Annotated in this window: 59 protein-coding genes (1 of these 59 cut by a window edge); 32 read left to right on the top strand and 27 right to left on the bottom strand. The window is 46.9% G+C overall.

Features of this window, described 5'->3' with window-relative positions:
- On the bottom strand, nt 1-1,347 hold the 5' portion of the coding sequence (locus NG795_RS21975; RefSeq protein WP_367290773.1) for a serine/threonine protein kinase. It extends 465 nt beyond the left edge of the window; only the first 1,347 of its 1,812 coding nucleotides appear in the window; it begins with the start codon at nt 1,345-1,347; its stop codon lies off the left edge, out of view.
- Here NG795_RS21975 and NG795_RS21970 point away from each other — a divergent pair.
- From NG795_RS21970 to NG795_RS21955, 4 genes are all read left to right on the top strand, one after another.
- On the top strand, nt 1,327-1,683 hold the full coding sequence (locus tag NG795_RS21970) for a hypothetical protein (protein ID WP_367290772.1): 357 nt from the start codon (nt 1,327-1,329) through the stop codon (nt 1,681-1,683). The two genes, NG795_RS21975 and NG795_RS21970, sit on opposite strands and share 21 nt — an antisense overlap.
- Before the next feature lie 174 nt (nt 1,684-1,857).
- Nucleotides 1,858-3,288 (top strand): form I ribulose bisphosphate carboxylase large subunit, encoded by a 1,431-nt coding sequence (locus NG795_RS21965; RefSeq protein ID WP_367290771.1) that lies wholly within the window; start codon nt 1,858-1,860, stop codon nt 3,286-3,288.
- A gap of 255 nt (nt 3,289-3,543) precedes the next feature.
- Nucleotides 3,544-3,924 (top strand): RuBisCO chaperone RbcX, encoded by a 381-nt coding sequence (gene rcbX, locus NG795_RS21960; RefSeq protein ID WP_367290770.1) that lies wholly within the window; start codon nt 3,544-3,546, stop codon nt 3,922-3,924.
- Between the two features lie 74 nt (nt 3,925-3,998).
- Entirely contained in the window at nt 3,999-4,334 is a 336-nt protein-coding gene (locus tag NG795_RS21955) for a ribulose bisphosphate carboxylase small subunit (protein ID WP_367290769.1), read from the top strand.
- A gap of 123 nt (nt 4,335-4,457) precedes the next feature.
- Here the strand turns inward: NG795_RS21955 and NG795_RS21950 are convergent, their stop codons facing one another.
- From NG795_RS21950 to NG795_RS21925, 6 genes are all read right to left on the bottom strand, one after another.
- Nucleotides 4,458-5,576 carry a fatty acid desaturase family protein gene (locus NG795_RS21950; protein WP_367290768.1) on the bottom strand — a complete coding sequence of 373 codons (1,119 nt, stop codon included), beginning with the start codon at nt 5,574-5,576 and terminating at the stop codon, nt 4,458-4,460.
- 218 nt (nt 5,577-5,794) lie between these two features.
- The gene (locus NG795_RS21945) at nt 5,795-5,923 is read right to left on the bottom strand and encodes a DUF3368 domain-containing protein (protein WP_367290807.1); all 129 of its coding nucleotides are present in this window, start codon (nt 5,921-5,923) and stop codon (nt 5,795-5,797) included.
- A 36-nt stretch (nt 5,924-5,959) separates the two neighbouring features.
- A complete protein-coding gene (locus NG795_RS21940) occupies nt 5,960-6,643 on the bottom strand; it encodes a hypothetical protein (RefSeq protein ID WP_367290767.1) in 684 nt (227 codons plus the stop codon).
- 74 nt (nt 6,644-6,717) lie between these two features.
- On the bottom strand, nt 6,718-8,772 hold the full coding sequence (locus NG795_RS21935; protein WP_367290766.1) for a twin-arginine translocation signal domain-containing protein: 2,055 nt from the start codon (nt 8,770-8,772) through the stop codon (nt 6,718-6,720).
- 432 nt (nt 8,773-9,204) lie between these two features.
- The gene (locus tag NG795_RS21930) at nt 9,205-10,482 is read right to left on the bottom strand and encodes a valine--pyruvate transaminase (protein WP_261201868.1); all 1,278 of its coding nucleotides are present in this window, start codon (nt 10,480-10,482) and stop codon (nt 9,205-9,207) included.
- A gap of 527 nt (nt 10,483-11,009) precedes the next feature.
- Nucleotides 11,010-11,132, bottom strand: a complete 123-nt coding sequence (locus NG795_RS21925) for a hypothetical protein (RefSeq protein ID WP_367290765.1) — start codon at nt 11,130-11,132, stop codon at nt 11,010-11,012.
- An 11-nt stretch (nt 11,133-11,143) separates the two neighbouring features.
- On the opposite strand from NG795_RS21925, the gene glgP reads away from it, so the two are divergent.
- Nucleotides 11,144-13,357 (top strand): alpha-glucan family phosphorylase, encoded by a 2,214-nt coding sequence (glgP, locus tag NG795_RS21920; protein ID WP_367290764.1) that lies wholly within the window; start codon nt 11,144-11,146, stop codon nt 13,355-13,357.
- 413 nt (nt 13,358-13,770) lie between these two features.
- Nucleotides 13,771-14,604 (top strand): Tab2/Atab2 family RNA-binding protein, encoded by an 834-nt coding sequence (locus NG795_RS21915; protein ID WP_367290763.1) that lies wholly within the window; start codon nt 13,771-13,773, stop codon nt 14,602-14,604.
- Nucleotides 14,605-14,884: 280 nt separating this feature from the next.
- On the opposite strand, the gene NG795_RS21910 is transcribed toward NG795_RS21915, so the two are convergent.
- Nucleotides 14,885-15,088 carry a hypothetical protein gene (locus tag NG795_RS21910; protein ID WP_367290762.1) on the bottom strand — a complete coding sequence of 68 codons (204 nt, stop codon included), beginning with the start codon at nt 15,086-15,088 and terminating at the stop codon, nt 14,885-14,887.
- A 401-nt stretch (nt 15,089-15,489) separates the two neighbouring features.
- On the opposite strand from NG795_RS21910, the gene NG795_RS21905 reads away from it, so the two are divergent.
- Together NG795_RS21905 and NG795_RS21900 are read left to right on the top strand one after the other, a co-directional pair.
- Nucleotides 15,490-16,068 carry a Uma2 family endonuclease gene (locus NG795_RS21905; RefSeq protein WP_367290761.1) on the top strand — a complete coding sequence of 193 codons (579 nt, stop codon included), beginning with the start codon at nt 15,490-15,492 and terminating at the stop codon, nt 16,066-16,068.
- 148 nt (nt 16,069-16,216) lie between these two features.
- Nucleotides 16,217-16,990, top strand: a complete 774-nt coding sequence (locus NG795_RS21900) for an Rpn family recombination-promoting nuclease/putative transposase (RefSeq protein ID WP_367290760.1) — start codon at nt 16,217-16,219, stop codon at nt 16,988-16,990.
- Nucleotides 16,991-17,142: 152 nt separating this feature from the next.
- Here the strand turns inward: NG795_RS21900 and NG795_RS21895 are convergent, their stop codons facing one another.
- Nucleotides 17,143-17,676 (bottom strand): helix-turn-helix domain-containing protein, encoded by a 534-nt coding sequence (locus tag NG795_RS21895; RefSeq protein WP_367290759.1) that lies wholly within the window; start codon nt 17,674-17,676, stop codon nt 17,143-17,145.
- Nucleotides 17,677-18,065: 389 nt separating this feature from the next.
- Here NG795_RS21895 and NG795_RS21890 point away from each other — a divergent pair, with 389 nt between their 5' ends.
- The 6 genes from NG795_RS21890 (at nt 18,066) to NG795_RS21865 (ending at nt 20,038) form a co-directional block, all read left to right on the top strand.
- The gene (locus NG795_RS21890; RefSeq protein ID WP_367290758.1) at nt 18,066-18,395 is read left to right on the top strand and encodes a hypothetical protein; all 330 of its coding nucleotides are present in this window, start codon (nt 18,066-18,068) and stop codon (nt 18,393-18,395) included.
- Entirely contained in the window at nt 18,395-18,601 is a 207-nt protein-coding gene (locus NG795_RS21885) for a hypothetical protein (RefSeq protein WP_367290757.1), read from the top strand. The genes NG795_RS21890 and NG795_RS21885 overlap by 1 nt, the downstream gene beginning before the upstream one ends.
- A 5-nt stretch (nt 18,602-18,606) precedes the next feature.
- The gene (locus tag NG795_RS21880; protein ID WP_367290756.1) at nt 18,607-19,137 is read left to right on the top strand and encodes a hypothetical protein; all 531 of its coding nucleotides are present in this window, start codon (nt 18,607-18,609) and stop codon (nt 19,135-19,137) included.
- A gap of 58 nt (nt 19,138-19,195) precedes the next feature.
- A complete protein-coding gene (locus NG795_RS21875; protein ID WP_367290806.1) occupies nt 19,196-19,552 on the top strand; it encodes an Rpn family recombination-promoting nuclease/putative transposase in 357 nt (118 codons plus the stop codon).
- A gap of 80 nt (nt 19,553-19,632) precedes the next feature.
- Nucleotides 19,633-19,785 (top strand): hypothetical protein, encoded by a 153-nt coding sequence (locus tag NG795_RS21870; RefSeq protein WP_367290755.1) that lies wholly within the window; start codon nt 19,633-19,635, stop codon nt 19,783-19,785.
- Between the two features lie 61 nt (nt 19,786-19,846).
- Nucleotides 19,847-20,038, top strand: a complete 192-nt coding sequence (locus tag NG795_RS21865) for a hypothetical protein (protein ID WP_367290754.1) — start codon at nt 19,847-19,849, stop codon at nt 20,036-20,038.
- Nucleotide 20,039: 1 nt separating this feature from the next.
- On the opposite strand, the gene NG795_RS21860 is transcribed toward NG795_RS21865, so the two are convergent.
- Both NG795_RS21860 and gyrB read right to left on the bottom strand, forming a co-directional pair.
- Nucleotides 20,040-20,972, bottom strand: a complete 933-nt coding sequence (locus tag NG795_RS21860) for a cobalt-precorrin 5A hydrolase (protein ID WP_367290753.1) — start codon at nt 20,970-20,972, stop codon at nt 20,040-20,042.
- Between the two features lie 163 nt (nt 20,973-21,135).
- Nucleotides 21,136-23,076: a DNA topoisomerase (ATP-hydrolyzing) subunit B gene (gene gyrB / locus NG795_RS21855; protein WP_367290752.1), complete on the bottom strand. Its 1,941-nt coding sequence runs from the start codon at nt 23,074-23,076 to the stop codon at nt 21,136-21,138.
- 222 nt (nt 23,077-23,298) lie between these two features.
- Between gyrB and miaA the strand changes: the two genes are divergently transcribed.
- The 4 genes from miaA to glcD all read left to right on the top strand — a co-directional run bounded on the left by miaA (nt 23,299) and on the right by glcD (nt 27,489).
- Entirely contained in the window at nt 23,299-24,234 is a 936-nt protein-coding gene (gene miaA, locus NG795_RS21850) for a tRNA (adenosine(37)-N6)-dimethylallyltransferase MiaA (RefSeq protein ID WP_367290751.1), read from the top strand.
- Between the two features lie 51 nt (nt 24,235-24,285).
- Nucleotides 24,286-25,047: a GDSL-type esterase/lipase family protein gene (locus NG795_RS21845; protein ID WP_367290750.1), complete on the top strand. Its 762-nt coding sequence runs from the start codon at nt 24,286-24,288 to the stop codon at nt 25,045-25,047.
- Nucleotides 25,048-25,199: 152 nt separating this feature from the next.
- Complete coding sequence (locus NG795_RS21840) at nt 25,200-25,922, top strand: class I SAM-dependent methyltransferase (protein ID WP_367290749.1); 723 nt, start codon at nt 25,200-25,202, stop codon at nt 25,920-25,922.
- Nucleotides 25,923-26,013: 91 nt separating this feature from the next.
- A complete protein-coding gene (gene glcD / locus NG795_RS21835; RefSeq protein ID WP_367290748.1) occupies nt 26,014-27,489 on the top strand; it encodes a glycolate oxidase subunit GlcD in 1,476 nt (491 codons plus the stop codon).
- A 122-nt stretch (nt 27,490-27,611) separates the two neighbouring features.
- On the opposite strand, the gene NG795_RS21830 is transcribed toward glcD, so the two are convergent.
- The gene (locus NG795_RS21830; RefSeq protein ID WP_367290747.1) at nt 27,612-28,271 is read right to left on the bottom strand and encodes a hypothetical protein; all 660 of its coding nucleotides are present in this window, start codon (nt 28,269-28,271) and stop codon (nt 27,612-27,614) included.
- A 293-nt stretch (nt 28,272-28,564) separates the two neighbouring features.
- Here NG795_RS21830 and NG795_RS21825 point away from each other — a divergent pair, with 293 nt between their 5' ends.
- Complete coding sequence (locus NG795_RS21825) at nt 28,565-29,248, top strand: HD domain-containing protein (RefSeq protein WP_367290746.1); 684 nt, start codon at nt 28,565-28,567, stop codon at nt 29,246-29,248.
- A gap of 32 nt (nt 29,249-29,280) precedes the next feature.
- On the opposite strand, the gene NG795_RS21820 is transcribed toward NG795_RS21825, so the two are convergent.
- A complete protein-coding gene (locus NG795_RS21820) occupies nt 29,281-30,153 on the bottom strand; it encodes an S-methyl-5'-thioadenosine phosphorylase (RefSeq protein ID WP_367290745.1) in 873 nt (290 codons plus the stop codon).
- An 86-nt stretch (nt 30,154-30,239) separates the two neighbouring features.
- Nucleotides 30,240-30,593 carry a phage holin family protein gene (locus tag NG795_RS21815; RefSeq protein ID WP_015147308.1) on the bottom strand — a complete coding sequence of 118 codons (354 nt, stop codon included), beginning with the start codon at nt 30,591-30,593 and terminating at the stop codon, nt 30,240-30,242.
- 129 nt (nt 30,594-30,722) lie between these two features.
- Here NG795_RS21815 and NG795_RS21810 point away from each other — a divergent pair, with 129 nt between their 5' ends.
- Nucleotides 30,723-31,223 carry a pentapeptide repeat-containing protein gene (locus NG795_RS21810; RefSeq protein ID WP_367290744.1) on the top strand — a complete coding sequence of 167 codons (501 nt, stop codon included), beginning with the start codon at nt 30,723-30,725 and terminating at the stop codon, nt 31,221-31,223.
- Between the two features lie 272 nt (nt 31,224-31,495).
- Here the strand turns inward: NG795_RS21810 and NG795_RS21805 are convergent, their stop codons facing one another.
- The 3 genes from NG795_RS21805 to trpC form a co-directional block, all read right to left on the bottom strand.
- Nucleotides 31,496-32,641 (bottom strand): pyridoxal-phosphate-dependent aminotransferase family protein, encoded by a 1,146-nt coding sequence (locus NG795_RS21805; protein ID WP_367290743.1) that lies wholly within the window; start codon nt 32,639-32,641, stop codon nt 31,496-31,498.
- 154 nt (nt 32,642-32,795) lie between these two features.
- Entirely contained in the window at nt 32,796-33,059 is a 264-nt protein-coding gene (locus NG795_RS21800) for a DUF5340 domain-containing protein (protein WP_367290742.1), read from the bottom strand.
- A 343-nt stretch (nt 33,060-33,402) separates the two neighbouring features.
- On the bottom strand, nt 33,403-34,284 hold the full coding sequence (gene trpC, locus NG795_RS21795; protein ID WP_367290741.1) for an indole-3-glycerol phosphate synthase TrpC: 882 nt from the start codon (nt 34,282-34,284) through the stop codon (nt 33,403-33,405).
- A gap of 259 nt (nt 34,285-34,543) precedes the next feature.
- Here trpC and NG795_RS21790 point away from each other — a divergent pair, with 259 nt between their 5' ends.
- Together NG795_RS21790 and NG795_RS21785 are read left to right on the top strand one after the other, a co-directional pair.
- Nucleotides 34,544-34,729 carry a hypothetical protein gene (locus NG795_RS21790; protein WP_367290740.1) on the top strand — a complete coding sequence of 62 codons (186 nt, stop codon included), beginning with the start codon at nt 34,544-34,546 and terminating at the stop codon, nt 34,727-34,729.
- The gene (locus NG795_RS21785) at nt 34,710-35,057 is read left to right on the top strand and encodes a type II toxin-antitoxin system PemK/MazF family toxin (protein WP_367290739.1); all 348 of its coding nucleotides are present in this window, start codon (nt 34,710-34,712) and stop codon (nt 35,055-35,057) included. The genes NG795_RS21790 and NG795_RS21785 overlap by 20 nt, the downstream gene beginning before the upstream one ends.
- A gap of 96 nt (nt 35,058-35,153) precedes the next feature.
- Here NG795_RS21785 and NG795_RS21780 read toward each other — a convergent pair whose 3' ends face one another.
- The 3 genes from NG795_RS21780 to NG795_RS21770 are packed head-to-tail and all read right to left on the bottom strand — an operon-like array spanning nt 35,154 to nt 36,250.
- Nucleotides 35,154-35,282: a hypothetical protein gene (locus tag NG795_RS21780; RefSeq protein WP_367290738.1), complete on the bottom strand. Its 129-nt coding sequence runs from the start codon at nt 35,280-35,282 to the stop codon at nt 35,154-35,156.
- Nucleotides 35,279-35,788 (bottom strand): type I restriction endonuclease subunit R, encoded by a 510-nt coding sequence (locus NG795_RS21775; protein ID WP_367290737.1) that lies wholly within the window; start codon nt 35,786-35,788, stop codon nt 35,279-35,281. The genes NG795_RS21780 and NG795_RS21775 overlap by 4 nt, the downstream gene beginning before the upstream one ends.
- Before the next feature lie 33 nt (nt 35,789-35,821).
- Entirely contained in the window at nt 35,822-36,250 is a 429-nt protein-coding gene (locus NG795_RS21770) for a hypothetical protein (protein WP_367290736.1), read from the bottom strand.
- Nucleotides 36,251-36,619: 369 nt separating this feature from the next.
- Here NG795_RS21770 and NG795_RS21765 point away from each other — a divergent pair, with 369 nt between their 5' ends.
- Both NG795_RS21765 and NG795_RS21760 read left to right on the top strand, forming a co-directional pair.
- Nucleotides 36,620-36,835 (top strand): hypothetical protein, encoded by a 216-nt coding sequence (locus NG795_RS21765; RefSeq protein ID WP_367290735.1) that lies wholly within the window; start codon nt 36,620-36,622, stop codon nt 36,833-36,835.
- Between the two features lie 159 nt (nt 36,836-36,994).
- Nucleotides 36,995-37,708 carry a biliverdin-producing heme oxygenase gene (locus NG795_RS21760; RefSeq protein ID WP_367290734.1) on the top strand — a complete coding sequence of 238 codons (714 nt, stop codon included), beginning with the start codon at nt 36,995-36,997 and terminating at the stop codon, nt 37,706-37,708.
- Between the two features lie 88 nt (nt 37,709-37,796).
- On the opposite strand, the gene NG795_RS21755 is transcribed toward NG795_RS21760, so the two are convergent.
- Both NG795_RS21755 and NG795_RS21750 read right to left on the bottom strand, forming a co-directional pair.
- Entirely contained in the window at nt 37,797-38,069 is a 273-nt protein-coding gene (locus NG795_RS21755; RefSeq protein ID WP_367290733.1) for a Mo-dependent nitrogenase C-terminal domain-containing protein, read from the bottom strand.
- Nucleotides 38,070-38,219: 150 nt separating this feature from the next.
- On the bottom strand, nt 38,220-39,725 hold the full coding sequence (locus NG795_RS21750; protein WP_367290732.1) for a glycosyltransferase: 1,506 nt from the start codon (nt 39,723-39,725) through the stop codon (nt 38,220-38,222).
- A 228-nt stretch (nt 39,726-39,953) separates the two neighbouring features.
- On the opposite strand from NG795_RS21750, the gene rpiA reads away from it, so the two are divergent.
- From rpiA to NG795_RS21720, 6 genes are all read left to right on the top strand, one after another.
- A complete protein-coding gene (gene rpiA / locus NG795_RS21745) occupies nt 39,954-40,652 on the top strand; it encodes a ribose-5-phosphate isomerase RpiA (RefSeq protein ID WP_367290731.1) in 699 nt (232 codons plus the stop codon).
- A 195-nt stretch (nt 40,653-40,847) separates the two neighbouring features.
- On the top strand, nt 40,848-42,029 hold the full coding sequence (locus NG795_RS21740; RefSeq protein WP_367290805.1) for an aldo/keto reductase: 1,182 nt from the start codon (nt 40,848-40,850) through the stop codon (nt 42,027-42,029).
- Between the two features lie 12 nt (nt 42,030-42,041).
- Nucleotides 42,042-42,650: a GDSL-type esterase/lipase family protein gene (locus NG795_RS21735; RefSeq protein WP_367290730.1), complete on the top strand. Its 609-nt coding sequence runs from the start codon at nt 42,042-42,044 to the stop codon at nt 42,648-42,650.
- The gene (locus NG795_RS21730) at nt 42,647-43,549 is read left to right on the top strand and encodes a hypothetical protein (RefSeq protein WP_367290729.1); all 903 of its coding nucleotides are present in this window, start codon (nt 42,647-42,649) and stop codon (nt 43,547-43,549) included. The genes NG795_RS21735 and NG795_RS21730 overlap by 4 nt, the downstream gene beginning before the upstream one ends.
- A gap of 197 nt (nt 43,550-43,746) precedes the next feature.
- Nucleotides 43,747-44,889 (top strand): ferrochelatase, encoded by a 1,143-nt coding sequence (locus NG795_RS21725; protein ID WP_367290728.1) that lies wholly within the window; start codon nt 43,747-43,749, stop codon nt 44,887-44,889.
- 277 nt (nt 44,890-45,166) lie between these two features.
- Entirely contained in the window at nt 45,167-45,298 is a 132-nt protein-coding gene (locus tag NG795_RS21720; RefSeq protein WP_367290727.1) for a hypothetical protein, read from the top strand.
- A 183-nt stretch (nt 45,299-45,481) separates the two neighbouring features.
- Here NG795_RS21720 and NG795_RS21715 read toward each other — a convergent pair whose 3' ends face one another.
- A complete protein-coding gene (locus NG795_RS21715) occupies nt 45,482-45,649 on the bottom strand; it encodes a hypothetical protein (protein WP_367290726.1) in 168 nt (55 codons plus the stop codon).
- Nucleotides 45,650-46,209: 560 nt separating this feature from the next.
- Here NG795_RS21715 and ftsH point away from each other — a divergent pair.
- Complete coding sequence (gene ftsH, locus NG795_RS21710) at nt 46,210-48,210, top strand: ATP-dependent zinc metalloprotease FtsH (RefSeq protein WP_436836077.1); 2,001 nt, start codon at nt 46,210-46,212, stop codon at nt 48,208-48,210.
- 74 nt (nt 48,211-48,284) lie between these two features.
- Here the strand turns inward: ftsH and NG795_RS21705 are convergent, their stop codons facing one another.
- A complete protein-coding gene (locus NG795_RS21705; protein ID WP_367290725.1) occupies nt 48,285-48,935 on the bottom strand; it encodes a M23 family metallopeptidase in 651 nt (216 codons plus the stop codon).
- A 421-nt stretch (nt 48,936-49,356) separates the two neighbouring features.
- Between NG795_RS21705 and NG795_RS21700 the strand changes: the two genes are divergently transcribed.
- Nucleotides 49,357-49,737, top strand: coding sequence for a hypothetical protein (locus NG795_RS21700; RefSeq protein ID WP_367290724.1), 381 nt, complete (start codon nt 49,357-49,359; stop codon nt 49,735-49,737).
- A 111-nt stretch (nt 49,738-49,848) separates the two neighbouring features.
- On the opposite strand, the gene NG795_RS21695 is transcribed toward NG795_RS21700, so the two are convergent.
- The 3 genes from NG795_RS21695 to NG795_RS21685 form a co-directional block, all read right to left on the bottom strand.
- Nucleotides 49,849-51,312, bottom strand: a complete 1,464-nt coding sequence (locus tag NG795_RS21695) for a hypothetical protein (RefSeq protein WP_367290723.1) — start codon at nt 51,310-51,312, stop codon at nt 49,849-49,851.
- A 23-nt stretch (nt 51,313-51,335) separates the two neighbouring features.
- On the bottom strand, nt 51,336-51,602 hold the full coding sequence (locus NG795_RS21690; RefSeq protein ID WP_367290722.1) for a hypothetical protein: 267 nt from the start codon (nt 51,600-51,602) through the stop codon (nt 51,336-51,338).
- Between the two features lie 191 nt (nt 51,603-51,793).
- Entirely contained in the window at nt 51,794-56,965 is a 5,172-nt protein-coding gene (locus NG795_RS21685; protein WP_367290721.1) for a tetratricopeptide repeat protein, read from the bottom strand.
- Between the last annotated feature and the right edge of the window lie 66 nt (nt 56,966-57,031).

Below are 57,031 nucleotides of genomic sequence, written 5' to 3'. Positions count from 1 at the left end.
TAAAATCGCTACCGGATCAACGGTCAGTTCCAGGTTGGGAAACCATTGTGCGATTAACTCACTTAGGCGACTGCTCACTCTTGTACCCACGGGTAACCAATAAGCTACCGTAAATCCGACTCCGGCACCGACACTGGCCCCCAATCCGCCTAAGATGGTGCCTAATAAGGTATCGAAGCAGGCGGTAAAGACCCAGCTAATCACATCCAATGTGGTGATCAGGATGCCCTCCAGGGTTTTGTAGCTGACAATCCCTAGGGTGGCGATCGCCTTAATCACCACGGTTCCTACTCCCCAGGCAAATTTGATACTGTTCCCAGATGCCACCGCCGCAAACTCCGCCAAGCGTCCACTCAGTCCCAGATTACGTTGGCGGACTAAGGTTTTTAAATACGAACCTTGTCCCAGTCGTCCTTGTAGTTCGGTGGCGCTGGATAATCGTTTGTCAACCTGAAATTCCAGCATTTCATCGATGACATTAGCCAGATTCAGGCTGACCCTGGCATGAGGATGCCAGCGACATTCTCCCGACATCCCATCATCGAAGTCCGTGGGCGATCGCCCGGTTAGCAGAAAAATAGCCGTTCGTCCTAATGCATAAAAATCCGCTGCTGGTCCCACGGAACCCCCCATCATCTGTTCCGGAGGACTATAACCAGGAGAAAACAACCGCGTGGAACTCGCTTGTTTGCCGCTGAGTTGTTTTACCCCCCCAAAATCGATCGCCACCAGTTGGCCCCCTGCACTTCCCCCCATCTTTCTATTAAATAAGGAGAACGGACTACCCGTATTTGCCGGAGTCGCCGCTATCCGGACCATTAAATTGGTGGGTTTGAGGTCCCTGTGAATAATCGAATGCCGATGCAACTCTTCTAATATATCTGCTGCCTGCATCAACCAATCCACCACCATTTCCTCGGGAAACCCTTGGGGATAATCCCGATGCAGCATCTCATCCAAGGTGAACCCCTCGATTTTTTCCATGACGAGACAAGGAAGGGTGTGGGGTTGGGGATGTTTGAGGGAAATGTGAAAATAACCGTCGCGATCGACCTTGGGAATTCCCGGATGAGTCAGACTCGCCAAAACCGATGCCTCTTGTTCAAACAGTTCCAAGGCTTTGGGCGATCGCTCCACCAACACCTTTAAGACTCGTTCCCGGTCCGTCTGCCGGTCATAAACGGTGAAAGTCACGGCAAAACCGCCGGTCCCTATTTTTTGTAACGGCAGGTAACGCCCATTTAAAATCAGAGGGGTTCCACAACTGTCGCAAAAGTGATGACTCCGATTTTGGTTGCTGGGACTTGGACAATCCGGGTTGATGCAGTGGAGGAAAGCTGGCTGCATAAGTTTTTTAAAATCACCCCCAGGGGCGATCGCTCAAGAAAGGGGATCAAGGTTAAAGGGTCGCAAGGCAAAGGAGGCGATCGCATTCTTGAACGTTCCTCCCTGCTCTATCCGGGTCAGGACGCAGACTCCATCGCCTTCTCAACTGCGATCAATTGTATCGTTCCTGCTGCTCCCCAGACCGAAATTCGGCCCGTTCTCTCAAAATTGAGCGTTTCATTATACTGGAAAATTGCCATTTTTTATTATAACAAAAAATTAATATTTATAACGAAAAATAAAGAAATATTATCTAAGAATAAAAGAACAATGATGTTTAACTTATTGTTTTCCTGATACTATTGTTATGCAGCAAAACGAAGCAGCCGACTGATTTCGCTTCACTGATCCCCGACGCGGGGCCGGTAAGCAATAGTGCCTATGATAAGTGCATAACTTGTCAGGAAAACTAAAAACCAGGACAACTGCAACGATTTTCGATGATTCCGATGATTCCTAGGAAGGGGGATTATGTCTTACAGTTCAACCCAGACTCAAGCAAAAACCGGCTACCAAGCTGGCGTTAAAGATTATAGACTGACTTACTACACGCCGGATTACACTCCCAAAGATACCGATGTCTTGGCAGCATTCCGGATGACCCCTCAGCCCGGAGTTCCCCCCGAAGAAGCAGGAGCCGCCGTAGCTGCTGAATCTTCTACCGGAACCTGGACCACCGTCTGGACCGACCTTTTGACCGATTTGGATCGGTACAAAGGCCGTTGCTATGACATCGAAGCGGTACCCAACGAAGAGAACCAATATATCGCTTACGTTGCCTACCCCCTCGACTTGTTTGAGGAAGGTTCTGTTACCAATATGCTGACCTCCATCGTGGGGAACGTGTTTGGTTTCAAAGCCTTGCGTGCACTCCGCTTGGAAGATATGCGGATTCCCGTTGCCTACCTGAAGACCTTCCAAGGTCCTCCGCACGGCATCCAAGTTGAGCGCGACAAACTCAACAAATATGGTCGTCCCATGCTGGGTTGCACGATCAAACCGAAACTCGGTTTATCTGCGAAGAACTACGGTCGTGCAGTATATGAATGCTTGCGCGGTGGTTTGGACTTCACCAAAGACGACGAAAACATCAACTCCCAGCCGTTCCAACGCTGGCGCGATCGCTTCTTGTTCGTTGCTGACGCCATCCATAAAGCTCAGGCAGAAACTGGCGAAATCAAGGGCCACTACCTCAACGTAACCGCCCCCACCTGCGAAGAAATGCTGAAACGGGCTGAGTTCGCCAAAGAACTCGAAATGCCCATCATCATGCATGACTTCTTAACCGCAGGGTTCACCGCCAACACCACCTTGGCTCACTGGTGCCGCGATAACGGAGTCCTGCTCCACATCCACCGTGCTATGCACGCAGTTATCGACCGTCAGAAAAATCATGGTATCCACTTCCGTCTGCTTGCCAAGTGCTTGCGGATGTCCGGTGGTGACCACATCCACACCGGAACCGTTGTGGGTAAACTCGAAGGCGAACGTGGCATCACGATGGGCTTCGTGGATCTGCTCCGCGAAAACTATATCGAACAAGATAAATCTCGTGGGATTTACTTCACCCAAGACTGGGCATCCATGCCTGGGGTGATGGCTGTTGCTTCCGGTGGTATTCACGTATGGCATATGCCTGCTCTCGTGGAAATCTTCGGTGATGACTCCGTACTGCAATTTGGTGGTGGGACCTTGGGTCACCCCTGGGGTAATGCTCCCGGTGCAACCGCCAACCGTGTTGCCTTGGAAGCCTGTATCCAAGCTCGTAACGAAGGCCGCAACTTGGCTCGTGAAGGGAATGACGTCCTCCGTGAAGCCGGACGTTGGTCTCCTGAGTTGGCTGTCGCCCTTGACCTCTGGAAAGAAATCAAGTTTGAGTTCGAGGCGATGGATACCGTCTGATGACGGATCCTTAGTAGAAAAGTTAACCGTTTACCTCAGAGGGAAAACGGTTAACCTTTCTCTAGTCAGGCAAGCGCTCTAGCTTCAGTGCAGTATCACGGCAAAATCCGGCAACCTTGGGAGGAAAGTATTCCCCTACGCTGTTTGATAAACGAGATCCGGGTTATGGTTTGTACCCAACGAAAGGTGCAACCAACCGCTGCGATCGCGGATGGTAGTCATAAATAACCGCCGATATCAAACCTTGCCAACAATATGGATTTAAAACAAATTGCCAAAGATACTGCCAAAGTCATGAGCAGCTATTTGACCTACCAAGCCATGCGAATCGTAGTCAGTCAACTGAACGAAACTAATCCTCCCTTGGCCTATTGGTTGCAAAACTTTTCTGCCACGGCCAATATCCAAAATGGAGAAACGTACATCGAGACGTTGCTTCACGAAAAGCCAGACTTGGCGATTCGGATCATGACCGTGCGCGAACATATCGCCGAGGAAATTACAGAGTTCTTGCCTGAAATGGTTCTGACTGGCATCATGCAAGCCAACATCGACCACCGGAAGCAGTATCTGGAAAGAACAGTCACGGGATTACCCCTACCTGAGTCAGCCCCAGAGACGGAAACGGAACCCTGATCCGGTTGGTGGTGATTTATTGCTGGCCTAAACCGCCAATCCTTGTAGATCCCGCAGCAAAGAGACAAAGAATTATGAAAACTCTGCCAAAAGAGCGTCGTTACGAAACCCTTTCCTATCTGCCCCCTCTGTCTGATGCACAGATTGGTAAGCAGATTCAGTACATCATTGACCAAGGCTACATTCCTGCCATTGAGTTCAATGAAAACTCTGACCCCACGGTTTACTACTGGACCCTGTGGAAGTTGCCTTTGTTCAACGCACGTTCTGTCCAAGAAGTGATGGCTGAAGTCCAAGCCTGCCGTAGCGAATACCCCAGCTGCTTCATCCGCGTTGTGGGTTTTGATAACATCAAGCAGTGCCAAGTGATGAGCTTTATCATCCACAAACCCAACACCAGCCGCTTCTAAGTTTGTGAAATAATTCTCACATAGTTTGCGGGGTAGGGGAAACAAGTTCGTTTCCCCTACTTTATAGGTAGACTCAAGAAACAACCGACACCCTAAAGAGTGTCGGTTGTTTTTGCTTGATTGTCAGTTTTTCGCTGAAGTCGGGATTACGGGACAAGGGACCGATTTTTCTCCGGACCAATCGGTAAACGTATTTTCATCTTTATAATGGCGAGGAGTTTGGAGCAATAAACGCCAAGCTTCTGTAGCATCGATTAACTTCAACCGACCTGGATAGTGCAGTTCCAGCAATTCTCGGACTAGGGGGTAATAGTCTGAGTTGATATAGGGGAAAATATGATGTTCGGTGTGGTAAGAAAAGTTCAAGTGCAACCAATCGAAGAGTTTAGGAACTCGGATGGATAAGCTGTTGAACGTGGGATCGTTAATGGTGCTCATCGGCGAGACCATGTGATTGGTATAAATATAAAACATGACCCCGGCATAGCCAATGGCGATGGGGAGAAAGTAACTCAGTAGGAGTTTGATGGGGTCAAATTGTAGGGAAAACAAAATGGTGAGATGAATCGCTGCGATCGCTACTAATTCCCATGCGATCGCCCGTCGTTCTTTCGGCGTGATGGTAAACGCTGCCGGAACATAGTCTACGGATTGGTCATTGAAAAACAGCACCGAGGTGATGTTTCTGAAGTTATGCACCCCCCAGGCACTGGTCATTCCGACTGCTAACCACAAGGGATGGACTTCCGCAGAAGGCACAAATAGGTTTTGAATCCATTTTCCCCAATTTTTGGGCTGACCCTCCAAATAGTTGCGATCGGGGTCATTCATGGAATTGGTTTTATTGTGATGCTCACGATTGTGTACCGCTTTCCACATCGTCTGTGGCATCCACAACAGGGTTAATCCCAGAAACCCCATGATGTCCATCACTCGCTTATTTTTGATAACACTGCCATGCATCAGGTTATGAGAACTAAACAGGAGGACAACAATGCTATTACCCATCACCAGGGCGATCGGGAGGTAAAGCCATAATAAGAATACGGGCCAACGATCTAATGTGGAGGCGATCGCCCAACCCAGGACCATAATCACCAAATTAATCGATAAAATCCCTAACTTACCCGGATCGGGTTCAAATGCCTCCTTGGGCAACAGGGGACGCAATTTCTTCGCATACTCCGCATGAGGAATCATTAAGTCTTCCTCAGTGCGGTTCATCAATTGTTGTGAATTCATTATCAGAATAAGTCGTCCCTAAACACTGAACTTGTAAACGGAATAGGCTAAGTATAGCGCAAAAAATAAAATGACTCAGACCTCTAAATATTTTTTCTACACTGAGAAATATATTTATTTTTTAAATTTTTATGATATAATGCTTAATCTGAAAAAGCCCTAGGGGCGGCAGGAAGTCAGAATGATATAGACAATACCTGCAAGGGTGGGCTCAGGGATTATTCATCAGCCGCTTGTAAAATTCGGGTGTATAAGGCTGCACTAATCCAAAAACCAGCCTGAGCGATGAGGGCGTCCATAATGGGTTGAACCGCAGGAATCAGCCGCCTCACTGTAGCTGCAACCAGAATCCCTTAGAGAACCTATTTGCTATCTCCGCTCATTTATCGGACTCGAACCGCCAGAGTTAAACCGCTTTCATCAAGACTCAGGTTCAGTTTATTTTCAAGGGATTGAATCACAAAATCCACCGCATTTGGACCAATTCCAATCGGTTCTGCCAGAGTATTGAGATGGTTAAGTGCCAAAACCTCATCCAACTTTTTACCGTTAAAGCTGGATAATTCTTGGTCAATTTTTTGAATAATCATCCCTTTGCTAGACTGGATGAGTAATTGGGAGCTTTCTATATCAGTTTTGCCCGCTTTAATGTAGAGATATCCATCTTGGATACTCAGGGATAAATCTTGAGAGACTGCAACCGGCACACTTCGGGCGATCGGTTTGACATTAACGATTAAATCCGCCTGGAGGTGAATTCCTTCCGGAATTAACGCATAGTTGAGATTGCTGACGGTGATTTTGTTGCGAGTTTTTTCAGCAATCAAGGGTTCTAAGCGATGGAGTAACTCACTCAGATGGAGTTTTTGCTCTAAACACTCGGGACTGTAGTGAAGTTCCAAAGCGTCATTGTGAATGGTGGTGACGTTAGCACAGGGGGAAGCAATGGGAGAGGCGATCGCCAGATTATTCCATTGCACTGAGGTTTGTGCCCCAGGTAAAGTCGGGGAAGTCAGAACCAGTAACAATGCGAGTCCTAAACTAATCAGAATGGATGGGAGTTTCATGGGAGTTGGGATAACAGGAGGATGAGCCTTTTACTTTAAAACAGTTAAAGGCTCGATAACGCTAAGAAAAAAATCTAAGTCTTGCCAAATTTATTGTGAAGTTCCCAAATCACATCAGCAAATTGAGAACTATCCTCCTCATGAATTAGCAAATCAGCTATCTTTCCCGAAAAATATGTGTTGATTTCAGAAAATTTAAGATGTCCACTTGAAGCAATACTTTTCCAAATTATTCCTTGATTTGTTAATAATATTCCCGCCTTACCATTGTCTAATATGCTGGTATCTACGAACGACAATATTTTTTCTTCCTTGCCAACTGTTCCCCACTTTTTCAAAGCTGTGGTTAATTTATCTAGGGGAATATTAGGAGCAAAAAATACTTCTGCTGCATAATAGTTCTCTTGGGGGAGCTTTGTTTTGAGAAAAGCAAACAAACTATCATCTACACTCAGTTCTTCAATAAAAGTGTATAGACGACTTTCCAACTGATGCAAGATATTATTATCTCGCTTCTTATTCCCCTTTAAAACTGACCAAACCACATAACCTGTACCAAATGCTACCAGGGATGCGCCCCCAGTAAGTACACTCAGTCCACCCAAGGCTGATATGGTAGCAGTAATCGCAGCGGCTCCCGATAAAGTACCCGCAATACCCAAAGCGCTGACACCTGTCCAGGCAACAAAAACAGCCGCTGCACCCGCTAAAGTGCCAGTCAGTCCAGCTACTCCTAAGTTTTTTAAATCTTGTCCATCCATTTGAGACACTAGCGCAATGGAAAGGATTCCGGCTGCACCAATTAAAGCGGCTCCACCTGTGGCAACGGCTAAACCACCCAGCATCCCAAAACCACCTGTGGCGATCGAACCCCCACCTAAAGCTGCTAACGTTGCATTTGTAGCGGCTGCTCCACTCAAAGAGCTAATTGTTACGCCTGTTCCTGCTTCTACTCCCAACAAACTAAGGGCGTTGGTCGCAGTGGGGACAATACCAGCACCAGTACGTTTCACTTTATTTGCGACTTGCCTCAGATCTCCAAAATCTTCTTGTGCTGATGCTGCATCTTCAAAAAAGCGGTCTTGTGCCAATGAATACAGCACTTTACAGGTTTCAAGGATGTTAGAATTGGCAATCAATTGATCTAACCCCTTCAACGTTTCTTGGTCTGAAACTTTTTGTCCATCACGGACCTGCTGATAAACTTGTAAATACTTGCTCCGCTCTTCCTCATTCAATTGGGGGCTTTGTTGGGGGTCTGCAATTAATTGAACAATGATAAAATCAGCGGTTACTGCTTTAGCTGTAGCAATAGCTTGTAAGTAATATTGCTTAAGTCCGGGACTTAATTCAGTACCGGCAATGATAGCAGCTAGATCGGTGAGATCTTCAAAGTTCGGTACAGGGTCACCAGCGCGCACATATTGGTGGGTTCCCCGGATCACTTGTTTCTCATTTGGGTTTAACTCGGAGTTCGCCAAAACCTTCTCAATAGCTTCCTCAATTGCCACCAATCGAGAGCTTTGACTGGCAATTTCGTAGCGCTGCTGAATTTTTTCATCTAATTTAGAAGAGGCAACTACATAATCTAGTAACTCTAAGGTTGCGAGATCCTCAAAATATTTTCCCTCTGTGATTTGCAAATAAGCTTCTTGGCAGTTTTCTTTCGTCACATCTTGGATAAATCCGGCTGATTCTATTTCATATTCTATGCTTTCCTGAATTTTTGCGCTTGGTTCATATAAGGTATGCATGACAATTACAATATCGTTGCCTTGAAGACCTTTGCCTTTGATTGTAAATTCACTCTGATCGGCGACTCGGCGAGGGATATCGATGGTGAAATCTTCGCCCGATCGCAATACAACTTTTGCCTGACCCCCTCGGGCCACCGTAATATTAGGAACAAAAATTCGATACCGTTCCTTAATATTCAGATTTACATTGGAATCACCCTCAGTTGTAGTACCCGAAACGTTACTATCAGCACTGACGGGTTGGGGCCACCCTCCTAGAGTGAGGGCAAGAACCGCACTGGCGGATAAACCGAGAAACTGGCGACGTGCGATCGCAGCAGTAGTGGGATTGGATTCGGGATTAGAAGAGGGTTGGGAGTCGATAGAAGACATGATGATTGTCCTTGAATTATATTGAGGCAAAAGCAAAAATTACCGAGCCAGTTGCGGGATATAAAACTGTATAAAATTTTACAAGTTGTTGCTGTTGAGAACAGTTTCTAGGCACCAACCGGAGATTTTAGGTATTTTTTGACTTAGAGGGTCGTCCTATATTTTAGGGGAGTTGAAAAATTAGCGTCAATCCGTGAAACTACCGAGAAAACCGTTAATTTTTATGAAGTGCTTTTTTCCTCTTGCCGAGGGCTAGAAACCGGGTTTCTGCGTCAATTTGGGTGGATTGCCTAAGTTTAGGTAAGAAACCCGGTTTCTGAATCTTTGCCGGGGGTTAGAAACCGGGTTTCTGCCTAAATTTGGGTAGGTTGCCTAAGTTTAGGTAAGAAACCCGGTTTCTGAATCTTGGCGGGAGATTTAGATAGAATTGAGTTAGGCAATGACGCCTTGAAACACTTTTTCAACCACTTTTGCTAACCGTTCCATGCCCATTTCGATGGCTTCATCACTAGCGGTTAAACTTAGGCGAATACATTCATGTTTGTGTTTCCAATCTTCGCGTAATCCGGGGAAGAAACTGCTGCCGGGAACGGCTATGACTCCGACTTTTTTCAATTCTTGATAGAGTTCCCAATCCGTCATCGGTAAGTCTTGGAACCACATCCAGGCAAAAATTGCGCCTTCACCGCGATGCAAGAACCAGGGGAGGTCTTTTGGCATGGCGCGATCGAGGGTGGTTTCTAGGACGGTGAATTTTTGCTGGTAGTAGGGACGGATGACGGTTTCGGCAATTTCGCCTAATGCTCCGGATGCGATCGCCCGTGCTGCGATCGCCTGTCCATACCGAGAGGAGTGAATACAGAGGTTGGTTTGGAAGGATTGCAAAATCTGAATTGTGCGTTCATCCCCGATCGCAATCCCAATTCGCTCTCCAGGTAACCCCGCCTTGGACAAACTCATACAATGAATAATATTTCCGCCAAAAATCGGCGTCATATCGGTAAAATTTAACGCCGGATAGGGCGGTGCATAGGCCGAATCCACAAACACTGGCACGTCATACGGTGCTGCCATTGCGGCTATTTTCTTCACCTCGTCCTCAGTTAGCACATTCCCCGTGGGATTACAGGGACGAGAAAAAATTACACAACCGGCATTTTCATTAATCTCTAATTGGCTGAAATCTGGACGATATTTAAACCGATGTGCTGTTGCATCCAAATCTAAGGTGGGTTTATAGGCAATTAAAGATTCCGGGACTAAGCTAACTCCCCCATACCCAGTATAATCCGGACTCAGGGGTAAGACAATTTGCTTGAGTTGTCCACTGGTGGTATATCCACCTAAAGTATTGGCGGCAAAAAAGTAAAGGCATTGACTGCCTGGAGTAATCAGAATATTGCGATCGCTCAGGTTTAATCCATAGCGCTTGTTAAAATCTGCTTTGATGACATCAATAAACGGCTGATACCCTTGGGATTCTCCGTAGCGACAGACGACTTCCCCATACTCGGAGGACGAGAGTAAATCTGCTGTACAATCGCGCCACAACTGTTCAACCTCGGGCAAAATGACCGGGTTTCCGGCACTCATATTAATTAAATCCCGATCTGCACCGGCGCGTAAGGTTTCACTAATATCTTTCATGATGGCCCGTACTCCAGTAAGCTGGGACATCTGTTCACCAAATTTAGTCAGATCGGGATTCATAGGACTTCTACTATTAACGATAAGTTTGCCGTGATTTTTACCGATTTTAGCTGATTTTTGGTGTCGCGATCGCGGCCCTTGGCTCATCTTCATAATTTCCAGGTCCCTGGAAAGGGACCTAGCCCTTTTGAGGATTAGTAATTCGGAATGAGCAACAGAAGGAGGTCCCTCAGAGCGGGATCAACCGTTCCAACCCAGCGATCGCCCGTTTAGAGACTGCACGTCAAGAATTCCTCACAATTAATAAGCATGACTAACCGACCCTGACTCCCGAAATTGCTCCCGGAACTGCCTTGAAGTCAACTCCTAGAACGATGAAAAATTTTCGGGTTTAACCCGTAACGAAAGCCGCTTCAAGCGTTACAGAGCAAGATATTGCCAGATTCTGGCTCTACACACCGGGGCCCCTACAAAAGACGGGTCAAGCGGCGATCGCCCCCAGGGGCCGTTCCGGGACAATCTGAACCAAAACTTAAAATTGTGTAATAAAACACCTATTTACCGCCTAGAGGTCATACATTTATAATTCATCCTAATGTTGCCAAAGGAGCAGCCCCGGGATACTCTTTGCAGCGATCGGTCCATCGAGAGTCTTCGGGGTATCGCCCTTCTGTCATAATGTCCGACAACCGAAAACGTCTCGAAAGCATGGTGTCATAGTATGGTGATTGAAAATTACACGAAAGCCAGCCAACAATTGCGGGAGAAATTGCCCTTTCCCCTGAAACCCTTGGCAGAAATCGCTTATAACTATTGGTGGTGTTGGACCACTGAACGAATTTCTCTGTTTCGCAACATCGATCCCGACGCATGGCACCAGTGGAATCACAATCCCGTTGCCTTGCTGCAATTTGTTTCGCTAGAACGCCTCAGTCAGCTTGCAAACGATCCCGATTACATGAAGCGGGTGAAAGCGGTTTCGGAGCAATTCCACCGCTACATGGCGATTCGGGATACCTGGGCGAGTCGAGTGGCCCCTCAGATTACCCGCGATCGCCCCGTCGTGTACTTCTGTGCCGAATTTGGCATCCACGAATCCCTCCCCATCTACTCCGGTGGTTTGGGGATGTTAGCTGGGGATCACCTCAAATCCGCCTCAGATTTAGGCGTTCCTTTAATTGGAATTGGTTTAATGTATCGGCAAGGATATTTCCGCCAACGCATTAACGGTCACGGATGGCAAGAAGATTACTATGTAGATAACATCTTCGAGCAGATGCCATTGGAGTTAATGACGGATGCCGAGGGTAAACCGATTACGGTTGAATTAGAAATCCGCAGTCGGGTAGTTAAAATCCAAATTTGGCGAGTACAAGTCGGGCGAGTTTCCCTCTATTTACTCGATACCGATCGCCATGATAATGACCCCCTCGATCGCTGGTTAACCGGACACCTCTATGGCGGCAACCAAGACACCCGGATTGCTCAGGAAGTCGTTTTAGGTATTGGTGGTGTCAGAGCATTAGAGGCCCTGGGAATTAACCCTGCAATTTGTCATCTCAACGAAGGACACGCCGCCTTCTGTACCCTAGAAGTCGCCCGCATGGAAATGCAGCGGACTGGCAAGAGTTTCTATGATGTAGAACAGTCAGTTCGCGAACGTTGTGTCTTCACCACTCACACCCCAGTTCCTGCGGGTCACGATGTATTTTCCGGAGACTTAATTGAGTCTTACTTCTCCCATTATTGGCCGACTCTGGGACTAACTCAGGAACAATTCATGGCGGTTGGTGCAAGGCGTCTGGGAGACCCTTGGGAACCGTTCGGCATGACAGTGCTCGCCTTGCGGATGTGCCGGACTGCCAATGGAGTCTCTGCCTTACATGGGGAAGTCTCCCGGAAGATGTGGCATATTATGTATCCCGATCGCCCGATGGAAGAAGTCCCGATCGGTCACATCACCAATGGGGTGCATCAGCGCACTTGGACTGCACCGCTACTCAGTGACCTTTATGCTCAATATTTCGGAGAAGATTGGTCCAATCGCATCGCTGACCCGCAAATGTGGGCGAAAGTAGATGAAATTCCCGATCAGGAACTCTGGTGGCGTCATCAACTGCTGAAAGAACGCTTAATTGCTCACACCCGCACTAAAATTAAACGGGCAAGGCAACAGCACGGGGCAGATGCCCATTGGGTGGATGCTGCCGACCGGATTTTAGACCCGAATGTGCTAACGATTGGGTTTGCGCGCCGCTTCAGTACCTACAAGCGTGGGTATCTGTTGATGCATGATTTAGAGCGATCGCTGCGTCTGTTCAGCAACCCCGAACGCCCAGTGCAAATCGTATTTGCGGGGAAAGCACACCCGGCAGATGAACAAGGCAAGCGGATTCTGCAACGGATTTATGAGTGGAGTCAACAACATTCCCTGTTGCAAAACCGCGTGATTGTGCTGCCTGATTACGATATGTACACGGGACGCAAGTTGGTTCAGGGTGTGGATGTGTGGTTAAATACCCCCCGTCGTCCCCTGGAAGCATCGGGAACTAGCGGTCAAAAGGTCTGCTTTAATGGCGGTATCAATTGCAGCGTGTTAGACGGATGGTGGTGTGAAGGCTATCAAACGGGTCCTGATGGCAAAGGGATGAATGGTTGGGCGATCGGGGAAGATGCTCATACCAGTGACCAGGAAATGCAGGATAAAATTGATGCAGAATCCCTGTATCGGTTATTAGAAGAGGAAATTGTTCCCCTGTATTACGACATCGACCCGAATACTGGTCTATCTCACGGTTGGATTAAGATGATGAAGGGTTCGATTAAGACCAATGCACCATTATTCAACACCGATCGCATGGTGGCGGATTATGTGGCAAAAGTTTATGCACCAGGGATTCAGCTTGATTTAGAACCGATTCTCGCCAGCGTCTAGGTGTAATTGGGATTATCGGCGGGGGTTTGAGTCCTAACCGCGAGCACCGGCGGGGGTTTAAACCCCCGCCTAACAGCTAAAGTCGGATAAATCCGACTGAAAGACAACCGGCGGGAGTTAAAACTAAAAGTCTTATAGGGTGGTGTTGTTAGTCGGTTTTTAACCGACTAAAAGTCTTCTAAGGTGGTGTTGTTAGTCGGTTTTTAACCGACTTGAGCTATTAGGCGGGGGTTTAAACCCCGCCGGGTGATGCTACTATCCACCGAGTGATGCTACTATCCGCCGGGTGATGCTACTACCCGCCGGGTGATGCTACTACCCGCCGGGTGATGCTACTACCCGCCGGGTGTAGCGACTTTAATTAATCCCCCGCCGGTTGTTCCCGCCGGTACTGATAAATTGGGATAGTAATTGTGGTCATTTGGCAAGCAGATTTTTACCGTCGTCCGTTACAAAGCGCCGCAGGGGAACCGTTATGGGAGTTGTGCCTCTGTGATGCAACGGGAAATTTCCAATGGAGTAGTCGCTGTTCCCAATCGGAGGCAAACTCGACTTGGTTAGCGCAACAACTGCAAATTGCGGGGGAGGGGAGATTACCGGAGGCGATCGCAGTGTTTCGTCCCCAGTCCCTCAGTTTGATGGTAGCGGCAGGGGAAAAACTGGGGGTGAAGGTAGAAGCTTCTCGACGCACTCCCGCTTTAAAATCATGGTTAGTGGAGAAAGCGCAGGAGTATAGAAACGAGCCTAATTATACTCATGAACCTTACGAACCCTTAGTGCGCGATCGCCCACCACCGGGACCTCTGCCAGAAGCGTTATGGGGCGATCGCTGGCGGTTTGCTTCCGTGAGTGCCGCTTATTTAATGGAAGTGTTTGCGGAAAGAGCAATCCGGATTCGGCATATCCCGGAGGAATTGACGCCAGTTGCCTTGGGACTCCCTTCTAATGCGGTGATTCCGGGAGTGGTCCTGGATGGCGGACGGCAATCGATGAAAATTGCTCAATGGTTGCAAGAAGCATCTCCAGTGGCGATCGATTACAATCCCGGACCTCCTAATGGACTAATTTTAGAGGCGGGATTAGTCGATCGCTGGATTATGGCTACCTTTGAGGATACAGAAGTTGCCGAGGCGGGTCAAACGTTTCAACAGCGCAAACAGGCAACACAGGGGTTACATTTTTTACTGATCCAACCGGATGATTCTGGGATGACCTATAGTGGGTTTTGGTTATTGCAGAATAGCTAAAATCTGAGTGCTACAAATAGAGAGATGGGTTAGCTTTTTGCCCTTTAAATTGATAGCGCCTGCTGGATCCAATTCATCCAGCAGGCTGCTTTTTATTGATAGACATTCATGAGTCCCAGAAATAAGTTTGAAGAGATTGCATCAACCGGAAAACATCTAGCTTTGTAACAGCACATTTGTTGCTACTCCTTTCCTTTGCTTAAAATAGTTCAAGACAGAATAAAAACTGCCACGACCCACCTCAAGCAAGCATTTCCCCTAGCCGATCACCCGATATTTGTTATTCAACGACCCGAATTAACCCTCGTTGGACCCCATCAAACACGCGACTGATTTGGGTATGTTCTCGGTCATTTAGGGCATTTTTCGAGAGTAGCGTTGTCATCAACAGTTGTTGGTCAACGCGGGTGATTTGGCGTAAAGCAAAGATTCTCTCCACGATTTGATCCACTGAAAGTTTAGGTAAAGTCGTTTGACCTAGCATGATTGCACCCTATTTAGACTGATTGCACAACACTCATACTTTATTCTTAAAGATTTGGTGAACTTAGGTGGCGATCGCAAACATAGGAGGACTGTGAAAAATTGCCACAAAATTCGCGATCGGTATCATTGACAAATTTTGAAAAATGCTCATGGTTCCTGGAGGGTCCGAGGTTGCCGGAACTGAGGGACCTATTTTGGGAGGCGATCGCCTCCCCAGAAGAGATAGAAGTTCTTCAAGGGCGATCGATGATACTCGGTATCAATCAATAGGATAATTCCTGGAAGAGATTTCTCCCCCCAGAGTTCCTCCCTCCGGACCACTCTCACCCGTGAACCTCCAGATTGATGGTAATTTGATGCGCTATAATAACATCCATCAATCCCATCTAAATAATTGCCATGAATGCTATAGTCACCGATAAATTATGCAGCTTTGAAGACTATCTACAGTATGATGATGGAACCGATAACCGCTATGAATTAGTCAATGGGAAATTAGAAATCATGAATCCACCAACTATCAGACATTTGCTGATTGCTGATTTTATTCGGGATAGCTTAAAAGTGGAAATTACTCGAAAAAAATTACCGGGGCTATGTTTTAAAGAAGCAGGAGTCAGAACCGGATTGCAGAAATCTCGCGTAACCGATATCTGCGTAGTCTTACAAGAACAAGCCATAGACTTGTTGGACAAATCCGCTGTTTTCCAGACCCCACCTTTATTAGTGATAGAAGTGGTCAGCCCTGAATCGATTAATCGGGACTATCGATATAAGCGATCGGAATATGCAGCCGCCGACATCCCCGAATATTGGATTGTAGACCCTATCCTCAATAAACTATCCGTCTTGCGCCTAGAAGAAGGATTTTATGAAGAAACCATATTAACCGCAAGTCAAACCCTAGTCTCTCAAGTGTTTCCTGAATTAACCCTAACCGTTAACGAAGTATTAGCCGCAGGAAACATTGGCGCTTAAATTTTCCAATGCTGTCCTAGTCTACCTAACGATTCGCCTAAGCCAATGGTATTAAATTGAGTTAAAATATAGGATTTTCAAACTCTAGTTATGATAAAATAAAAGTAAATCCAGCCATCACCCTGGAGTGCCATCTACTCTTTCTGACATGGAAACAGACCCCATATTTTACCGACTGTTTAAACAACAACCCAGTTGCTTCTTTGAAGTGATTGGTCGTCCAGCCTCCGAAGCAGAGGCTTATGAATTTTCCTCCGTGGAACTCAAACAAACGGCTTTTCGGATTGATGGGTTGTTTATCCCCAAAGCCGAGTTTCCCGAAATGCCGCTGAATTTGGTGGAGGTACAATTTTACAGCGACAAAAGATTTTATGCCAATTTGTTTGCCGAACTCTTTCTCTACCTGCATCAAAACAATCCCGCTCAAAACTGGCGAACCGTGGTTATTTTTGGCCGACGCAGTTATGAACCGAAGGAACTCGTACCCTATCAAGCACTCCTAAATTCCAATCAAGTTCAGCGCATCTATCTGGACGAGTTGGAAGAGGTCCCAGAAACCTCGTTAGGAATGCAGATTGTCCAGTTAATCATTGAGAAGCAAAACGCCAGTGCAGCGGAAAAAGCCAAACAGCTAGTGGTTCAGGCAAGGCAGGAAATGACCGATGACGCCAAACGCTCAGAAGTTGTAGAATTAATAGAGACGGTCGTATTGTACAAGTTTTCTAAATTAAGCCGCGAGGAGGTAAAAGAGATGATAGGCGTGAATGAATTCAAGCAATCCAGGCTGTATCAAGATATTAAGCTCGAAGGCAAACTCGAAGTGGTTCCGCCGTTGCTGTCACAGGGATTTACAGTTGAGCAAATCGCGCAAATGCTGGGTTTAACCGTTGAACAAGTGCGCCAAGGGATTCAACAAACCTAGGTTTGCTAAGGGTTAACCTATTTTAATCTGGGGTAGGGTGATTGACTCTACTCCAGTATTTTTTTACCCAGAATAGTGGAATCAGGGGGTAAATCAATCAAAATCATTAAATTGGTTCAAAGAAATTGATTTAAACTAAAATTAATTTTTCTTTATTTGAGGGAATCTAGGACTTGAAATAATGGTAAATCCATCGTTTCTGCAATTTGTTCGGGAGTTAACCCTAGTTCATTGAACTTGGAGATAGTCTTTAGAATTCTAGGGTCTAAGATATTTTGATTTGAGCTTTCGTGATTTGGGGTGGGATATCGATGTGAGTCAGGATTGACCGCTTCTTTCTTGTTTAATTCCAAATTATCCGGATTAGCACAAAGGTTGAGGTTACCAATTTGGACTGGATTACCAATAATTTGATGTTGAGAATTTACAAAGCCCAACCGTTCAATCGTAGCGCAAAAATTTGATTTGTTTAATTCCTCACCTAAAACCTGGGACAAAATTTGCCAAAGTTCGTATCCCTCATCCTTGACATGACCCATCGTACATTTATACTGTTCTGCAATGTCTGCATACTTCTCACCATTAAAGACGCCCTTCAAAATTGCCATTTGCAGATTATCAAGATGTTTACCCGTTTGCTGAAACACTAAGTCATCAATTGATTTCAACACCGATTGCCAGTTCATAGTGCCGCGATCAACCCTCCCAAATTCTTCCCTATCCGCTATTATCCGCTACTATCCGCCCTTTTAAGATTTTTTTAAGAAAAGAGCCGTCTTTTTCCGTCCTTTTCCGACTTGTCTAAAGGAAAAGGAGCAGAAGACAATAAGGATTGAGCAGGCGATCTCGCTGCCCGAGCTTGAGCAATGCTTGTGTAGGGGCTTGCCAGTGAAGCTTGCTACCTTGACTCAAATCGTAAACGGAGGAACTCTCGGGATTGCAATAGTGTGCGATCGCGCTCTGCCTTGACCCTTGGGAGCATTCTCAGTCCTACGGTCAGATCTGAGCAAGACTAGGGGTGAGGGGCCATAATTTGCCAAAAATCTGAATTAACAGGCACAAGGAGCAAAACATTATGATTGATCTAATCGTCGGATGGGTCCAAAACTTCTTTAATTTTTCTAATGTCACGCAGTTCAAACCCGTAGAAAAATTAACCCCTAGTCAAATGGGGTATAAATTTGAGCATGACGAACTCAAACGCTTAATGCTGAGACTCAAACGATTTGAAACGGTTGAATTCACCGATGTAGGTGGTACTCCCCTGACTCCCCAAAGTATAGATAATCGGTATGGTAAAGATGGGGGTATTGATTGCGTCATTCGGATTATTGCTCCCACGGAAAAAGGCGCAAAAAATGTGGCCACACGAATTAGAAATATTTTGGTAACAGGGGATTATTGATGGCCTACCAGAAGATTGCCTTAGAGTATAAAGATCGGCATTTGACTCGCCCTATGCTAGATCAGATTGTAGGCGCTCAACTCCGAGCGGTTCCGGATGCAACAGAAATCATCATTCGATGCCGTTCAGTAGCCAGGACAGCCTATGAAGCGGTGGATTCCTACTCCATTAAAATTACGATAGTTGCTCGGGAAGTTACCCCATAAAACCTATGAAATACACCCTTAACTTTGCCCTTCATTTGAAAAAAGAGGGTGAATATATTGTCTATGATCGCGAGAGTTTTGCAGAAAAACCTATTGGAATATCCGTTCCCGATATTGTTACAATTTTTGAGAAATTAATTCAATCATTTGAAACAACTGGACTACTTGAGCAGCTTCTTCCTGAAGTTCAGGATGCTAACCCGGATCAAGAGGAGAGGGTTCAGGGTGAAGTCAAGGAATTGGATCGGCAATCCAGTCAAAAATCACACATTAAAAGTCTATCTGGTCAAGTCTACTATTGTCAAAGCCAAAAATTAAAGGATAGCCAAGCATTTCATGAGTTCACAAAGGATTTGGTTCAGTATCTAAACAGTTGTCTTTCCAAAATAAATGCCGATAACTTCCTTAAGGAGGACACGAGCAATTTGGTTTCAGGTATCAAAGAAGTATTTGAATTAAGAAATTATTTAATTATCTACATAAGGACTTCTAAAAAGCAGTACAAAGAGGGATATCTATACGTCATGGAGAACTAATCTTGCTGTGCTGTAGTTCATCTAAACCGTATCATCTGGAACAGTTAATTCGGAATCTATTGAAGGTGACATAAACATCATACAAGTTATTAAACCTCTTGCAAAAATCTCTTGGCCCCCCTTAATCAAACGCGCAGAAGTTGTAGACTTAATAGAGACGGTCGTATTGTACAAATTTGCTAAATTAAGCCGCGAGGAGGTACAAGAGATGATAGGCGTAAATGAATTCAAGCAATCCAGGCTGTATCAAGATATTAAGCTCGAAGGCAAACTTGAAGGCAGACTCGAAGGCAAACTCGAAGGCAAACTCGAAGTCGTTCCGCCGTTGCTGTCACAGGGATTTACAGTTGAGCAAATCGCGCAAATGCTGGGTTTAACTGTTGAACAAGTGCGCCAAGGGATTCAACAAACCTAGGTTTCAAGCGAGGTTAGAACCCTCAACCGGGCGGTAGGGTTATGAATCCTACCGCCCGGTTTATTGACAAAATATGATGGGTGGAGTGGCTATCTTTTAAAGAAGCAGGGGTCAGAACTGGTTTGCAGAAATCTCGGGTAACCGCTATCTGCCTTGCGGAAAAAGCCAGACAGATTGTGGTTCAGGCAAGGCAGGAAATGACGGATGAAGCCGATCGCGCCGAAGTTGTTTAGTTGATAGAGACGGTGGTATTGTACAAGTTTTCGTTCATTCAGCAGCGAGGAGGTAAAACAGATGATAGACGTGAGTGGATTCAAGCACTCCAGACTGTATCAAGATATTAAGCTCGAAGGCAAACGTGAAGTAGTCCCGCAGTTGCTATCCCGGGGATTTACAGTAGAGCAAACGGCCCAAATCTTGGGACTAACTGTTGAACAAGTGCGTCAAGGGATGAAAGAAACCCTAGAGGGGATAACCCATCCCTAACTCACTGTTTTCCCTCACGTCCTGTATATTCTTGCTCGGCTTGCGCGATCGCCACCGTCACGGCACCCGGTTCCCCCTCTAATCGAAAAATTTGCTTAGGAACGAGCAGAGAATTGCGCGTTTCCCCCGAGGAGGTCCACCCTTGTGCGGCCACGATCGCCGCTGCTTCTGCCACGCTGGGAGTGCCGATTTTCTGTGCCACCACCGTTGACGGGGTGGGAACTGTAACCGACTTCAAAACCTCTGAGGGAAAGGTTTTCAAGGGCCACTGACGCGCCTCGCACAACTCTAATAATCCCACTTCATCGGCTTTACTATCAATTGTAGCAATTCCGGCAATCGCCCCTTGTGCGAAATGACGAGACTGACAAACTTGAGCGATCGCCGTTTCCACCACCTGCCGCGAGGTTCCTCGTTCGCAACCCACTCCCACCCACAAGACTCGCGGATGCCACTGCACCTTGGGAAATTCTGAATTTGGTGCAAATTGGCGTTGCATAGCACTAATCCAGACTCTTGCCTTGGCGGGTTTTGGATCATCCTGCAATTCTAGGATGAATGGATGATTTTCGGGTAAATTCTCTTGCCAGAGGGTGCAACCCACTTCTTGGATGACTTCTACGGGTTCCTTCCGGGCGATCGCCGCACTGACAGCAGTCCACTGACCCTCCCCTCGGTTCCAGCCAAAGGGTACGCCTAGCACATCAATTCCGGGCAATTTCAACGCCGAGGATGCGCCGGTGAGGACGGGGGTTGCACCGATTTGAGCGGCGACTGCCTGAGTTAGGGAGTCAGCACCCCCTTGATGTCCACTACATACACTAATGGTAAATTTCCCCGCTTCATCAACCAGAGAGAGTAATCGTTTGACTCCAGAAGGCGTAACGGCGATCGCGGCGATCGGCTGATAATCTTCAAACCCTAACAATTTCAACGGACAATTCCTGATATTCAACGCGCCAGTCTATTCCATTTATCCGCTATAGGGGGGCAGTTTTTATACTGCCCCTATCCTATCGGATGTTCTGCCTAAAATGAACTCAGTCCTGAGTAGATTCCGGTGACTCACCCTACCCTTGACTCAGGACCACTGACCCTTAAATATCCAGATCCATGAGTTTGAGTTGAGGACCGTAGGTTTCGATGAATTCGCGACGGGGTGCAACCCGATCGCCCATTAACACCGTAAACACGCGATCGGCTTCTGCCGCATCCTCAATTTCCACCCGCTTCAAGGTGCGACTTTCTGGATTCATCGTCGTTTCCCAGAGTTGAGTTGGCATCATTTCACCCAACCCTTTGAACCGCTGAATCGTGTAGTTGGCATTGGCGGGGAATTCGTTGCGGACTAGGTTTTGCAGTTCGCGATCGCTGTAACAGTAGAAATGATTCCGGCCCCGTTCTACTTTATACAGCGGCGGACAAGCAATATAAACATACCCTTGATCCACCATATCCCGTTGATAGCGATAGAAGAAGGTGAGGAGCAATGTGCGGATGTGAGCCCCATCTACATCAGCGTCAGTCATGATAATGATACGATGATAGCGCAGTTGTGAGGAGTCAAACTCTTCCCCTTTAATCCCTAAACCGAGGGCGGCGATTAAGGCTTGGATTTCGGTATTTTTGTAAATCTTGGCATCATCGGTTTTTTCGATGTTCAAGATTTTACCGCGCAAGGGGAGGATGGCTTGGAAACGGCGATCGCGTCCTTGTTTGGCACTGCCTCCCGCACTATCCCCTTCTACAATGTAGATTTCACTTTCACTGGGGTCTTTGGTACTACAATCCGCCAGTTTTCCAGGCAAGGGAGAGGATTCTAAAACCGATTTCCGGCGAACCAATTCCCGGGCGCGTCGGGCAGCTTCTGCGGCATTAAATGCTTGAAGGGCGCGTTCTAAAATGGCATCCGCCACACTGGGGCGAAATTCTAAATACTCGGTGAGCACTTCACCCACCAAAGAATCGACAATTCCCCGGACTTCGGTATTGCCTAATTTAGTCTTGGTTTGTCCTTCAAATTCTGGGTCCGGCACTTTCACGGAAATCACGGCCGTTAACCCTTCCCGAATATGCTCACCGCCGAGGTTGGAATCTCCTTCTTTGAGTTTATTCCGTTTGCGAGCGATCGCATTCATCGTCCGAGTCAGAACGGCTTTCAATCCTTCTAAGTGCGTTCCGCCATCAATGGTCCGGATGTTATTGGCAAATCCCAAAACGTTATCCGTATAAGCATCGATGCACCATTGCAACGAGACTTCCACATGAACATTATTACGTTCGCCTTCAACGTAAATAATTTCTTCATGAAGGGGCTGTTTGTCTCGGTTCATGTATTCTACATATTCCCGAATTCCCCCTTCATAACAATAGGTTTCAACTCTGGGCTCATTATTTTTGAGCAGGTCAATCCGATTATCAGAAAACGTAATTTTAACCCCAGCATTGAGGTAGGCCAGTTCGCGCAATCGTCCTGCTACAGTGCTGTAATCAAATTCAATGCCGGTACTGAAAATTTGCAGGTCCGGTTTAAAGCAAACGGAGGTTCCAGTGCGATTTTCTTTAATCGGTTTGGCTTCCAATTCTCCAATGGCTGCACCCCGTTCATACCGTTGGGTATGGACTTTTTTCTCCCGCCAAACTGTGACTTCCACCCATTCCGATAAGGCGTTAACCACGGAGATACCCACCCCGTGTAATCCTCCAGAGACTTTATAACCGCCCCCTCCAAATTTACCTCCGGCGTGGAGGACAGTCATGACGGTTTCCAGGGCGGACCTCCCTGTTTTAGAATGGACGTCGGTCGGAATGCCTCGACCGTCATCGGTTACGGTACAAGAGCCATCCGGGTTAAACTCGATTTCAATATGGGTACAGTGGCCAGCAAGCGCCTCATCGATCGAGTTGTCCACAACCTCGTAAACTAGATGGTGGAGTCCTCGGGGTCCGGTGGTCCCGATGTACATCCCCGGTCGCTTGCGTACTGCTTCGAGTCCTTCAAGAACTTGTATTTGGTCAGCGCTGTAGTTGCTGGTCATACCACGATAGCTCCATTAATCAGGCTTTTGCAGCCCACAAAGTGTCAGAATACCAAAAACTGTCAAAATTATAACATTAAACGGTTGTCAGCGATGATAGCCCAATTAGAAGAGAAATTTTTTGGGGGGATGCAGGGGGGATTGGAGTGATGGGGAGGATGGGGAGAATCGGGAAGATGGGGGGGATGAGTAAGGACAAATGACCAAGGACAAATGACGATCATGCCTAAATTAATTGTAATTTGTGGGGCGACGGCGACGGGGAAATCCAGTCTGGCATTGGATTTGGCCCAGCGTCTGGGGTCGCCAATTTTGAGTGCGGATTCCCGTCAGGTGTATCGCGAGTTCGATATTGGGACCGCTAAACCCACCGCTGGCGATCGCAGGAAGGTCCCTCATTATCTCCTGGATATTTGTGATCCGACGGATAATTTAACCGTGGCGGATTATCAGGACCAGGCGATGAAGGCGATCGCTGAGGTTCATCGCCAAAATCAAGTCCCCTTATTAGTCGGAGGGACCGGATTGTATTTGAAAGCGGTGGTTAAGGGGTTAAAAATTCCCCGAGTGGCCCCTAATCGGGAGTTGCGATCGCAGTTGACTACCTTGGGTCAAGGTCAATGTTATGCCATGCTGCAACAGGTGGACCCCGAGAGTACCACCCGAATTCATGCCAACGATGCGGTCAGAACTCTGCGGGCATTAGAGGTATTTTACGTCACGGGCTGCCCAATTTCTCAACAACAAGGGGAAAATCCGCCCACTTATCCGATTTTACAGATTGGTTTAGACTGTACAAAGGTCGAAGACGGCGATCGCCGAATTTTAAGTCGCACTCAGGAAATGTTTGAGGCGGGTTTGGTGGCTGAGGTAGAATCAATCTGTGCCAAATATGGGCCGGACTTACCCCTGCTTCATACCCTCGGATATGCTGAAGTTAAGCAATATCTGGCAGGAGAAATTTCCCGGGAAGAAGCGCAGGAATTAACGGCATTACATACCCGCCAATTTGCTAAACGGCAGCGGACTTGGTTCCGAGGCGATGGCACTATTGAATGGTTTGCCGTGGATCAGCCCGATTTGTTAGAACGGGTCTGGCATCGAGTTCAAGGGTTTCTGGAACAGCCGAAAGTCGCCGATGTTTCGGGTAGTTTTTGACAAGTCAGAAGCTTGAATCATGACTCTTTTCATCAGGTTTAAATACAGTTTATGAAATCTGCTAAGTTTGAACCCAAGTTTATTTTATCCTTAACCTTCAATGCGATCGCATTGATTCTCGCCCTGGTCTTGATTGCCAAAAGAGGAGGAATTTCCTACATTTTAAGACAAATCCGGTCAAATCCCCCCGAAAATTCTTCTCAGGCTTGGGCTGATATTTACTATCAACATCGCCGGAGTTTGTTTGAAGGTCTTCCAGAAGTCAGCCGTCCCATTATTTTTCTTGGCGATAGTTTAACCGATTCCTGTGAATGGAACGAAATTTTAAATCATACCCAAATTTTGAATCGGGGGATTATCGGCGATACAACCGCTGGGGTTTTGCAACGTTTAACTCCCATTCTCGCCTCTCAACCGCGTCAAATTTTTCTACTGATTGGTATTAATGATTTAGCTAGAAAAAAAGATTTTTCGGAAATTTTAGCGAATTATCAACAAATTTTAGCGACCATTCAACAACAATCCCCACAAACCGAAGTTTATGTCAAAAGTGTTTTACCCATCAACAAAAGACTTTTTGAACAAGGCCCTACCAATGAAATGATTAGAAATTTTAATACTCAACTGCAACGGTTAAGTGACAATTTCTCTTATTCTTATATTGATTTACATTCTCAACTGGTGGATGAAAATCAACAACTGGATGAACGCTACACCCTAGATGGGTTACATTTGAATGGGACTGCCTACTTGATTTGGAAAGAGGCGATCGAAAATTATGTGGAACGCGATGCTGAGGGAGATGAAGGATGAAGGATGAAGGATGACGGATGAAGGATGAAGGATGAAGGATGAAGGATGAAGGATGAAGGATGAAGGATGAAGGATGAAGGATGAAGGATGAAGGATGACATAAGACCCATGACCAATGATATAAGACCCACAACATTACCCGAGGTGAATTGATGGATTATCTTAAATTTATTGAAATGCTTCCTCATTGTTATGAAAATTGGGGTGAAGATTCAGTCAAACCCTGTTCTGACAAGTTCCAGGAGGTACTCGATCGCGTCCAAGGGACGACGACAGCGAATTTGATGCAGTTAATCAATTTAGCAGTGTCTTGTCTGGAACCCGGGGAAATTTATTGTGAAATTGGCACCTATCAAGGGTCGAGTTTAATTGGTGCATTGCTGGATCAAGGCGATCGCCAAGCGTATGGGGTGGATAATTTCTCGGAATGGGATGAGAGTAGCGAGAGTTATGAAACCCTGATTGAGAATTTAACCCAGTTTAAGGTGTTGGATCGGGTGGAGTTTTACAATGAAGACTTTGAGAGGTTTCTTCTCGATCTGCGCGATCGCCAACCCACGCCTAAAGTTGGGGTCTATTTTTATGATTGTGCTTATGACTATCGATCGCAACTGATTGGGTTACTGTTCATGAAAAACTTTTTAGCCGATCGCGCCTTAGTGATTGTCAACAATGGTCACTGGAAAACCGTCCAACAAGCCCAAAAAGATTTTATCGCCGCTCACCCTGAATGTCAAGCGATCGCCGAACTCTCTACCGTAGTCGGGGAAGCAACATTTGGCAATGGAATTCAAGTGCTCAGTTGGACAAGTTTTTCCAAAAATCCCTATTCTGCTGCTTCCGCACAGAGTCGCGATCGGCAACCCGTTGGATAACAAATTGCAGGCAGTTTTGCCCCAAAATTATCCTAAATATCCGGATAATTTAACCTCAAACTTTGATAACCCCTAAGCAGGAAAAATTACCATGCTGGCCCAAAAGACCCAATCAGAACGCGACTGGAAACCGATTATTAAAGAATTTGAACGAGTTGTCGGTAAAAATGGAGTAGTGCGACGAAAAGAAGAACTCCTCACTTATGAATGTGATGGATTAACCAGTTACCGCCAACGTCCTGCATTAGTGGTATTGCCGCGAACTACCGAACAGGTTTCTGAAGCGATTAAAATCTGCGATCGCCATAACATTCCCTGGTTACCCCGAGGCGCAGGAACCGGACTCTCCGGCGGTGCATTACCCATTGAAAACTGCGTCTTAATCGTCACCTCATTAATGCGAAAAATCCTCAAAGTTGACCTAGAAAATCAGCGAGTTGTCGTCCAACCGGGCGTCATTAATAACTGGGTTACCCAAACCGTAAGCGGTGCAGGATTTTATTATGCCCCAGACCCTTCCAGTCAAATTATCTGTTCCATTGGGGGTAATGTTGCCGAAAATTCGGGCGGGGTTCACTGCCTCAAATATGGGGTTACTACCAATCATGTTTTAGGGTTAAAATTAGTTTTACCTGATGGTTCCATTGTCGATGTGGGAGGAGAACTCACTGAAATGCCCGGTTATGATTTAACCGGCTTATTTGTAGGGTCAGAAGGCACATTAGGAGTCGCCACGGAAATCACCCTTCGCATTCTCAAAACCCCGGAAGCCATTTGCGTTCTCTTAGCCGATTTTACCAGCGTTGAAGATGCCGGGGCGGCAGTTTCTGCCATTACCAGTGCAGGCATCATTCCCGCTGGCATGGAAATGATGGATAACCTCAGCATTAATGCCGTAGAAGATGTCGTTGCCACCGGATGCTATCCCCGGGATGCCACAGCCATTTTATTAGTAGAAATTGATGGATTGCAAGTCGAAGTTGATAAAAACAAAAAGCGAATTTCTGAACTCTGCAAGCAGAATGGGGCGCGAAATATTACCTCGGCCAGTGACTTAGAAACCCGGATGAAATTATGGAAAGGGCGCAAAGCAGCTTTTGCCGCAGCGGGACATTTAAGCCCCGATTATTATGTTCAAGATGGAGTCATTCCCCGGACTCAACTGCCTTATGTCCTAAAAGAAATTGAGGCACTTAGCGAAAAATATGGCTATCGGGTCGCCAATGTCTTTCATGCTGGAGATGGCAACCTTCATCCCTTAGTTCTATATGATAATGCTATTCCCGGGGCTTTAGAACAAGTGGAAGAATTAGGGGGAGAAATTCTCAAACTCTGTGTTAAAGTTGGGGGAAGTCTCACCGGAGAACATGGCATTGGGGCCGATAAAAAATGCTACATGAGTGAAATGTTTAATGAAATTGATTTAGAAACCATGCAATGGGTCCGTACTGTGTTTAATCCCAAAGGATTGGCAAATCCTGACAAACTATTTCCCACTCCCCGAACCTGTGGAGAAGCTGCCAATGCCCTACAAACTCAAAAATTTGAGGGGATAGAGGCTTTTTGAGGGTCGATTCTAGTGAATCAATCCATTTGGAACCTCTCAAAAACAGGTGATTCTAAAAAGCCCCCCTTTTTAAGGGGGGTTGTGGGGATAAAATCCAGTATTTTGCAAAAAGTCAACTGGGTTTAATACCGCTTGACCTTAAACTCATATTGGAGAAAAGTATTGGGGTCTAAAGGCGGAAATTTTTGTTTCCAATTGGAGACAATATAAAAGTAATTCTTGGCATCTTCCAAACAATATTCGTAAATTCTATTAATAATTTCACTGGAATTTTCTTTTTGAGACAGGACCCGCTTGGCATTCCGGCGAATGTAAAGGCCATTGATTTGTTTATCAATGTTGATATCCAGATATTCAAATAATCCATTTAATCCGCCGCGATATCGAGATTGTTTGGGGTCATATAAATCTAAAATCGTTAAGGGACTGATGTCGGGTTTGAGTCTCAGGGACCGGATTCGCTTCGTCAAACAATATAAATCACTGTTAATAATATTGAATCCGACGAAAATTTTATCCTGGAATAATTTCAAATCATTAATAATTTCTTTGATTAAATATTTTTCTTCTCGATGATTTTCAATTAGTTGAATTTTAATATATTGAGAATCGGTAGATTCTAAAATTCGAGTAATTGTGTAACCGAAAATTCTTTGTTGAACCTTGTTTGGCGTGATATAAACTGGAAAAAATTCTAAATCAATAAAGACTAAACTATGGAGAGGACCCTGATAAAAATTGTTAATGAACTGAGTTTCCAGACAGAGTTCTTTTTTCCACATGGTAGCCTACAATACAAGAAGATAGTTAATAAGAGATATACTATATCATACAATTCTATCGGTATTTTCATGGCAACTGACTGGGGTTAATCGCCGCAAGGCCCTATGAAAGTTGGGAACCTCTCCTGGAGATTCACGGCAACGGCAGGATTGCCGAGTTATCCGAAGTAATTGTCCAGGTTTCCCCGGGGAAATCCGACGCCGGTCCTCCGCCTCCTACGGATGCCTGGAGAAAATCACTCTCGTGAAGTTTGACAGTGACCGCAGTGGCAGGCTACAACCGAGGAGACTGTTTGTGTGGACACAATTATTTTAGGCGATCGCGGGTATTCATGAGCTATGTAGATGGATTGGGCCTCAAATTGACTTGGGACGCCTTGTTAGAACAGTTTTCTGCCGATCGCAAACTCGGTCAAAAAGTCTTATTTAATTTAGTTACTACTTATTGTCATCCCCAACGCTATTATCATAACCTCGGACATATCCAATTGATGATGGAAACCTTGGACCCGATGAAATATCTAGCCACAGATTTTTCGGCTATTTATTTAGCAACTTGGTTTCATGATATCATTTATGACCCGACTGCCTCTGATAATGAGGAAAAAAGTGCGGAATATGCTGGGGAAATCTTACCGAAATTAAACCTTCCCCCCTCAACTATTGCCGCCACTCAAACCCTAATTCTCAAGACGAAACACCATGAAGCGGCAGAGGATGAACAGGATTTGCAAATTTTTCTGGATGCAGATTGGGCAATTTTGGGGGAAGAACCCTCAGAATATCAGTTTTATACTCAAGCCATTCGTCGAGAATTTGTGGCATTTTCAGAAGCCGACTATCGCCGGGGGAGAACCCAATTTTTGGAAGGAATATTACAGCGCGATCGCCTGTATTTTACACCTCTGATGTTTGAGGAACGAGAGGCGATCGCCCGCCGTAATTTAAAACAAGAAATTCACACCCTTTCCAGGTAGGGTCAGCCGTCCCAACCCTACCCCAATCAACCTTACAAATATTTCTGCAAAATCACCTTTAATTTATCCTTAATCCGAGGCGGCACTCGATCCATTGGGGTTAAAATTGCATATTTTAACGCCGAATGTGCCTTACTTTCCGGTGGATTTTCACCCAACTGCCGGACCACTTCTTGAATCACTTTTTGGGCATGATCCGCATTGGCATGGAGGTGATCCAATATCATCTCTACCGTTACACTATCATGCATCGGATGCCAACAGTCATAATCCGTAACCAAGGCCAAAGTTGCATAAGCAATTTCCGCTTCCCGGGCCAACTTTGCCTCGGTTAAATTTGTCATGCCAATGATACTCGCCCCCCAACTGCGATACAAATTAGATTCAGCTTGCGTAGAAAAAGCCGGACCTTCCATACAGACATAAGTGCCGCCGCGATGCAGATTAACCTCCGGTAAATTCAAACTCGCCACCGCATCTCCGAGGATTTCTGCGAGGCGATCGCAAACAGGTTCCCCAAAGGCAATATGAGCAACAATTCCCTCACCAAAAAAGCTAGACATCCGATGTTGAGTGCGATCGATAAACTGATCCGGAACCACCATATCCAGCGGTTTCACCTCCTCTTTCAAAGACCCCACCGCTGAAGCCGAAATAATATAATCCACCCCTAATTGTTTCAAAGCATAAATATTAGCCCGAAACGGAATTTCTGAAGGCATCAAACTATGGTGACGACCATGACGGGCTAAAAAGGCCACCCGAATGCCATCTAAACTCCCAACGATCGCCGCATCCGAAGGAGAACCAAAGGGGGTATTCATCGGCACTTCTTCGATATCTTTCAGCGCCTCCATTTGATAGAGTCCGCTTCCCCCAATAATGCCGATTTTAACGGGTTCCATTGTATCCTAATTCCTCTATTGTTTCAAAACAAAGCCCGCTAATGCGGGCTTATCTTAACGAATTTTAAATTAAATGGGGTCGATTTTTAAGCATTCGTTCCCTCTTTCACCAAATGCCCGATCGCACTCGATACCAACGAGAGCACGATGGCTCCAATGATAGCCGGTAAAAAGCCATTCACATCAAACCCGGGGGTCAGATATCCCACCAGGGCCAGCGTGATACCATTAATCACCAACAAAAATAACCCCAAAGTCAAAATCGTTAAAGGCAACGTCAAAAGCACCAGAATCGGTTTGACAATGGCATTAATCAATCCCATTAAAATGGCAGCAAGGGCAGCGGATGAAAACCCAGCGACATAGATACCGGGGACAACATAGGCTGTAATCAGCAGGGAAATGGCCGCAACCAACCAAGTGATGATAAAACCGATCATAAGTCTGTCTCCAGGGTGACTTCACCTTAAATTGTAACCACAAATTTGGGCAATTAGCCCCCAAATGCAGTACCCTGAGCTATAGACCTGGTTGGGTTAGTGTAATCAAGAACCTTAAAAAACTCCGTTATGAACTGGCGACATTTAGCGGCTACTGTGTTAGCACTCCTGCTCTTATTCATGCCCTCACCGGCATTAGCGCAAGCCTATAAATACTATCCACCCCCGTTGTCCTATAGCAATGCCCAACTTTCCGGGAAAGACTTTTCCGGGCAGTTTTTAAGGACCGCAGAGTTTTCTAATGCGGATTTGCAATTCACCAATTTCTCGAATGTTCAGGCAGAGGGGGCCATTTTCAGCCTCTCCATGATGAAAGATGCGAATTTTCATGGGGCGGATTTGACCAATTCCATGCTGGAATGGACCAATTTAACCAATGCCGATTTTACCGATGCGGTGTTAGTCGAGGCGCTGTTTCTCGGTGCGAATGTCAAAAATATGAAGATTACAGGTGCAGACTTCACCGATGCCATTTTGGATGGGGATCAAGTCAACAAACTCTGTAAAAATGCCAGTGGCGTCAATCCGAAAACCGGGGTGGATACTCGGGAATCCCTCGGATGTCGGTAAGCTATCCTCACCCGGCGGGGGTTAAAACCCCCGCCTAACAGCTAAAGTCGGTTGAAACCGACTGAAAGTCTTATGGGGTGAGGTTTTTATTTGGTTTTTAACCCACTGTAGGGAGTTCTCTCCCGCCGGAGTTGGGAAGGTGGCAAAATGTTAGTTTCAACCGACTGAAAGTCTTAGGAGGTAATGTTTGTAGTCGGTTTTAACCGACTTAAGCTATTAGGCGGGGGTTTTAACCCCCGCCGGTTGTTGCCTCAGAACGAGGAGAGGTTAGGTTAGGATTCCCCTAGAATTTTGGCGGCAGCGGCGACACCGGCACCGACTTGGGTTGCCTTACCGAGTTCTTGCAAGGCGGCTTCTAAGGCAGCAATGGCGGTTAGAATGTCGCGATCGCTGACAAATCCCAAATGCCCAATTCGGAAGATTTCACCCTTGAGGTGGTCTTGTCCTCCTGCCATCACGATATCAAACCGTTTCTTAACAATGGACCGAATTTGTTCCGCATCGGAAGTGGCAACCGCAGTAATCGATCGCGCTGCTGCATCATCCGGCGCATAGAGTTTCAACCCCATTGCCGTTGCTGCTGCACGAGTAGCCTTCATTTGCCGTTCATGGCGTTTGAAGATATTCTCTAACCCTTCCTGCTTCATCATCCGCAGGGTGGCTTGCAACGCAAAAATCAGGTTAACTGGGGGCGTAAACGGACTGCTATTTTTATCCGTAGCTTTCTTGTATTTGCCCAAATCCAGATAAAATTTTGGCAGTTTAGCCGTTTTGTACGCTTCCCATGCTTTGGCGCTAACGGCAACAAAGCCTAGTCCCGGGGGAATCATAAAGCCTTTTTGTGACCCAGAGGCCACGACATCCAGTCCCCAAGCGTCGATCGGCACATTCATCGCCCCTAAACTGGTGACCGCATCAACGATAATTAATGCCTGACCATGAGCTTTAACGTGACGATTGATGGTTTCTAGGTCATTGACTACCCCCGTGGAAGTTTCGCTGTGGGTGACAATGACAGCTTTAATTTCTTTGTTGGTATCTGCTTCCAACTTTTGCCGGAATTGCTCGGGGTCCAACGCTTGTCCCCATTCAGCAGTGATGTTGTCTACGGTGAGGCTATAGGCTTTGGCAACTTGAGCCCAACGTTCCCCAAATTTACCATTACTACCCACAATCACGCGATCGCCTGGACTCAGGAAGTTAATGATTCCCGCTTCCATCGCGCCAGTCCCCGACGCCGTAAGCATCAAGACATCGCTTTGAGTTTGATGCAGCCATTTCAAATTTTCGGTCACCTCAGCGATGACTGCCTCAAATTCTTTGCTCCGGTGGCCTATGGGATGTTTTGCCAAGGCTCTTAATGCTTGTTCTGGCACCGGAGTAGGGCCCGGAATCATTAGCATCAGCTTGTCGTCCATGAAATTTAGTCCTAATGCAATTAAATTTAAGTATGAGGAGTTCCGATAGATGCCTCCCGTAAGGCTCTGTACCGGCGAGTGCTGTTGCTGAATGCGCTTTCACCCGAATCTTTGATTCTACTGGGTTACGGGATTAGATGCAAGAGCTTGGTGCTTACTCAGGAGGGGCAGAATTTCCAGGGGTCTTAGCAGCCGCCACTTCGTTAAGGGACCAACGGTGTTCTACCGGGATATTTTCACGCTGAAACTTGGACTCTAGCTGCTTCTGTTGGCTTTGGGCTTTTCTGAGGGTCACAATCAGTTGTTGCACCTGTTCCCTAGCGGATGGATTCTGATTTACGGCATAGAGGGTTTGCCGTTCCAAGAGTTGCAGAAGCAGTTCGTAGTGAATGGGGGAAGGAAGAGGAATGGGTTCCATATATTGCCGCAGCGGTCTCCCGTAAATGGATATCCAATTCCGAGGGAATCAGACATTGCATTTTTTTAGTATAGGGGTACGGCGGGGGTTAAAACCCCCGCCTCATAGCTAAAGTCGGTTAAAACCGACTAAAAATATCAACTCATTAAGACGAGCAGTACGGCGGGGGTTTATAACGTTGGCGGCCTGTAGTGGCGCTTCGCGAAGCGCCACTACGTCGGTTAAAACCGACTAAAAACATCAACTCATAAGACCAGCAGTCGGTTTCAACCGACTTTAGCTGTTAGGCGGGGGTTTTAACCCCCGCCGTAGTAGTAGGGGCGCTTGAGTCCCGGATGGGCAATTACTCGGGAAAAATAGCAGCGAGGGCTTCCCCTGGGTCGGGTTGTTTCATAAAGGCTTCCCCAATCAACACCGCTTTAGCACCGGCATCGACCACTCGCTTGAGGTCATCGGGGGTCTGGAGTCCCGATTCGCTGACCACGATGATATTTTCGAGGCGATCGCGCCGTTGTTCCAGCAGTTGACAGGTTGTACCTAAATCGACGGTAAAATCTTCGAGGTTGCGATTATTAATGCCAATTAAAGTTACCCCATCCAAAGCTAATACCCGGTCCAGTTCTTCTAAGGTATGCACTTCAATTAGGGGAGTTACTCCTAATGCTTTGGCAATTTTAATAAAATACTGTAAGTCTTTATCCGAAAGGATTGCGGCAATCAGCAACACCGCATCCGCTCCATTAACCCGGGCTAGATAAATCTGATAGGGATAGATGATGAAGTCTTTACAAAGTAAGGGTAAATCCACGATTTCGCGGACCGCTTTGAGGTAGTCAAAACTGCCTTGAAAGAATTTACTATCGGTGAGGACGGAGAGACAGGCGGCCCCACCTTTTTGGTAAGATTGGGCGATCGCCACCGGGTCGAAGTCTTCGCGGATCACCCCTTTGCTGGGAGAGGCTTTTTTAATTTCCGCGATCGCCGCCGGTTGTTTGGATGCTGACACCAGGGCCCCCAGAAAATCCTTCGGTGCAGGGACTGCCTGGAGGAGTTTTTGTAACTCTAGCAAAGGCTGGCGATCGCGCCATGCTTCTACTTCTATTTCTTTATGCCAAACGATTTCTTCAAGAATATGTCGAGGTTCAGCATCAGGCACCTGGATTTGATAGCGCATCGACTTGACGCCTACAGCAGGATTGGGAGGACGGCGGCGAATATTTGGCATGGGGGTTAGAGTCAATCAACAGCAATAACAGCAGGGCGAGGAAAAGAGACCTGACCCGCGTCGTCTCTACCTCAGTAGTAAAGATTTAACCACAAAAGGGGCCGTTAGCATTGATGTTCCCTCTCTAAGAGGTTCAGAATTTTTTAGTCCCTAATTTAGGCAGGCAACAACTTAGGGAGGCGATCGCCGGGACAATATCTGGCCTAAACTGGTTTAACATAGAACAAAAAGCAATCCGATAATTCCAAGGTAGGGAACAATGGACGCACTGATAGAGACCCTCAATGCCAAATTAACCCAATGGGAACCCGATGTGGCGGAAGCAGTACGTCAAAGCATTTCTGAGATTATAGAAATGGCCGATCGCAACCTTCTGGATATCATGCGATCGCGCCTTGTCGAACAGGAGGTATTAGATTTAATCGATGAACCCGAAACCCGGTGAAATCTGGCTGGTCGATCTGGGATTAGCTGCAAAAATGCGACCTGTTATCATCGTCTCTCGTGCCGATCCAAATCCGCCTAGAGCATTGGTGGTCTATGTTCCCCTAACCACTCAAAATCGCGGGAGTCCCTACGAGGTGGTACTCCCCAAATTACCCTTTCTTGATCGCGATTCTGTAGCGAATGTTCAAGGGTTGGGGTCTGTCCCCACCGTGAGGCTAGAGCGAAAATTGGGCAGACTACCAGAAGACATCATGCTTCAACTCAAGGCAGCTATCTCATTTGTATTAGATTTGGAAACTGACCCTCCACAGGATAGCCCGGATTAAGTCTACTTTGTTAATTCCTAAGCCCGTTGTAAAAAGGGGTTTTATAGAGGTTGACAATTGGGGGGAGTCAATCAATTTCTCAATTAAACCAACAGTTCACGCGATCGCCATCTGTCCCAACCGTTTGAGAATCTCTAACACCTCATAGAGTTGATTCCGCCGAGGCAGCAGGGAAAACACACTTGATAATTCATATTGGGGAAATTCTTGATATTGCAGTTTCACAAAAATAAAATTTCCCCATTCGTCACCATCCCAAAAACCGGGCGTTGGGGATTCGGATGAGCCATCATATAAGCTAACGTTTGCGGCAAAGCCATTTCTAAGGAAAAACTGGTTTCTTTAGATTCAATCACCACCACCCACAACCTTTCCAAAAGCACCAACGCATCAATCCGACCCCGATAAATTATCTCATCCCGTTCAGCGGTAATTTGCACAGTCGGTTCCGTGATAAACCGAAAGGGAGGCTCAAAAAATCCCGCCAAATCCAGGAGGGGGGATAACACAATTAATTTAATCGTTTCTTCTCCCAGTTGACCATCAGAGAGTTGGTAAAAGTATTTTTGCTGAATACCATCAAGGATTTGGTGCTCCGAGGCAGTCAAGGTATTGTCCGGGTTTAACCACTCGTGGAAAAATTGGTCATCGGTACTACGCTGAAGATTAAATTGGGTTTGCAGTTGTCTGAAGGTTTTTAAAGTCACCTCTATGGGTAAAGTTGGGTTCATAGTTGAACAGGGAGAGCAATGATTAGGCGGGGGTTAGCGACCTAATGTGGCTAGAGAGGGTTGGGTTAACTGCTCAATGGAGAGCGATCGCATCACCGCTTCAATTTTGTTGTTGCCGCCGATTTCAAAAAATAAATGAATCCAGTCGGAAGCGGGAAGAGAGAGGGTTTTTAACCAAGGAGAGGGAGTGACTTGACCCCATCCCACAATCGTACCCAACGTTTGAGGAGGTTGAGTTTCTATTTCTAGGTTGGGGTTAATTTGTACATCCAGGCGAATGCAAGAACAGAGAATTAGTTTTAGGGGTTGGTCAACCGATGCCACTTCCGAACCAGCACCCCTGCCATTGAGTTCCCAGTAGTAGTTCAGATTCAGGACATAATCGTAGGGAAACTGCCAACCCATTGACAGTAATTCAGCTTCCGTAAAGTCGTATTGTTGCCAAACTTCTTCAAATTGCATAAATTTTGGAAGATTAATATTATAGAATTAAGGAAGCAGGGGAAAATGGGTTTCTCCTCTAGTTCCCGGTTTACCGAATACGTTCAAAGGTTGCTCGCCGGGTGCACCCCCTCCCGGGCCATTGTAAACTCTGGCATAACAGAAACCATCCGGTTTGCTCATAATTCTAACGCTGCATTGATGTCCAGGACTTGTCCAGATGTTTCCCTGACCACTTTTAGAACCCCCTTGCGCTAAGGTTGATGTCCAACCCGAAGCAGTAAGAGCTATTTCTAAGGTAGTTTGGTCAATACCTTTGACCAGTAGATTGAGGACATCTATGGCAGTTAAAATGTTACCTGAAGGCATAATTCCGAGGATTCTTGTAGCATGAGAAGGGCGAAGAGTTGGCGAGATTACCGGCAAGTGTTATTACGGTTGCTGGAGGACCGAGAACAGCGCTATCAGAAATTAGCGGAGTTGCAGGAAAAAATTACAGTAGGCATCGAATCTCTGGATCGCGGGGAAGGGATGGATGGGGAAACTATGTTAACTCAACTCAAGGTGGAAATTGAGCGTAGGGAAGCGCGCCAGGACCCATCTTGAACTGGGAAATCCCCCTGGGACCCCCAGGAAAGTTTAAAAAACTTAACGAAAATTCTCATCGATTCAGTTTAAGGTAACCCTTTAGAGGTTATTTTTTATGGCCTCTTGCGAAGGCGATAGGCCCGCTGTTTTATTAAAGTTGGAAAGTTAAGGAAGCGAATGAGTAGCAATTTAGCAACAAAGCTGCGTGAAGGCACGAAAAAGTCTCACAGCATGGCAGAAAATGTGGGTTTTGTCAAGTGCTTTTTAAAAGGAACGGTTGAGAAAAGCTCTTATCGGACTCTGGTGCGGAATCTCTACTTCGTCTATTCGGCGATGGAAGAGGAGATGGAAAAGCATCGCAATCACCCGATTCTGTCTCAGATTTACTTTCCTGAACTGAATCGCAAGGCGAGTTTAGAGCAAGATTTAGCTTTCTACTATGGCAGCAACTGGCGGGAGCAGGTGGCTCCTTCTGAGGCCGCTCAAGCCTATATTCAGCGGATCCGGGAAGTGTCGGAAACGGCACCGGAACTGTTGGTGGCGCATTCCTACACCCGTTATTTGGGCGATTTGTCTGGGGGTCAAATTCTCAAGGGAATTGCTCAACGGGCGATGAATTTAGAGGGCGATGGCACCGCTTTCTATGAGTTTGAGCAGATTACCGATGAGAAGGCGTTCAAAACTCAGTATCGTGAAGCGATGAACAATTTGCCGATCGATGATGCGGATGCCGATCGCATTGTGGATGAAGCGAATCATGCGTTCGGGTTGAACATGAATATGTTTAAGGAACTCGAAGGGAGTTTGATTAAGGCGATCGGTCAAATGGTGTTTAATGCCTTGACTCGTCGTCGCAATCGTAACAACACGGAACTCGCAACGGCTGAATAATTTCAAAAGTGAACGGAGCGATCGCCTATTGGCGCTAGGCAGTAGGGTCGAGTGTCAATGGGCGATCGCTCCGGTTTTTTGAGGAGATTTAGGAACAAGCTTGGATATCGATGCCACATTCATCAACCAGATAACACAGCGCCCGAAACCGCAGTCCCATCAGTTCATCGTAGAAGGGATTGAGTTTGCATAAGGGGGGAATGTGGAGGAGGGTGCGTCCCCTAAATTTGAGGTCCCGGGCAAAGGGGCATTGCGCTGGAATCAGCTTGTAGAGTTGTTTCGCCACCTTGGGATCGCGAACTTCAATCTGATCGAGCCATTGGCGCAGGGGTTGCAGAACAGGGAGAGAAGTTTGACTCATGATATTACCTCATCGGGGTGCGATCGCAATTCGCTTGCCCCTGTAAATGGTTCCTATTTCCACCATAGACGGCTTAACACAAAGTTTTGTAAAGGAACTGACAAAAGTCCCCCGGTCCTTGTAAAGGTTTTGTAAAACCTCAAGGGCCATTTAAGACTCCCCAGAACCGGACTTCAGGGAGATCGCCGCTTCAGTCTCGCCCAATTCATCGAGGATTGGTCCTAATTTTTCCCGGAGTAGGAGGGATTGGGTACTGTCAACCTTGCTGGTTTCTAACAATTTGAGGGCGGTTGCATAGGCGCGACTCGCTTCTAGGAGTTTCCCCGCATCCTGGAACGTATCCCCTAAAATTTGATAGGTTTGGGTGAGCGTCGGATTGAGTTTGAGGGATTGTTGACACAGAGTCAGCGCCCGGTGTAATTGTCCTTGATGATAGGCAATTTCCGCTTGTTGGGTGAGGGTTTCAGCCGTGGGAGGAACGGATGGACTGTTCAATCCACAGAGGTGATTTAACCAGTCAATCCAGGCAGTGGCGCGCACCTCCCAAGTACAGGAATGATGGATATAATCCACCTGTTTTTGCAGTTGGGATTCGGCATTGAACGCTTGCAAATCTGCGATCGCCTGCACCGTTGTATCCACAAAGCGACTCGCATAATTTTGCCAATCGGTTCTTAAGGAAAATTGCCAATCCCTGACAGAAGAAAATCCCTGCACATCCTCAACTGAAACTAAGGGACAAAAACCGGCTGCGGTTTCCGTCAGTGCCGCTAAATTGCTCGTCACCACCCGACATCCACTTGCCATTGCTTCCATCACCGCAATACAAGAGGTTTCTTTAAAGGTATTGGGATAAGTTAACAGAGAAACCGATCGCAACTGTTGAGCGAGTTCCGGTTGAGAAACTGACCCCAAATATTCCACCCCTTCCATGTCCCGACAGCGCTGATAGAGGGAACCATAGACAGATTCATCGATATCTTCCCGCAGTTGATAGACTTTTTTGCTGGAGAAAACTTTGAGGATGGTTCCGGGAACTGCTTGGCGAATTTTGGGGAAAATTGATAAGAGTAAATCTAATCCTCGGAAGGGAGTGCTGGTGTAGGCGAGAATGGGGGGATGAAACTTATGGGAGAGGATAGAAGTATTGGGGGAAAAGAGGTTTTGAAAGGCGGGAGCAATGGCATTCCTAAGAATCGCACTGCGCGTGGAATTAATCTTAAAAGCTACTTCAAATTGATGGCGCTGCCACTCACTGACCAAGGCAAATCCATCATACACATCCCGTTCCGCTGGATTTTCTAACTGCTGCATCGCATTGAGGGTGGGAAGCTGTTGAGTCCACAAAATTAAGCGAATTTTCTCCCCCAAGAATTGCCGGAGTGGGATACCTTTGCCTGCCACATTTAAGATAATTGCCACATCTAGCGATCGGCGCAATGTCTCGGACATCTGATTTAAGGGAAACGCCAAACAGTTTACCCCCCGTGAAATCCCCGGATTAGAGGTTTGATTAAACACAAACACCTCATGACCCTGTTGTGCCAATTGTTCCGCTAAATAACATAACGCCGATTGGGAACCACCCATTGGCATCTGATAGGCACTTTCTACCCGGTAATCCCAATCGGAAGGGTCTATAAATGCAATTTTCATCTTAACTTTATAGCGGGGAAAATAATTGGAAACAGGTGCGGAACCCAGGGGTGAGCTGATCCACCATCCCTTAGACATCAACACTCATTGATAATATCACCCCAGGTTGGATCAGTCATCCGGACGTGAAAAAATGCGCGATGGGGACAGGAACAGGGTAAATTTAACAATGGAGTTTATTTTAACTGTCGTTCTGTCCCAGAGGGGACAAACATAGGAGTGGATCTGATGAGTACAGCAAATGCCATGAAACGCGAAGTCGGCAAGGCAGCCGCGCAACGGGTGAAATCTGGTTCCATCGTGGGATTAGGGACGGGTTCTACCACCGCTTATACCATTGAGTTCCTCGGGGAACGGCTGAAAAATGGGGATTTAAAAGATATTAAAGGAATTCCGACTTCGTTTCAGGCATCAGTGCTGGCGAAACAGTTTGGTATTCCTTTAACGACTTTGGATGAAGTTGATCGCATTGATATTGCCATTGATGGTGCTGATGAAGTTGATCCCCAGAAAAACCTAATTAAAGGCGGCGGCGCAGCACATACCCGCGAGAAAATTGTGGATTGTCTTGCGGAGATATTTATCGTCGTGGTAGATAGTTCTAAATTAGTGGATAAATTGGGTTCTACCTTTTTGTTACCTGTCGAAGTGTTGCCAATGGCAATGACGCCGGTAATGGCAGCGATTAAAAAGTTAGGGGGAGTCCCGGAATTGCGGATGGGGGTGAAAAAAGCCGGTCCCGTGATTACGGATCAAGGGAATTTTGTGATTGATGTCAAATTTGATAGCATTGACAATCCAGCAGAATTAGAAAAGACGCTGAACAATATTCCTGGTGTGTTGGAAAATGGGTTATTTGTTGGGGTAACTGATGTCGTGTTAGTGGGTGAAGTGGTGGATGGGAAAACCGTGATTCGGGAACTGTAAACCTCGCGGCTCATCACCCAGTGCCAGTGGCAACACCCGACGGGGGTTTTAACCCCCGTCTAACAACTCAAGTCGGTTTAAACCGACTATAATTCTTATGCAGTGGTGTTTGGATTCGGTTGTCAACCGAATCCAAGCGATGAAGTGGGGGTTTAAATCCCTGCCGGTTGTTAATATCAAACTTAAATCCTAATGATGCAATACCGACGCTTTGGACGAACTGAATTGCAAATGCCGGTATTTTCCTGTGGCGGCATGAGATATCAGTACAAGTGGCAGGATGTGCCGCAATCCACGATTCCGGCGAATAATCAAGAGAATGTAGAAGCGATTATCCGGCGTTCCCTAGCAGTGGGGATTAATCATATTGAAACCGCTAGGGGATACGGAACTTCGGAAATCCAATTGGGGGAAATCCTCCCGAAATTACCCCGAGAGAAACTCATCGTGCAAACCAAAGTTAGTCCCACGGAAAACCCAGAGGAATTTCGAGCAACTTTGGAACAATCTCTGTCTAATCTAAAGTTAGATTATGTGGATTTACTGGGAATTCATGGAATTAATACCCCGGAATTGTTAGACTACAGCATTCGTCCTGGGGGATGTTTGGATGTGGTTAAAGAGTTCCAAGAGCAAGGCAGAGTGCGGTTTATCGGGTTTTCCACTCATGCGCCAACGGAAGTGATTATCAAGGCCATAGAAACAAATCGGTTTGATTATGTCAACCTGCATTGGTACTATATTAATCAGGGAAACTGGCCTGCGATTGAAGCAGCAACCCAACAGGATATGGGGGTATTTATTATTAGTCCTTCTAATAAAGGGGGAAACCTTTACAGTCCTCCAGAAAGATTAGTGGAACTCTGTCAACCCCTAAGTCCCATTGTATTTAATAACTTATTTTGCTTATCTCATCCCCAAATTCATACCTTGAGTATTGGTGCATCCAGACCCACGGATTTTGAGGAACATTTGAAAACGTTAGAGCTTTTAGAAGACGCTGAGGAACTTTTACCACCGATTATTGAGCGGTTGGAACAGGCGGCGATCGCCCGCTTTGGAGAAGATTGGGTGAAAAGCTGGCATATTGGCTTACCCAAACCCGAAGAAACCCCCCATTCGATTAACATTTACCTGATTTTATGGCTAAGAAATCTGGCGATCGCCTACGATATGGTGGATTATGCTAAAATGCGCTATAATTTGCTTGGAAATGGCAACCATTGGTTTCCTGGAGAAAAAGCCGAAGCCGTCCACACCTTAGATTTTAGCCAATGTCTAGCGAAGAGTCCTCACGCTGATAAAATCCCTGGACTTTTAGCTGATGCTCATCAGTTACTCGCTGGGGAAAGTGTGAAACGACTCTCTCAACAATAATCATGGTACAATATGACAGCAAGCCGGATATGTTTTGTCGGTGACTCCTTTATCAACGGAACTGGAGACCCAGAATACTTAGGCTGGACCGGCAGAATTGTCGCGGCAGCTTGTCAAGCGGGTGAAGAAATTACCTATTACAATCTCGGAGTCCGGCGAGATACCTCGGCGGATATTTTAAAGCGGTGGCTGCCGGAAGTTTCCCACCGCTTACCCCCGGATTGTAACGGGAAAGTCTTATTTTCTTTCGGTGCAAACGACATTATCCTCGAAAAAGGAAAAATGCGAGTAGACCTTCCGGACTCCCTCAATCATACATGGCAGATTCTTGAACAGGCGAAATTGTTATTCCCGGTGTTAATGGTGAGTTCCCCTCCCCTTGGCAACGACGAAGACAACTTGAGATTGGCTGCTTTATCCAATCAATTTGAGCAAATTTGCTTGAATCTATCCATTCCCTATTTAGATGTTTTAACTCCCCTTCAACAGTCCCCAATTTGGCTGAATGAAGTGGCGGCTAATGATGGAGCACATCCTCAATCCGCAGGATATGCAGAATTAGCAGAATTGGTGACAAATTGGATAGGCTGGACCTCTTGGATTAACGCAAAAAAGGCATGAACAAATTAAAACTCTCCCTCCCCAAACCGAAAACCCAGCTTTCTATAACCCTCTTAAGTCTTCTACTGATGTTCCCCGGACTCAATAGCTGTACAAACGGGGATAATAATCCAACTCAGACTCCGGTAATCCCGGAAACAGAAATAGATTTGCCGGAACAGCGATTTTTAGACTTTCCCGGATGGCTAGGGTTTGGGACCAAAGTGCAACAAAATGGTGCCACTAAGTTTCCCTTTTCTCCAACCAGTGGGGAGGCACAAATTGCCATGTTTTCGGAACAGTGGTCTTTAGTTGATCCAGGTACTCCTTTGGTGGCGATCGCACCGGGAATTCGCGAAGAAGTGACCTTGCGGCGCTGGCAAAATGAACCCTATGGTTGTAACGATAGTCCAACGCCAATGGCAACCTTTAATGCGTCTCAAACCTTCCCCGAAGGAGCAGTTTGGGTGTTGCCACCCTCTCAAGGAGATGCTGCCACTGCCTTACCCTTGGAAACCCTACCCATCGATCGCATTCCCGAGGGAGTTCTGCGTCGAGATCCGCCAGATCCCAAGCAAATCAAAGCTTGGGAAGCGGGAGAAACCATCATTGTATTGGAACAAACCAGCGAGAAGACCGCCTTGTTAACAGTTGCTGACAATGCCGGAACCGCTCTTTACACCAACCCGGTGGAAGTATCGTCGATAACGGGTTCCTACGAGGAACCCCTTGATTTTTCTCAACGCTCTCAACCGGGAATTCCTCAACCCATTGGTGCATTCCAATTCCAAAATAATGCCGTTCCCCTGTTGGTGTTTTGGCGTCCCAGTTTTGAGGGTCATAGCTTTGAGGCGCTGGTTCCTAGAAGCGATCGCCTAGAGTTGGTTGATGTCGGTTCCGTCTACTATTGCGCCTTTTAAACCAACCGGCAGCAACAGGTTTAACCCTCCCCAATACCTTGGGGAGGGCTTTTTCATCTTTACCCAGTCTTCGCAACCTCGTCCCTGGGTTGGGTTCACCGCACCCCTCCTTCCCCCCCGAGGGGATGTTACCCTAGAGGGAATCGGAAACATGAGCCCGATCGCAGAACCCTAACTCGAATATTGAGGAGTCAAACGTGGTTGCAAGTCCCGAACAACAACAAGTAACAACCCCAGTCAGCAGTGGCAGTCATTCCCATGATGATCGCGTCGCTGTTTTATTGATGGGGTATGGAGAAGTCGAAAGTTATGACGACTTTGCCAACTACAACGAACAAGCGCTGAATCTGCTCACGGCGAAGTTCGCACCTGTTCCCAGCTGGATATACCCCCCCCTGGCAAAATTACTCGCCATCTTTGATTTCCATGAGTGGAGTCATCAACATGGTAAATTCATCTCCCCTCACAATGCCATTTTTGAGAAACAGCGTGAGGGAATTGAGCATGAATTGCAACATCAGTGGGGCGATCGCGTTAAAGTTTTCAAAGCCTTTAACTTCTGTGCACCGCACCTTCCGGAACAAGTTCTCACCCAAATTAAAGCCGAAGGATTTGATAAACTGCTGATTTATCCCCTATTAGTGGTGGATTCTATCTTTACCAGCGGTATTGCCGTAGAACAAGTTAATTTAGCCCTAGAAAAGCTCAGTGAGGGGGAAAGCGAAAATTGGGTCAAGGATATGCGATATATCCCTTCTTTTTATAACCAACCCGCCTATATCAATTTAATGGCACAAATGGTCGAACAAACCATTGCGGCTGAGCTCACCGGGGAACATTTTGCCTCACAAATTGGGATTGTGTTAATGAATCACGGTTGCCCTCACAAGGCAAAAGGCTTTACTTCTGGAATTACGGAAAGTCAGGCCCTCTATGATGCAGTGCGGGATAAGCTGATTGAGCGCTATCCTTTGATTTCCGTGGGTTGGCTGAATCACCAGACTCCTTTGATTGACTGGACTCAGCCGAATGCAACTCTCGCTGCCGAGAACTTGATCCAACTCGGAGCAAAAGCGGTGGTGTTTATGCCGATCGGGTTTGCTACGGAAAATCATGAAACCCTACTGGATGTGCATCATATTATCCATGACTTAGAGAAGCGTCACTCTGATGTGAGTTATATTCAGATGCCCTGTGTTAACGAACAGCCGGAGTTTTTGAAAATGGTGGCCGAATGGGCGAACCCTTTAATTGAAGACTTACTCAGCGATCGCGCTGCGGTAGCCGGAACCCCCTTAGTGGCGGCTCCTCACACCCATCACCATCACCACCATCACTAAAAATCTATCTTCGGATAGAGAGGGGATCACACATGGGTTGTGATCCCTCTGGAGAGTGAAATTACAGAACAATCACCGCACCCGTTTTCCCTGGGAAGACGGGTTTTGTTCGGTGAAGGTAGAAAACAGATATAGCGTTTCTCATGTCGATAAGGTGCATCCCTCACCCCAAACCCCTCTCCCAAAGAGGGAGAGGGGCTTTGAGAGAATACCTCATGAGTCCACAGAACCGCTATAGCTATTTAATTTCTGTGGTAAACTGGCCGAACATCCCCGGATGAAACAATTCATTAGAACCGAGAGTCATACGGAGACAATCGGACTGGGGGCTTGGGATGAACCTCCAGAGAATCCCTGGATTACAGGGAGGATTCGGGAAAATGCTGTCATGGATGGGTTGTTAAATTAGAAAACTGACACAATTGATGAAAATTGATTCGTTTGTAGGGGCTTTCTCCCGGGAGAAAGCCCCTACCCATCGTCTAGTGGGTACATTTTGTTATGGTGAGGGAGAGTCAAAAGGCTTTGAAAGTCAGAAATTGGATAAAAATGGAGCATCAGGAAAATAACAATCCATCCATTTTTTTACCCGTCAGTCCTGGCGATCGCCGAGGGGGATCACCCGTATGATAGGCGCTCTAGCGATCCCCAAAATAGGGAAACCGCGAGGGATGCGATCGCCATCAAGATCTCCGGTGATAACGATCGCACAACCGAACGCAATGAAATCACCCAAAGGGGTGGAGAATTCGTTGAGCATGAACGTCAGTATTCCTCACGGTGTTGAGGAGGAGTCATTTATGGATTATACGTGGAAACCTTTTCTCTGGTTAGCAGGCACCATCGCCTTGCAAGTAGTTACCTTGAGCGTTGCCGCCCTCATGTTAGTCGCAATTTCATCCCATTAAACTCAATGGCGATCGCACATTTTCCCCGTCTCCCCACTGCCAACTTCCCTTGGCGCTTCTGGCATCTAAGCGATCTACTTATCACAGCATTTCCCACAGCTAAATAGGACCAAATGCCATCCCCAGTCTGCACCGTCCGCCTCTAACCCGACCCCAACCCAATTGTCGGTAAAGTAGCGTGACGGACAACAGACGCCGGATCCCTCGATTCGGCAGGCATAAAACCCTCCCCTTTGGTATTTCCCCAAAGGGGAGGGTTTTAATTGCGGGATCAACACCGGATCAAGGCAGTGCGACCGGACAAACGTTAAACTAGAAACGGGACCTAATTTCGAGGGATAAATCGCCGAGGGTTCATCATTGGGACCTCAGCATAGACAACTTCAAACAGGCACAGGTGAAGCGATTGAATATGAAAGGTTTTTTGAAACAGTGGATCGAGGGACAACGGGGAGTCAGTCAACCGAGTTCACTCAAAGGGGAGAGCATGACAATACAAGGCAACCGTGCCAACAGTACAGGGCCTGTCGCTAAAAAATCATCTCTCCCCGCTAAACTAGCAAGCACCCTCGGGGCAATGCTGGCATCGGGAATACTGACTCAAGGGGTGCTGCTGACCAATCCGGCGATCGCCCAAACCGAGGCTGCGGCCCTGAGTTATAGCGAATTATTGCAGAAAATTGAGGCCGGAGAAGTCCAACGAGTGGCAGTGGATCCGGCACAATCCGTTGCCCGAGTTAAATTATTACAGGGCGATCAGGAATATACCGTTCCCCTGTTCGATCGCCACCCGGAATTATTTGAAAGAATTAGATTACAAAACCAGGCAGCAGAGACGATCCAACTGGACGTTCAGCCCACCTCAGACCCCTCAGCCGCCTTTGGCATGGCGGCCAATCTCCTCTTAATTCTCCTGTTAATAGGAGGATTGATGATGATTGTCAAGCGATCGGCGCAAGCGGGAAATCAAGCCATGAGCTTTGGCAAATCCAAAGCGAGATTTCAAATGGAAGCCAAAACCGGCGTGATGTTTGATGATGTCGCTGGAATTGAGGAAGCTAAAGAAGAACTGCAAGAAGTGGTCACCTTCCTGAAAAAACCCGAACGATTTACGGCGATCGGGGCCAAAATTCCCAAAGGCGTCCTGTTAATTGGACCCCCTGGAACCGGCAAAACCTTACTCGCCAAGGCGATCGCCGGAGAAGCAGGCGTCCCCTTCTTCAGCATCTCCGGGTCAGAATTCGTGGAAATGTTTGTCGGCGTCGGGGCCTCCCGCGTCCGGGACCTGTTCAAAAAAGCCAAAGAAAACTCCCCTTGCATCGTCTTCATCGATGAAATTGATGCCGTGGGTCGTCAGCGTGGCGCAGGCATCGGTGGTGGCAACGATGAGCGAGAACAAACCCTCAACCAACTCCTCACCGAAATGGATGGATTTGAGGGGAACTCCGGAATTATTATTATTGCGGCGACCAACCGACCCGACGTTCTGGATCAGGCATTACTCCGTCCCGGACGATTTGACCGGCAGGTGATGGTCGATTTGCCGAGTTATAATGGCCGCCTGGGGATTTTACAAGTCCATGCGCGGAATAAGAAGCTGGCCCCAGAAGTTGCCATCGAGGCGATCGCCCGTCGCACCCCAGGATTTTCCGGGGCCGACTTAGCCAACCTGCTCAACGAAGCCGCGATCTTAACCGCAAGGCGACGGAAAGAAGAAATTGGTGCCCTAGAAATCGACGACGCCATCGATCGCATCACCATCGGACTGCAACTGACCCCCCTGCTCGATAGCAAGAAAAAGCGCCTGATTGCCTACCACGAAATCGGTCACGCCCTGCTGATGACCCTGTTGGAAAATTCCGACCCCTTAAACAAAGTCACCATCATTCCCCGTTCCGGCGGCATAGGCGGCTTCGCTCAACAAAGTTTCAACGAAGAAATGATTGATAGTGGTCTCTACACCCGGGCTTGGTTAATAGACCGGATTACCATTACCCTGGGAGGGAGGGCCGCCGAACAGGAAGTATTTGGGGATACGGAAATCACCATTGGAGCCAGTAACGATATCCGCGTTGTTGCCGATTTAGCCCGGGAAATGGTCACCCGCTACGGAATGTCCGCATTAGGTCCTCTAGCCCTAGAAACCCAGAACGCCGAAGTGTTTTTAGGTCGGGACCTCGGCAGCAAAGCCGATTACTCTGAAGAAGTTGCCTCGAAAGTGGACCGCCAGGTGCGAGAAATCGCCTTTGACTGCTATGAAAAAGCCCGAGTCATCCTCCGTCAGCATCGGCAACTGCTCGATCGCCTCGTGGATATGCTCTTAGAGGAAGAAACCATCGAAGGTGAAGACTTCCGCCAACTCGTCAGCCAATCGGTTGATCTTCCAGAAAAACAGCTTGTTAGCAAAGGTTAACTGTAAAAAAAATAGCCCGCGTAAGCGGGCTTGATCCGAGCCGCTTCCACCCTCAACCGGGGGGGAGCTTTTTTTTAAGGTTGCATCGAAACACTGCGGGATGAGCCATACATCGCCCGCAAAATCAATGCCGGGTCATACCAGTCATTGGCGTATCTCAGACCCCAGTGGAGATGAGGACCCGTGCTGCGTCCTGACATACCCACTCGACCGATGCGGACCCCAGCCGGAACCTGTTGACCGTCATAAATCTGTAAGCCCCCGGTGCGATCGATCAGGTAACGACGCCCCCCGGAGCGCTCAACGGCTCCTTGCATATGGCAATAGATATGTTCCCAGTCTCCGGATTGGATCACCAAACCAATGCCACAGCGATCGTCATCGATCACCTGAGACACCGTTCCCGCCCACCAATTGCGGACATAACTTCCCATCGGTGCCGCAATATCTAAACCCGAGTGAAATTCACTGCTATAACCGCCAGTTGGGGACTGACGATAGCCAAACGGCGAGGTATAAGCCTGAAAATTCTCCACAGGAAAGGAAGCCCCTTGCCAATAATTTGCCGTTGCCGTCTGTGGCGCTCCCGGTCCCTGAGAGTGAGCAATCTGGGGTTGCAACCCCAGAACCAGTATCACCGCTAAACCTAGCCCGACAAATAACAGCCGTCGTACAGTACGGGTTAAGTGTTTGTGCATCCATCCGGGGATAGCATTTCGCATCATCACTTCAATTCCTCAACCACAGATTAATATTATGAATCCGTTCAAATCCATTTGAGCATCAAACAGATAAATCTCTTCTCAAGAGGGCCAGGAAATTAAATGCGCCCCCATTTTGAGGGTGGATTAATCCACCACGTCGAGGTAATGGTCCCGCTTAAGAACCCCTTGCGTTCCGTCAAATCCTGCACCCCAGTCATTTAGCAGGCCCTACCCCAACGGTGTTGTAGAAAGTTATTTTCTCGACGTGGATTTTACCCTAAGTTGTACCCTAGTCAGTCATTCACGCACCGAATCGATAAATCGGTTCAATTTTGGGGTGGCCCTGAATCAATCTCATCTCATCCGAGGATACCGGAGCCTGAATTCTTAACTTTTGTTAAAATCGCTAAAAAGATAAATTCATGACCCCAGTGCCTCAACTATGTTAACTGAAATTTTTCCCTTTCAATTTGCAGTCGATACCACCGCCCTGGCGGGAGCCTCCTTATGGTCCCTGGCCCTGTATCTGGGACTTTCCAGCCTCAGTGAATGGGTAACGGAACAACTGAATCGCTGGTTTAACTTTGCCGATCGCGCCCTGTACACCTCAGAAAAAGAGTTCGAGCGCTCAAAACAGGCCAGAGAGTCCCAAAATGCCCTCTATGCCTCAGTCTTGAGTATTGTCCCCTTTCTAGCAATGGGCGGAGTCTGCAACTGGGGCGTCCAATTCACCCTGGGTACCAGTTGGGCGATTTCTGTGGGGATTATCGCTTGTATTATTTGTGGGGTCTATGAATTGGGCCGTCGAGATGGGATGTCGTAACCGGGGGCGACACCCGCAGTATTTAGAAACCGGGGTTCTTGACAAAATCTATGGAATTCAGCCTAAATTTAGGGCAGAACCCCGGTTTCTGGCCCCCTGAATTCAATGGGGTCAATTTTTTTTCACTTTTTTACCCCGATTTTGATACCGTTTGACTCCCCAATAAACGATCGCCGCCAGGAGAAAGCTGCCGAAAACAGCAATCAGAAAGGGATGGGGATAAGACGAGCGATCGCCTGCCCAAGGACTCCGCCAAGGTTGGGTGATTAATCCCGCACTAGAGGCAAAAATCGCCCCAGTCCCCACCGCCAGTCCGATCGCCTGGATGGTATTTTCAAGCTGTTTTTCTTGGTCTTGGCGCTGGCGATCGCGTTGGGTTTGCTCAATTTCCACAATCCCCCGAATCGAGGCCACAGCCTTATCTGCCAAACTTCGGATATGTGTAAAATAGCCTAAATCCAGTTTAATTTGCTCCTGGAAATTGACGCAATTCTTCGTATAGAAATTTTCCAAGATATCTAGCTTTTCCTGGGGGCAAAAACTTTGAATTAAAACCAATTTTTTATGATAATTATTTGCATTCGCCTCCAAAGTTAGGCGTGATGTTTCTAACCCCCGCAAATTTTCTGAAAAACTAACATCCAGTTCTAACAACTCTACCTGGGATTTTTGTAGAATCATCAACGTGGATTGGGATAAATTTTCAGAACTAGATTCTTTTGAGGGAATTAAAGACCGAATTGCTTTAACTTTTGTGCCAATTTTTTTATATTCAGCACGAGTATCCCGATAAATCTCTCGACTGTCGGCAAAAGTTTTAACAATTTTTTGGCGATAAAAAAATAAATCGAGTAATTCTTGATCCAGGAGACAGAGATTAGACTCAGCCAAAGCTGAGGGATTTTTCACCCCTTCTGACTCCTCCAAAAATAACCAAACCCAAATCATTTGGTATTGATCGGGATTGCGAGGGTCACCATATTCAAACACCGGACTCCCAAACAGTTGACTCGCTTGATAACAAGGGGGTAAGGGCGAGTCTGATGTTTCCAAGAAACTTTGCAAGCAATAATCAGCTATTTTTTGCCAAATTATTGGTCCTTTTTTCTGTTGCGCCGGGGACAGCCAGCCGGTTAAAATAATAACCTGTCCGATAGAACTATCCAATATCCACTGTTGATTTTGGTTAAATTGTTTAAAAATAGCTCCATCAACAGGTTGGGTTCGGTTTTCTTGGGGCTCATCCAGTTCAGGAATTCGCAGGTTTAAATAGAGCGCATAGCTATCATACAGTTGTAAATACCCAACGACCCCGGTTATCGGTTTATCGCCAAGCTTGCCTTTTAAACTCAGCAGAATATTGTCGTCACTCGTATCTTGGAGGAGATCCATCCGCAGATGAGGCGTAACTTCTCGTAGTTTTAACCCCTGCTGAATCTGGAATCTATCAAAAATCTGTAGACAGCGATCGCGTAAATAATGGGGTTGATAATCAGGTGCACTATCCGTATCTTCGATTTCCGTCAAATGAAACGAAAATAGATGAACATTAGGAGCATATAGCAAAAAAGACATTGAATTGACAGGTAAAAATGAACTTAATGAGTCTGGGGAGGCAAGTTTTTAGAGGCATTTTGTTGCGCCTGAGCCTGTTTCCGCAGTTCAAACAAATTTTGTAAAATTTCCGCTTCACTACTCAGCTTTCGTCGCGGCGAGTTGACATTTTCGCGGTTTGGCAAAGGATCAGCAGCATTTTTTTTCTCGGCAAATTCTATCACCCTTTTTCTCACCTCGGGTCGCTTCTTGAGCCACTCTACCAAGGGTTTGCGGATGCTTTCGGGTTGACTTTCTAACCCTTCTAGCAACTTCAGGATTTCCGCTAACTGTTTTGGGGTTAAATTGATAGAATTCGCTTGAATCGCTGCCGGAAAAAAATGTCATAAAATCTTCAAATTCCATGTTTTGACTCCTTGATTTTTGCTAAAGTTAATTAACCGATATTCCTTGTAATGTGGCCCTGCCGCGTCACGAGAAACGTAGCTGAGGGAGAACGTTGCTAAATCCCGATTGCACAAAAGGCTGCCCAGTAACTAGGATGATTAAAATAGCATTCCTCCTCCGGATAAATTTCAAACGCTTTCTCAATTTTTTGGCGTAATTTCTCAGTCACCTGGGGAGACGATTCACTCCACTGGAATAACTCCCCAACCGTGACTTGACGCAACCATTGCTGCGCTTCGTTCAATGCCTGAGAAACCGAGGACTGAATTTGCAGTTCCTCATACAGTTTTACCATCAAAATTGCCGTAGATAAATCATTTACCGCCCACAGACTGCAAATCACATTAGTGGCTCCCGCATAGAGAAACCCCAACCCCAAACTGATGTATTCTTCCAAATCGGGAGAAACCCCAATTAATCCCGTTTCGCAGGCGGAGAGAATCACCAGGCGACAGTGGGGTAAATTTAGCTCAAACAACTCCCCCAGGGTGTAACATTTTTCCAACTCTGCGCTTTCTCCTTTGCGCCAAGACACAAATCGCTCGGTATCGCGCCCGGAATGGCTTTCTGCTCCCGCTACTGCACCGGCAAGCACGAGGAAAGACTGCATGGGATTGGTAAAATTAAAAGAACCATGTCCGGCAAAATGCAGATATTCGGCAGCCCGAAAATCTCTCTCATAAGGATGTTGGCGGAGGGCATTTTTGGTTGCTTCTTGGCGGATGAGACGGTGAGCAGTGGGTTGAAAAGCGGGGAAAATTGCCTCAACTTCTAAGTCTGCGTAAGTTAAATCTTCCGTGGGATTTTGGATAGCAAAAAAGCGGTTTTGACTCTCGCGTTTTTGGTTGCGCTGGGAGACTTGCAAAAATTGACAACTGGGGGCATATTTGATGCCATCGGGAAAGCGATCGCATAAATAGTGTGGGGAGGTACGGTTGATGGCTAAAGCGTGCAGGGGAAACAGGTGCAAATCGCGATAGGGAATTAAAATCAGTTGGCGGTAGTCCGAGGGAATCCGGGCAATCAGTTGGGGTAAATCTAGGATATCCGAGAGACACTGCAAGAAGCTATCCAGATGAGTTTTCCACTGATATTTGTTGTTGAAATAGGCATCCAGATAGGTTTGGCGCAACTGTTGTAACTCAGTATAAGCCTTCGGGGTGGATTCCCAAACGGAGATTTTCCCCTCTCCTCCTGTCACCACAAACGCATAAATCCGCTCCCGAGTGAGATACCATTCAATCAGAGCCGTTTTCTCGTCCAGTAAGCCCTGAATCTCAGAAAATTCCAGGGGTTCCACGCGCTGGGTGAGGGTAAAATTGGGGTCGTAGACTTGAATGCGATCGAGCAGGGCGTCTAAAGCTTGTTTCGCCGCGATATATTGTTGGCGAATCGTTTCAATGGCAGTGGGAGTGAAGTTAGGACCCGCGCCGCGCCGTTGCCCGAAATCAGTATCCGAGATAGGGTTGGGGTTGCTGGGGTGGTCAACACTTTCAAGAATCCGCTGTTTAGCGCTGACTTCCCGACGCAGGCGATCGAGTTCCTCCCGCATTTCCGGGGGAATCTCACCTGTGGGTTGGCGATCGGCATTGACGAGCAGTTCGATGAGATTGCGAGATTTGCTCCGTTCCACACTGGCTAAGGCTTTGCCGATATCTCCAGCATGGATACAGGCTTGCACCAGTTTCTCATAAACACTGATTTCCGCTTCCCGGCGTTTTTGTTTTTCAGCATAGGAGTCGGTGAAGCTGCAAAGGGTTTCCACCGCTTCGATGGCAGCCTCATAGCCTTCGATGGCGGTTTCCCAGTCTTTGTGAGCGAAAGCAGTATTGCCCAAACGGCGACCGAGATCTAAGGCTGGTGCAGGTAATTTGCCTGGGGAACAAACGGCTAAACCCGCTCTGTAGCAGGCGATGGCTTGAGGAATTTGGTTGAAGTGTTCATGGACAAATGCCAGACTATTGTAACTGGTACCCATGCCGGATTTATCGCCCAATTCGGTTCTCAATTGCAAAGATTGCCGATACAGACGCTCCGCCTCCTCCCAGTTGCCCCGATTTCGCTGGATATCTCCCAAGACTCCCCAAGAGGTTGCCATCCCTTTGCGATCGCCCAATTCGTTTCTCAATTGCAAAGATTGCCGAAACAGACGCTCCGCCTCATCCCAGTTGCCCCGATTTCGCTGGATATGTCCCACACATTGACATGAGGTGGCCATGCCCGAGCGATCGCCCAATTGGGTTTTAACTTCCAACGATTGCCGAAACAGACGCTCCGCCTCATCCCAGTTGCCCCGATTTTGCTCGATATCTCCCAACAGTCTCCAAGATTCTGCGATTCCTTTGCGATCGCCCAATTCGGTACTCAATTCCAAACATTGGCGATACAGACGCTCCGCCTCATCCCAGTTGCCACGAAGTAGCTGGATATATCCCAAACTTGGCCAAGATTCTGCCATCCTTTTGCGATCGCCCAATTCGGTACTCAATTCCAAACATTGGCGATACAGACGCTCCGCCTCATCCCAGTTGCCACGAAGTAGCTGGATACAACCCAAACTTCCCCAAGTTGTTGCCATCCCGGAGCGATCGCCCAATTCGGTTCTCAATTCCAAAGATTGGTGATACAGACGCTCCGCCTCATCCCAGTTGCCCCGGTTTCGCTGGATATCTCCCAAACTTCCCCAAGTTGCTGCCATGCCGGAGCGATCGCCCAATGCAGTTCTCAATTCCAAAGATTGGTGATACAGACGCTCTGCCTCATCCCAGTTGCCCCGATTTCGCTGGATATCTCCCAAACTTCCCCAAGAGGATGCCATCCCAAAGCAATCGCCCAATTCGGTCCTCAATTGCAAAGATTGGCGAAACAGACGCTCCGCCTCATCCCAGTTGCCCCGATTTCGCTGGATATCTCCCAACAGTCCCCAAGAGGATGCCATCCCAAAGTGATCGCCCAATGCAGTTCTCAATTCCAAAGATTGGTGATACAGACGCTCCGCCTCATCCCAGTTGCCCCGATTTCGCTGGATATATCCCAAATTTGCCCAAGAAGAAGCTATCCCCGAACGATCGCCCAGTTCGGTTCTCACTTTTAAAGATTGCTGAAACAGAAGTTCCGCCTCATCCCAGTTGCCGCGATTTCGCTGGATATCTCCCAAGACTCCCCAAGCGGTTGCCATGCCCGAGCGATCGCCGATTTCTTGGGCAATTTCTAAGGACTCCTGGGAGAAAGTCATCGCCTGTTGATATTGTCCGAGGCTAGAGTAAACTAAACCCAGATTCCGCAAGGCAGAGCTTTCACAAGAGCGAGCGCCGATTTCCCTGGCAATTTCTAATGACTCCTGGTAGAAAGTCATCGCCTGTTGATATTGTCCCAGATAGTAGTATGGATTGCCTAAGCATCTCAAGGCAGAAGCTTCTGCTTTGCGATCGCCAATTTCCCGGGCAATTTCTAACTGCTGCTCAGTCACCTCTATTGTCTGTTGATATTGTCCTCCATCAGAATAAGCATTCCCAATTCCCATTAAGCAATAAATTTGCCATTCATGGTTATTCAGTTTTCCGTAGACTGTCGCTGCCTGCTGATAATATTTTCTTGCCTCCGTTAGTTTTCTCCACTTGCTACAAGTCTCTCCTAACCCATAGAGAATATTCGCTTCCCAAGTCTCTTGCTGGCCTTCCCGCGCCAAGTTCAGAACCAAGGTAAAGTAGTCGTGCGCTTCCGAATACTCCTGGGCAGCCTCACTAATACAGCCCAGTTCATACAAAATCTCGATTTCTTTGGATTTATCCCCAAGGTTTCGGGCTAATTCTAACCGATGCAGTTGTGCGGCAGTGGCTTGGGCATACTCTTTTAAGTTTCGAGCAACTTTTCCTACTTTCTTGAGGCATATATCTACCCAATTCGTAATCTTGAGTTTTAAATAAAGTTCATTCGCTGCTTGATAATATCCCAGGGCGACTTCTGATAGGGTTGAACTTTCAGAAGTCTCTCCCAGCATATAGAGACTGTTCGCTTCCTGAGTTTCTTGCTTGAGTTCCCGCGCCAAGCTCACCGCCTGATTAAAATAGTCGTGCGCTTCCGAATACTGCTGGGCATCATAACTAATACAGCCCAGCTCATACAAAAGCTCGATTTCCTTCGATTTATCCCCACTCTCCCGCACTAATTCTAACCGCTGCTGTTGTGCGGCAGTGGCTTTAGCATAATCCTTTAAGTTTCGAGCCACTTTCCCTACAAAATTTAGGGTGATATCTACCCAAGTGGTAATTTTAAGTTTTAAATAAAGGTCACTCGCTGCTTGATAAAATCCCAGGGCGACTTCTAATTCGGTTAAACTTTCAGAAGTCTTTCCCAGCATATACAGGTTATTTGCTTCCTGAGTTTCTTGCTTGAGTTCCCGCGCCAAGCTCAGAGATTGATTAAAATAGCCTTGAGCTTCTGAATACTGCTGGGCATCATCACTGATACAGCCCAGTTCATATAAAATCTCGATTTCCTTAGTTTTATCCCCACTCTCCCGCACTAATTCTACCCGCTGCTGTTGTGCGGCAGTGGCTTTAGCATAATTCTTTAAGTTTCGAGCATTTTTAACAACCAGATTGAGTGATTTATCTGCCCAATCGGCAATTTTAAGTTTTAAATAAAGTTCACCTGCTGCTTGATAAGAGAGGATAGCTTCTTCTATTTGATTTAGCTGTTCATCGCTATGCCCCAGCATATAGAGACTATTCGCTACTTCAGTCTCTTTCTCTAGCTCTTGCGCTAACTTTAGAGATAGGGTATAATAGTCTTTTGCTTCTAAATACTGCTGTAAAAAATCATAACAAATCCCGCCAATTGCATAGAGGATTTCTTGTTCCATCCCTCGGCAACCCAAGGCATCAACTCCAGGCAAATCCCCCTGCCGCACTAACTCTAACCGCTTTTTATGGCAGTCAATGGCTGAGGCATACTCTTGTTTTGCTAGATAAATCGTGGCTAAATTACGCCAAGAATTTTCTATCCATTCTTTTCCCGTGTTCTCCCTTTGATAAATTTCTACCGCCTCTTGATAGCATTGAATCGCTTCATCTAAAAAATTGAGATTTTGATGAACTACTCCTAGGACAAAACAGGAATTAGCAATATTAATCGAATTTTGTAACTGACGGGCCAAGAGTCGGCATACCGTGAAACATCCAATCGCTTGGGGATATTGCTTTAAGTGAACCCGATAAGCAGTCATGCAAAATTAATTGCATATTCTTTTCCCAGATTATCGAGGACATTAGTCACATAATCAACTAAATTT

The sequence above is a fragment of the Laspinema palackyanum D2c genome (assembly GCF_025370875.1).
GTDB classification, from domain to species: domain Bacteria; phylum Cyanobacteriota; class Cyanobacteriia; order Cyanobacteriales; family Laspinemataceae; genus Laspinema; species Laspinema palackyanum.
This window is presented reverse-complemented; position numbering and strand designations above follow the sequence as displayed.

Excerpts from the sequence above, each read along its gene's own strand:
- NG795_RS21965 (WP_367290771.1), top strand. The coding sequence starts at position 1,858 with ATGTCTTACAGTTCAACCCAGACTCAAGCAAAAACCGGCTACCAAGCT.
- rcbX (WP_367290770.1), top strand. The coding sequence starts at position 3,544 with ATGGATTTAAAACAAATTGCCAAAGATACTGCCAAAGTCATGAGCAGC.
- NG795_RS21955 (WP_367290769.1), top strand. The coding sequence starts at position 3,999 with ATGAAAACTCTGCCAAAAGAGCGTCGTTACGAAACCCTTTCCTATCTG.
- NG795_RS21950 (WP_367290768.1), bottom strand. The coding sequence starts at position 5,576 with ATGAATTCACAACAATTGATGAACCGCACTGAGGAAGACTTAATGATT.
- NG795_RS21940 (WP_367290767.1), bottom strand. The coding sequence starts at position 6,643 with ATGAAACTCCCATCCATTCTGATTAGTTTAGGACTCGCATTGTTACTG.
- NG795_RS21935 (WP_367290766.1), bottom strand. The coding sequence starts at position 8,772 with ATGTCTTCTATCGACTCCCAACCCTCTTCTAATCCCGAATCCAATCCC.
- NG795_RS21930 (WP_261201868.1), bottom strand. The coding sequence starts at position 10,482 with ATGAATCCCGATCTGACTAAATTTGGTGAACAGATGTCCCAGCTTACT.
- NG795_RS21925 (WP_367290765.1), bottom strand. The coding sequence starts at position 11,132 with ATGCTTTCGAGACGTTTTCGGTTGTCGGACATTATGACAGAAGGGCGA.
- glgP (WP_367290764.1), top strand. The coding sequence starts at position 11,144 with ATGGTGATTGAAAATTACACGAAAGCCAGCCAACAATTGCGGGAGAAA.
- NG795_RS21910 (WP_367290762.1), bottom strand. The coding sequence starts at position 15,088 with ATGCTAGGTCAAACGACTTTACCTAAACTTTCAGTGGATCAAATCGTG.
- NG795_RS21905 (WP_367290761.1), top strand. The coding sequence starts at position 15,490 with ATGAATGCTATAGTCACCGATAAATTATGCAGCTTTGAAGACTATCTA.
- NG795_RS21900 (WP_367290760.1), top strand. The coding sequence starts at position 16,217 with ATGGAAACAGACCCCATATTTTACCGACTGTTTAAACAACAACCCAGT.
- NG795_RS21895 (WP_367290759.1), bottom strand. The coding sequence starts at position 17,676 with ATGAACTGGCAATCGGTGTTGAAATCAATTGATGACTTAGTGTTTCAG.
- NG795_RS21890 (WP_367290758.1), top strand. The coding sequence starts at position 18,066 with ATGATTGATCTAATCGTCGGATGGGTCCAAAACTTCTTTAATTTTTCT.
- NG795_RS21885 (WP_367290757.1), top strand. The coding sequence starts at position 18,395 with ATGGCCTACCAGAAGATTGCCTTAGAGTATAAAGATCGGCATTTGACT.
- NG795_RS21880 (WP_367290756.1), top strand. The coding sequence starts at position 18,607 with ATGAAATACACCCTTAACTTTGCCCTTCATTTGAAAAAAGAGGGTGAA.
- NG795_RS21865 (WP_367290754.1), top strand. The coding sequence starts at position 19,847 with ATGATAGACGTGAGTGGATTCAAGCACTCCAGACTGTATCAAGATATT.
- gyrB (WP_367290752.1), bottom strand. The coding sequence starts at position 23,076 with ATGACCAGCAACTACAGCGCTGACCAAATACAAGTTCTTGAAGGACTC.
- miaA (WP_367290751.1), top strand. The coding sequence starts at position 23,299 with ATGCCTAAATTAATTGTAATTTGTGGGGCGACGGCGACGGGGAAATCC.
- NG795_RS21845 (WP_367290750.1), top strand. The coding sequence starts at position 24,286 with ATGAAATCTGCTAAGTTTGAACCCAAGTTTATTTTATCCTTAACCTTC.
- NG795_RS21840 (WP_367290749.1), top strand. The coding sequence starts at position 25,200 with ATGGATTATCTTAAATTTATTGAAATGCTTCCTCATTGTTATGAAAAT.
- glcD (WP_367290748.1), top strand. The coding sequence starts at position 26,014 with ATGCTGGCCCAAAAGACCCAATCAGAACGCGACTGGAAACCGATTATT.
- NG795_RS21830 (WP_367290747.1), bottom strand. The coding sequence starts at position 28,271 with ATGTGGAAAAAAGAACTCTGTCTGGAAACTCAGTTCATTAACAATTTT.
- NG795_RS21820 (WP_367290745.1), bottom strand. The coding sequence starts at position 30,153 with ATGGAACCCGTTAAAATCGGCATTATTGGGGGAAGCGGACTCTATCAA.
- NG795_RS21815 (WP_015147308.1), bottom strand. The coding sequence starts at position 30,593 with ATGATCGGTTTTATCATCACTTGGTTGGTTGCGGCCATTTCCCTGCTG.
- NG795_RS21810 (WP_367290744.1), top strand. The coding sequence starts at position 30,723 with ATGAACTGGCGACATTTAGCGGCTACTGTGTTAGCACTCCTGCTCTTA.
- NG795_RS21805 (WP_367290743.1), bottom strand. The coding sequence starts at position 32,641 with ATGGACGACAAGCTGATGCTAATGATTCCGGGCCCTACTCCGGTGCCA.
- NG795_RS21800 (WP_367290742.1), bottom strand. The coding sequence starts at position 33,059 with ATGGAACCCATTCCTCTTCCTTCCCCCATTCACTACGAACTGCTTCTG.
- trpC (WP_367290741.1), bottom strand. The coding sequence starts at position 34,284 with ATGCCAAATATTCGCCGCCGTCCTCCCAATCCTGCTGTAGGCGTCAAG.
- NG795_RS21790 (WP_367290740.1), top strand. The coding sequence starts at position 34,544 with ATGGACGCACTGATAGAGACCCTCAATGCCAAATTAACCCAATGGGAA.
- NG795_RS21785 (WP_367290739.1), top strand. The coding sequence starts at position 34,710 with ATGAACCCGAAACCCGGTGAAATCTGGCTGGTCGATCTGGGATTAGCT.
- NG795_RS21775 (WP_367290737.1), bottom strand. The coding sequence starts at position 35,788 with ATGAACCCAACTTTACCCATAGAGGTGACTTTAAAAACCTTCAGACAA.
- NG795_RS21770 (WP_367290736.1), bottom strand. The coding sequence starts at position 36,250 with ATGCAATTTGAAGAAGTTTGGCAACAATACGACTTTACGGAAGCTGAA.
- NG795_RS21765 (WP_367290735.1), top strand. The coding sequence starts at position 36,620 with ATGAGAAGGGCGAAGAGTTGGCGAGATTACCGGCAAGTGTTATTACGG.
- NG795_RS21760 (WP_367290734.1), top strand. The coding sequence starts at position 36,995 with ATGAGTAGCAATTTAGCAACAAAGCTGCGTGAAGGCACGAAAAAGTCT.
- NG795_RS21755 (WP_367290733.1), bottom strand. The coding sequence starts at position 38,069 with ATGAGTCAAACTTCTCTCCCTGTTCTGCAACCCCTGCGCCAATGGCTC.
- NG795_RS21750 (WP_367290732.1), bottom strand. The coding sequence starts at position 39,725 with ATGAAAATTGCATTTATAGACCCTTCCGATTGGGATTACCGGGTAGAA.
- rpiA (WP_367290731.1), top strand. The coding sequence starts at position 39,954 with ATGAGTACAGCAAATGCCATGAAACGCGAAGTCGGCAAGGCAGCCGCG.
- NG795_RS21740 (WP_367290805.1), top strand. The coding sequence starts at position 40,848 with ATGCAATACCGACGCTTTGGACGAACTGAATTGCAAATGCCGGTATTT.
- NG795_RS21735 (WP_367290730.1), top strand. The coding sequence starts at position 42,042 with ATGACAGCAAGCCGGATATGTTTTGTCGGTGACTCCTTTATCAACGGA.
- NG795_RS21730 (WP_367290729.1), top strand. The coding sequence starts at position 42,647 with ATGAACAAATTAAAACTCTCCCTCCCCAAACCGAAAACCCAGCTTTCT.
- NG795_RS21720 (WP_367290727.1), top strand. The coding sequence starts at position 45,167 with ATGAAACAATTCATTAGAACCGAGAGTCATACGGAGACAATCGGACTG.
- NG795_RS21715 (WP_367290726.1), bottom strand. The coding sequence starts at position 45,649 with ATGCTCAACGAATTCTCCACCCCTTTGGGTGATTTCATTGCGTTCGGT.
- ftsH (WP_436836077.1), top strand. The coding sequence starts at position 46,210 with ATGAAAGGTTTTTTGAAACAGTGGATCGAGGGACAACGGGGAGTCAGT.
- NG795_RS21705 (WP_367290725.1), bottom strand. The coding sequence starts at position 48,935 with ATGATGCGAAATGCTATCCCCGGATGGATGCACAAACACTTAACCCGT.
- NG795_RS21700 (WP_367290724.1), top strand. The coding sequence starts at position 49,357 with ATGTTAACTGAAATTTTTCCCTTTCAATTTGCAGTCGATACCACCGCC.
- NG795_RS21695 (WP_367290723.1), bottom strand. The coding sequence starts at position 51,312 with ATGTCTTTTTTGCTATATGCTCCTAATGTTCATCTATTTTCGTTTCAT.
- NG795_RS21685 (WP_367290721.1), bottom strand. The coding sequence starts at position 56,965 with ATGACTGCTTATCGGGTTCACTTAAAGCAATATCCCCAAGCGATTGGA.